At 51.1% G+C, this 57,671-nt stretch carries 49 protein-coding genes and 2 pseudogenes (2 of these 51 running past the window's edge); 8 read left to right on the forward strand and 43 right to left on the reverse strand.

Translation table 11 applies throughout. From position 1 onward, the window contains the following. The 19 genes from AC0LWT_RS14045 to AC0LWT_RS14135 all read right to left on the reverse strand — a co-directional run. On the reverse strand, positions 1 to 851 hold the 5' portion of the coding sequence (locus tag AC0LWT_RS14045) for a FecCD family ABC transporter permease (RefSeq protein ID WP_474681880.1). Its footprint begins 187 nt before the window's first position; only the first 851 of its 1,038 coding nucleotides appear in the window; the start codon lies at positions 849 to 851; the stop codon falls past the left edge of the window. Between the two features lie 35 nt (positions 852 to 886). After that, positions 887 to 1,999 (reverse strand): ABC transporter substrate-binding protein, encoded by a 1,113-nt coding sequence (locus AC0LWT_RS14050; RefSeq protein WP_474681881.1) that lies wholly within the window; start codon positions 1,997 to 1,999, stop codon positions 887 to 889. 171 nt (positions 2,000 to 2,170) lie between these two features. Continuing rightward, entirely contained in the window at positions 2,171 to 3,271 is a 1,101-nt protein-coding gene (locus tag AC0LWT_RS14055) for a TIGR04053 family radical SAM/SPASM domain-containing protein (RefSeq protein ID WP_474681882.1), read from the reverse strand. 111 nt (positions 3,272 to 3,382) lie between these two features. After that, on the reverse strand, positions 3,383 to 4,738 hold the full coding sequence (locus AC0LWT_RS14060) for a radical SAM protein (RefSeq protein WP_474681883.1): 1,356 nt from the start codon (positions 4,736 to 4,738) through the stop codon (positions 3,383 to 3,385). A 56-nt stretch (positions 4,739 to 4,794) separates the two neighbouring features. Then, positions 4,795 to 7,098 carry a thiamine pyrophosphate-dependent enzyme gene (locus AC0LWT_RS14065; RefSeq protein ID WP_474681884.1) on the reverse strand — a complete coding sequence of 768 codons (2,304 nt, stop codon included), beginning with the start codon at positions 7,096 to 7,098 and terminating at the stop codon, positions 4,795 to 4,797. Continuing rightward, positions 7,098 to 8,108: a 2-oxoacid:acceptor oxidoreductase family protein gene (locus AC0LWT_RS14070; RefSeq protein WP_474681885.1), complete on the reverse strand. Its 1,011-nt coding sequence runs from the start codon at positions 8,106 to 8,108 to the stop codon at positions 7,098 to 7,100. Before AC0LWT_RS14070 ends, AC0LWT_RS14065 begins: the two co-directional genes overlap by 1 nt. Positions 8,109 to 8,277: 169 nt before the next feature. Then, the gene (locus tag AC0LWT_RS14075; RefSeq protein WP_474681886.1) at positions 8,278 to 9,003 is read right to left on the reverse strand and encodes a YwiC-like family protein; all 726 of its coding nucleotides are present in this window, start codon (positions 9,001 to 9,003) and stop codon (positions 8,278 to 8,280) included. 38 nt (positions 9,004 to 9,041) lie between these two features. After that, positions 9,042 to 9,749 (reverse strand): iron-sulfur cluster repair di-iron protein, encoded by a 708-nt coding sequence (ric, locus tag AC0LWT_RS14080; protein ID WP_474681887.1) that lies wholly within the window; start codon positions 9,747 to 9,749, stop codon positions 9,042 to 9,044. A 134-nt stretch (positions 9,750 to 9,883) separates the two neighbouring features. Continuing rightward, positions 9,884 to 10,897 (reverse strand): AAA family ATPase, encoded by a 1,014-nt coding sequence (locus tag AC0LWT_RS14085; protein ID WP_474681888.1) that lies wholly within the window; start codon positions 10,895 to 10,897, stop codon positions 9,884 to 9,886. A gap of 6 nt (positions 10,898 to 10,903) precedes the next feature. Further along, positions 10,904 to 11,584 carry a nicotinamide riboside transporter PnuC gene (gene pnuC, locus AC0LWT_RS14090; protein ID WP_474681889.1) on the reverse strand — a complete coding sequence of 227 codons (681 nt, stop codon included), beginning with the start codon at positions 11,582 to 11,584 and terminating at the stop codon, positions 10,904 to 10,906. 72 nt (positions 11,585 to 11,656) lie between these two features. Continuing rightward, positions 11,657 to 12,460, reverse strand: coding sequence for an NUDIX domain-containing protein (locus AC0LWT_RS14095; RefSeq protein ID WP_474681890.1), 804 nt, complete (start codon positions 12,458 to 12,460; stop codon positions 11,657 to 11,659). Between the two features lie 45 nt (positions 12,461 to 12,505). Beyond that, positions 12,506 to 14,581 carry a class I SAM-dependent methyltransferase gene (locus AC0LWT_RS14100; RefSeq protein ID WP_474681891.1) on the reverse strand — a complete coding sequence of 692 codons (2,076 nt, stop codon included), beginning with the start codon at positions 14,579 to 14,581 and terminating at the stop codon, positions 12,506 to 12,508. Between the two features lie 36 nt (positions 14,582 to 14,617). Then, positions 14,618 to 16,933: a hypothetical protein gene (locus AC0LWT_RS14105; RefSeq protein WP_474681893.1), complete on the reverse strand. Its 2,316-nt coding sequence runs from the start codon at positions 16,931 to 16,933 to the stop codon at positions 14,618 to 14,620. Beyond that, positions 16,926 to 17,327 (reverse strand): hypothetical protein, encoded by a 402-nt coding sequence (locus tag AC0LWT_RS14110; protein ID WP_474681894.1) that lies wholly within the window; start codon positions 17,325 to 17,327, stop codon positions 16,926 to 16,928. Before AC0LWT_RS14110 ends, AC0LWT_RS14105 begins: the two co-directional genes overlap by 8 nt. Then, a complete protein-coding gene (locus AC0LWT_RS14115) occupies positions 17,314 to 18,738 on the reverse strand; it encodes an RAMP superfamily CRISPR-associated protein (RefSeq protein ID WP_474681895.1) in 1,425 nt (474 codons plus the stop codon). Before AC0LWT_RS14115 ends, AC0LWT_RS14110 begins: the two co-directional genes overlap by 14 nt. After that, on the reverse strand, positions 18,735 to 20,411 hold the full coding sequence (locus tag AC0LWT_RS14120) for an RAMP superfamily CRISPR-associated protein (protein ID WP_474681896.1): 1,677 nt from the start codon (positions 20,409 to 20,411) through the stop codon (positions 18,735 to 18,737). The genes AC0LWT_RS14115 and AC0LWT_RS14120 overlap by 4 nt, the downstream gene beginning before the upstream one ends. After that, the gene (locus AC0LWT_RS14125; protein WP_474681897.1) at positions 20,398 to 21,126 is read right to left on the reverse strand and encodes a hypothetical protein; all 729 of its coding nucleotides are present in this window, start codon (positions 21,124 to 21,126) and stop codon (positions 20,398 to 20,400) included. The genes AC0LWT_RS14120 and AC0LWT_RS14125 overlap by 14 nt, the downstream gene beginning before the upstream one ends. Further along, positions 21,059 to 22,693 carry a Cas10/Cmr2 second palm domain-containing protein gene (locus tag AC0LWT_RS14130; RefSeq protein ID WP_474681898.1) on the reverse strand — a complete coding sequence of 545 codons (1,635 nt, stop codon included), beginning with the start codon at positions 22,691 to 22,693 and terminating at the stop codon, positions 21,059 to 21,061. Before AC0LWT_RS14130 ends, AC0LWT_RS14125 begins: the two co-directional genes overlap by 68 nt. A 37-nt stretch (positions 22,694 to 22,730) precedes the next feature. Beyond that, entirely contained in the window at positions 22,731 to 23,714 is a 984-nt protein-coding gene (locus tag AC0LWT_RS14135; RefSeq protein WP_474681899.1) for a DUF6602 domain-containing protein, read from the reverse strand. 210 nt (positions 23,715 to 23,924) lie between these two features. Here AC0LWT_RS14135 and AC0LWT_RS14140 point away from each other — a divergent pair, with 210 nt between their 5' ends. Continuing rightward, positions 23,925 to 24,719: a stalk domain-containing protein gene (locus AC0LWT_RS14140; protein ID WP_474681900.1), complete on the forward strand. Its 795-nt coding sequence runs from the start codon at positions 23,925 to 23,927 to the stop codon at positions 24,717 to 24,719. Between the two features lie 89 nt (positions 24,720 to 24,808). Here the strand turns inward: AC0LWT_RS14140 and AC0LWT_RS14145 are convergent, their stop codons facing one another. From AC0LWT_RS14145 to AC0LWT_RS14155, 3 genes are read right to left on the reverse strand one after another with little or no spacing between them, the layout of a single operon-like run. Then, complete coding sequence (locus AC0LWT_RS14145; protein ID WP_474681901.1) at positions 24,809 to 25,258, reverse strand: DMT family transporter; 450 nt, start codon at positions 25,256 to 25,258, stop codon at positions 24,809 to 24,811. Between the two features lie 49 nt (positions 25,259 to 25,307). Next, positions 25,308 to 26,006 (reverse strand): Crp/Fnr family transcriptional regulator, encoded by a 699-nt coding sequence (locus AC0LWT_RS14150; protein ID WP_474681902.1) that lies wholly within the window; start codon positions 26,004 to 26,006, stop codon positions 25,308 to 25,310. Between the two features lie 53 nt (positions 26,007 to 26,059). Further along, a complete protein-coding gene (locus tag AC0LWT_RS14155; RefSeq protein ID WP_474681903.1) occupies positions 26,060 to 26,485 on the reverse strand; it encodes a DMT family transporter in 426 nt (141 codons plus the stop codon). A 263-nt stretch (positions 26,486 to 26,748) separates the two neighbouring features. Here AC0LWT_RS14155 and AC0LWT_RS14160 point away from each other — a divergent pair, with 263 nt between their 5' ends. Continuing rightward, positions 26,749 to 27,030 carry a hypothetical protein gene (locus tag AC0LWT_RS14160; protein WP_474681904.1) on the forward strand — a complete coding sequence of 94 codons (282 nt, stop codon included), beginning with the start codon at positions 26,749 to 26,751 and terminating at the stop codon, positions 27,028 to 27,030. 224 nt (positions 27,031 to 27,254) lie between these two features. Here AC0LWT_RS14160 and AC0LWT_RS14165 read toward each other — a convergent pair whose 3' ends face one another. Further along, positions 27,255 to 28,295 carry a Gfo/Idh/MocA family protein gene (locus AC0LWT_RS14165; RefSeq protein WP_474681905.1) on the reverse strand — a complete coding sequence of 347 codons (1,041 nt, stop codon included), beginning with the start codon at positions 28,293 to 28,295 and terminating at the stop codon, positions 27,255 to 27,257. Positions 28,296 to 28,425: 130 nt separating this feature from the next. On the opposite strand from AC0LWT_RS14165, the gene AC0LWT_RS14170 reads away from it, so the two are divergent. Next, on the forward strand, positions 28,426 to 29,328 hold the full coding sequence (locus tag AC0LWT_RS14170; RefSeq protein WP_474681906.1) for a helix-turn-helix transcriptional regulator: 903 nt from the start codon (positions 28,426 to 28,428) through the stop codon (positions 29,326 to 29,328). A gap of 133 nt (positions 29,329 to 29,461) precedes the next feature. Here AC0LWT_RS14170 and AC0LWT_RS14175 read toward each other — a convergent pair whose 3' ends face one another. The 6 genes from AC0LWT_RS14175 to AC0LWT_RS14200 all read right to left on the reverse strand — a co-directional run bounded on the left by AC0LWT_RS14175 (position 29,462) and on the right by AC0LWT_RS14200 (position 37,062). After that, positions 29,462 to 30,427 carry a D-2-hydroxyacid dehydrogenase family protein gene (locus AC0LWT_RS14175; RefSeq protein ID WP_474681907.1) on the reverse strand — a complete coding sequence of 322 codons (966 nt, stop codon included), beginning with the start codon at positions 30,425 to 30,427 and terminating at the stop codon, positions 29,462 to 29,464. An 84-nt stretch (positions 30,428 to 30,511) separates the two neighbouring features. Continuing rightward, positions 30,512 to 31,519 (reverse strand): FecCD family ABC transporter permease, encoded by a 1,008-nt coding sequence (locus AC0LWT_RS14180; protein WP_474681908.1) that lies wholly within the window; start codon positions 31,517 to 31,519, stop codon positions 30,512 to 30,514. After that, positions 31,516 to 32,523 (reverse strand): FecCD family ABC transporter permease, encoded by a 1,008-nt coding sequence (locus tag AC0LWT_RS14185; protein WP_474681909.1) that lies wholly within the window; start codon positions 32,521 to 32,523, stop codon positions 31,516 to 31,518. Before AC0LWT_RS14185 ends, AC0LWT_RS14180 begins: the two co-directional genes overlap by 4 nt. A gap of 11 nt (positions 32,524 to 32,534) precedes the next feature. Then, positions 32,535 to 33,482 (reverse strand): iron-hydroxamate ABC transporter substrate-binding protein, encoded by a 948-nt coding sequence (locus AC0LWT_RS14190; RefSeq protein WP_474681910.1) that lies wholly within the window; start codon positions 33,480 to 33,482, stop codon positions 32,535 to 32,537. Between the two features lie 129 nt (positions 33,483 to 33,611). Beyond that, positions 33,612 to 35,270 (reverse strand): helix-turn-helix domain-containing protein, encoded by a 1,659-nt coding sequence (locus AC0LWT_RS14195; protein WP_474681911.1) that lies wholly within the window; start codon positions 35,268 to 35,270, stop codon positions 33,612 to 33,614. Between the two features lie 736 nt (positions 35,271 to 36,006). Continuing rightward, a complete protein-coding gene (locus AC0LWT_RS14200) occupies positions 36,007 to 37,062 on the reverse strand; it encodes an NAD(P)/FAD-dependent oxidoreductase (RefSeq protein ID WP_474681912.1) in 1,056 nt (351 codons plus the stop codon). Positions 37,063 to 37,982: 920 nt separating this feature from the next. Here AC0LWT_RS14200 and AC0LWT_RS14205 point away from each other — a divergent pair. Further along, positions 37,983 to 41,123, forward strand: coding sequence for an ATP-binding protein (locus tag AC0LWT_RS14205; protein WP_474681913.1), 3,141 nt, complete (start codon positions 37,983 to 37,985; stop codon positions 41,121 to 41,123). Positions 41,124 to 41,248: 125 nt separating this feature from the next. On the opposite strand, the gene AC0LWT_RS14210 is transcribed toward AC0LWT_RS14205, so the two are convergent. After that, on the reverse strand, positions 41,249 to 41,587 hold the full coding sequence (locus AC0LWT_RS14210; RefSeq protein WP_474681914.1) for a hypothetical protein: 339 nt from the start codon (positions 41,585 to 41,587) through the stop codon (positions 41,249 to 41,251). Positions 41,588 to 41,853: 266 nt separating this feature from the next. Here AC0LWT_RS14210 and AC0LWT_RS14215 point away from each other — a divergent pair, with 266 nt between their 5' ends. The 4 genes from AC0LWT_RS14215 (at position 41,854) to AC0LWT_RS14230 (ending at position 44,706) form a co-directional block, all read left to right on the forward strand. After that, positions 41,854 to 42,405, forward strand: a complete 552-nt coding sequence (locus tag AC0LWT_RS14215) for a DUF2249 domain-containing protein (RefSeq protein ID WP_474681915.1) — start codon at positions 41,854 to 41,856, stop codon at positions 42,403 to 42,405. Positions 42,406 to 42,411: 6 nt separating this feature from the next. Further along, positions 42,412 to 43,644 (forward strand): hypothetical protein, encoded by a 1,233-nt coding sequence (locus tag AC0LWT_RS14220; protein WP_474681916.1) that lies wholly within the window; start codon positions 42,412 to 42,414, stop codon positions 43,642 to 43,644. Positions 43,645 to 43,662: 18 nt separating this feature from the next. Beyond that, positions 43,663 to 43,980, forward strand: a complete 318-nt coding sequence (locus AC0LWT_RS14225) for a metal-sulfur cluster assembly factor (protein ID WP_474681917.1) — start codon at positions 43,663 to 43,665, stop codon at positions 43,978 to 43,980. A gap of 531 nt (positions 43,981 to 44,511) precedes the next feature. Continuing rightward, entirely contained in the window at positions 44,512 to 44,706 is a 195-nt protein-coding gene (locus tag AC0LWT_RS14230) for a hypothetical protein (protein ID WP_474681918.1), read from the forward strand. A 141-nt stretch (positions 44,707 to 44,847) separates the two neighbouring features. On the opposite strand, the pseudogene AC0LWT_RS14235 reads toward AC0LWT_RS14230, so the two are convergent. The 13 genes and pseudogenes from AC0LWT_RS14235 to AC0LWT_RS14295 form a co-directional block, all read right to left on the reverse strand. Continuing rightward, positions 44,848 to 45,207, reverse strand: a pseudogene (locus AC0LWT_RS14235) (ribulokinase); the annotation flags it as partial. A 143-nt stretch (positions 45,208 to 45,350) separates the two neighbouring features. Next, positions 45,351 to 45,561, reverse strand: a pseudogene (locus AC0LWT_RS14240) (ribulokinase); the annotation flags it as partial. Between the two features lie 13 nt (positions 45,562 to 45,574). After that, complete coding sequence (locus AC0LWT_RS14245; RefSeq protein WP_474681919.1) at positions 45,575 to 47,368, reverse strand: L-fucose isomerase; 1,794 nt, start codon at positions 47,366 to 47,368, stop codon at positions 45,575 to 45,577. Between the two features lie 33 nt (positions 47,369 to 47,401). After that, entirely contained in the window at positions 47,402 to 48,322 is a 921-nt protein-coding gene (locus AC0LWT_RS14250) for a dihydrodipicolinate synthase family protein (RefSeq protein ID WP_474681920.1), read from the reverse strand. Positions 48,323 to 48,601: 279 nt separating this feature from the next. After that, positions 48,602 to 48,868: a hypothetical protein gene (locus AC0LWT_RS14255; RefSeq protein WP_474681921.1), complete on the reverse strand. Its 267-nt coding sequence runs from the start codon at positions 48,866 to 48,868 to the stop codon at positions 48,602 to 48,604. Positions 48,869 to 48,884: 16 nt separating this feature from the next. Further along, the gene (locus AC0LWT_RS14260; protein WP_474681922.1) at positions 48,885 to 49,460 is read right to left on the reverse strand and encodes a nitroreductase family protein; all 576 of its coding nucleotides are present in this window, start codon (positions 49,458 to 49,460) and stop codon (positions 48,885 to 48,887) included. 227 nt (positions 49,461 to 49,687) lie between these two features. Continuing rightward, positions 49,688 to 50,557 (reverse strand): helix-turn-helix domain-containing protein, encoded by an 870-nt coding sequence (locus tag AC0LWT_RS14265; protein WP_474681923.1) that lies wholly within the window; start codon positions 50,555 to 50,557, stop codon positions 49,688 to 49,690. A gap of 74 nt (positions 50,558 to 50,631) precedes the next feature. Continuing rightward, entirely contained in the window at positions 50,632 to 51,009 is a 378-nt protein-coding gene (locus AC0LWT_RS14270; RefSeq protein ID WP_474681924.1) for a VOC family protein, read from the reverse strand. Positions 51,010 to 51,109: 100 nt separating this feature from the next. Then, the gene (locus tag AC0LWT_RS14275; protein ID WP_474681925.1) at positions 51,110 to 51,202 is read right to left on the reverse strand and encodes a helix-turn-helix domain-containing protein; all 93 of its coding nucleotides are present in this window, start codon (positions 51,200 to 51,202) and stop codon (positions 51,110 to 51,112) included. After that, positions 51,183 to 51,857, reverse strand: a complete 675-nt coding sequence (locus AC0LWT_RS14280; protein ID WP_474681926.1) for a DUF6597 domain-containing transcriptional factor — start codon at positions 51,855 to 51,857, stop codon at positions 51,183 to 51,185. Before AC0LWT_RS14280 ends, AC0LWT_RS14275 begins: the two co-directional genes overlap by 20 nt. A 31-nt stretch (positions 51,858 to 51,888) precedes the next feature. Next, positions 51,889 to 52,473 (reverse strand): TetR/AcrR family transcriptional regulator, encoded by a 585-nt coding sequence (locus AC0LWT_RS14285; protein ID WP_474681927.1) that lies wholly within the window; start codon positions 52,471 to 52,473, stop codon positions 51,889 to 51,891. A 469-nt stretch (positions 52,474 to 52,942) separates the two neighbouring features. Next, the gene (locus AC0LWT_RS14290) at positions 52,943 to 56,086 is read right to left on the reverse strand and encodes an InlB B-repeat-containing protein (protein WP_474681928.1); all 3,144 of its coding nucleotides are present in this window, start codon (positions 56,084 to 56,086) and stop codon (positions 52,943 to 52,945) included. Between the two features lie 4 nt (positions 56,087 to 56,090). Then, positions 56,091 to 57,671, reverse strand: partial view of a X2-like carbohydrate binding domain-containing protein gene (locus tag AC0LWT_RS14295; protein ID WP_474681929.1) — the 3' portion only. 885 nt of this gene lie beyond the right edge of the window; the window shows 1,581 of its 2,466 coding nt (coding positions 886-2,466); the start codon falls outside the window, past its right edge; it ends in the stop codon at positions 56,091 to 56,093.

Genomic DNA, 57,671 nt, shown 5'->3' on the forward strand with positions numbered 1-57,671 from the left:
ATTCTTCCCAAGTGGGGAATGATCAGCCCGACCCAGCCTATTACACCTGCAATGCTGACAGCGGCGGCGGTTAACATACTGCAGCAGACAATGATCATGATTCGGTCTCGTCTGACGTCTACGCCGTAAGATTTCGCCTCTTCGTCGCCCAAGCTTAATACATTCAGCCGCCAACGAAACAGCCAAATAACAACGATGCAAATAACAAACAAAGGCAGCGCTGTCAAAAGCATCGACGTGCTGACGGACGACAAGCTCCCCATCAGCCAAAATACAATCGCAGGAAGTTTGTCAAGGGGATCCGCTACAAATTTGATAAGCGAGACAAGCGCCGAAAATAAAGACCCGACAATAACCCCGCCTAAAACCAATGTAATGGCGGAGTTTCTGGCTCTAGAGCTCAGCAAAAATGTCAAGCCTACGGAAACGAGACTAAAGATCAACGCGAAAGCTTGCACGGCCCATGAACGATTCATCAAAAGGATGGCCAAAGCAGCGCCAAATCCGGCCCCGTTGGAAACGCCAAGCGTGTATGGCGACGCTAACGGATTCCGGAAAATACCCTGGAAAACAGCGCCCGACACCGCTAGCCCGGCGCCGACGAGCATGGCGGCAATGACACGCGGAAGCCGTACTTCCAGAATGATATTTTCCGTTAAAGATGCCCAGGTTTTTTCCAGAGGGAACATTTTGCTCAAAAGAATTTGGCATACTTCCCCTGCCCCGACATCATATTTTCCCATCATCAGAGATAGAACGAAAATGACTGCCGGTAGAGCGACCAAGATCACCCCCATCAGCTTGGGCATCTTGTTTCTTTCAAACTTATAACGGTTTACCGCGTTGGACATGGCGCATGGTTCTTTCCTTTCCGCAACAAATTTCGCTATTCTTTATAATCGATGCCGTAAAAGTGTTTGTAAAAATATTGCACCATCGCGCCCAGGTCCACGTCTTTAAAAGCTTCCGGATACAATGTTTTCGCCAGCCAGATTTCTCCCAAGGCCATCGATTCCGGTGCCGGATTCCCCCAAGGTTTCGTATAGTCCGGCGCAATGATCAGCTTGTTGTTCTTGACCGCACTGATTTCAGCCCATGCGCTGTTTTTTCTTATTTCATCCAATACGAACAAATAGCGGCTTTGCACAAAGATGACATCGGGATTCCACTGCGCAACCTGCTCGACGCTCACCTGCTTGTATCCTTTAATCGTTTCCGCAACGTTGCGGGCGCCGGCTTTGGCCATAGCAACGCCGACATATTTGCCCGTTCCGTACGTGTACATATTCTCGTTAGCCATGTACACTTTGATTCTATCCTTCTCCGGGATTTCACGGAGGTGTTTGGATACGATAGCCCGATTGCTTACGATATAATCCCACAATTCGGAAGCTTTCTCTTTCTTGTCCGTAATTTGGCCAATAAGGGTCATCGCTTGTTTGAGTCCTTCGGTATACGCCTCGTCCGGATTGACAAGATCGGGATGTATCGTCGAAGCCTGCTCTTTATCCGCCACATATAAGGTAATGCCTACGACAGGTATGCCGAGTTGTTCAAGCTGCGCGATCGTCTTTTTCGGCACCTGGTTGGAAATAAATACGACATCAGGCTTCAAATCAGCGACAGCTTCCACATTCAAATCCGAAATGGTTCCCGGCGTTTTCAAGTTCTTGATTCCCGGAAAAACATCCCCGACATAACTGCCGAGCAAGCTTTCCCAATCGCTCATCACCCCTACGAGCTTATCTTGAGCTTGCAGTTCAAGCATAATATCCAAAGTGTGATGCTGCAGAGCAACGATTCTTTTGACATGTTGAGGAATTTCTACAGTGCGGCCCAGTTGATCGACAATGGTATAAGTTTGACGGGCGGACTCGCCGGCTTGCGCCTCGGTCTGAGGTTCTTTGGCTGTATTCACAGCGCTGCCGCAACCGCTCAGCGAGAGCACTAGCAGCAAAGCACATACGAATAAGGTTAAAAGGGATCTGTTGGTTTTCATCTATTTTCTCCTATCTTGTAGAATCGTGCTGATATGTATTTTATAATTAAATATATTTAGTTATAAATGATATAAATCATAGATCATTATATAAAACGAGATTTATTTAGTAAACAAAAAAAGAAAAAGGCCGCCATAAGCAGTCTTTTGATAAATTTCTGTATCCATTTTTTAATAAGCCTGATTCTCCCACGCTTTCGGTACATAAGCGCAATAAGGATCGCTTTCCAAATAATCACCCGTTGCCGCATAGGCTCTGGCTCTGGAGCCGCCGCAAAGCTCCTTGAATTCGCAAACTCCGCATTTGCCCTTTAACAACGACTTGTCGCGCAGCTGCTTCAAAACGGGAGAATTGCGATAAATGTCCGTCAGTGCCCGCTCACGGACATTCCCGCAGCTTACAGGCAGGAAACCGCTAGGATAAACATCGCCGATATGGCTGATGAAGACGAAGCCATCCCCGTCATTGACCCCTTTATGCGCACGACCGAGCACATCCGCACGTTTTACGCCTGCTTGGGCTTGATTTGCTCCCAAACGCCGCTGCTCTTGCAGGAATACTCTGCGGTAATGCGGCGCTTCCGTTGCTTTGACGCCGTATGGCATGCTTTGCTGAACCCGGCATAACCATTTCATGACGTCTTCGTGCTGCGCCGGGGAAATCATATCTTTTTCCATCCCGCGACCGGTCGGCACCAGAAAAAAAACGCTCCAAAGCACCGCTCCCATCTCTTTAACCTTCTCCGCAATCGCCTCAAGATCGTGGAGATTGTACTTCGAGACCGTCGTGTTCACCTGGATAGGAATTTGCAATTGCTGCAAATAATCGATGCCTCTCATCGTTAGATCGTAAGAACCTTTCGTTCCTCGAAAATGATCATGTATGTCTGCGCGCGACCCATCCAGACTGAAGGCCCAACGAGACAATCCAACCTCCTTGGCTGTTCGAATCGCTTCGCGCGTTACTTTTGGCGTTGCGCTGGGCGTCATGGAGACGGACAGCTTCTTCCGATCAATCGCATATCGGGCAAGTTCGAACAAATCGGGCCGCATTAACGGATCTCCCCCGGTGAACACGAAAAGCGGATGGTCCATCTCCGCAATGCTGTCGATCAGCCGTTTCCCTTCCTCAAACGTAAGCTGCCGGGCATCCGCCTTATACTGCGCTTCCGCCCGGCAATGCAAACATTTCAAGGCGCACGCCCGGGTTACCTCCCAAATGACGATAAACGGATTGTCGTTATAATCTCGTTCCTTGACTAAGAACGACATGTGGCCCCTCCTTTCGCGCTTTTCAAACATCATAGGTTTTATTTCAAATTTCCGGGCACCGATTTCAAAATTTTCCCGGACTTCAATGCTTGGGCCGATGTTATGGCAGGTCTAATGAGCTTCATCCCCTGATTCGCCTCCCTTGTATCGATCTGCCTGTTTCCACAGCAGGCTCAACACTCGCTTCATTTTCCTTTTCTCATGCGGACAAGGACGTTTTCCCGTGCGCATCCGATATAACGGGCAATGGTTGCCCTGGCAGGCAGGGCGAAAAAAACAAGAGCGGCATACCGCATCCTTGTCTTCGCCCGAGCTTGTCCATAGCGATAATTTGTCCATATCGAGCTCCATACGCCCATCCTTGGACAGCCTTCCGACTTGATTTATCTCGTCATCGAATGCGACGGAGCATTTATACAGCTGTCCGTCCGTCCCAATGACAAGCGAATTAGGCTTGGCGGCATAACATACGGACCCTGAAGGCATAAGTGCGTCTGCAATTGTCTCGCTAACGGTCAGCCCTTGTTCCAAGCCGTAATCCATCATTTCCCAGAGGTGCTTATCGGACGCCGTCCTGTCACAAACGGGAATCCGATCGTCCTGTGGTCCGCCCCAACGGCCAATCGGTCTGACCAGGAGCTGAAACCGGCTGTCGCCTCCAAACCATTCGGACAACCGCTTGAGAAATCCGGGTACTTCTTCCACGTTATCTGCGTCAAAGTTGACGCGAAGATCCATCGTAAACGAAGCGTCGAGGCTGCGCAGTTCCAGCAAATTTCCGATAATCGTTTCATACGTTTTCCCGCCGCCAAGCAGCCTTCTTCGCTGATCGTGAACCGCAGCAGTTCCATCCAATGTAATCATGTATCGGGTAATGTTCCGGTCCAACAGCTGCCTCAGCCGCTCCTTGGTCAAATAATACCCGTTGGTTGACATGTCCGCCGAGTAGCCGGCGCCGTTCCGCGAACAGCTTGCCATGAAGCAATCGGATAGTTCATCGATCGTGCCGGGCACAAGCAGCGGTTCGCCTCCGAACCAGCTGACCGACAGATGATCAATCCGGGCCGCTGCCTCCCGGACGTAAGCCTTGAGACCGTCAATCGTCTCCCGGCTCATCGCTCCCCGCGGGAAAGATTGATAGCAATACGTACAGCGAAAATTGCACGCCTCGGTCGGCATGATCACAAGGTGCATGGATGCCGCTTCCTTCTGGGCATCGTGAAGCTGCTGCGCTTGCCGCAGCTCATCCGTCATTGCCGGCACAAGAAAGCCGGCTTCGCGCAATTCGGCCGCTAATCCCGCCGATGCCGCTGTCGCTTCCCTTCCCTCAAGCAAGCGGCATGCTTCCGCTTCTTCCTCGGGCGGGACGGCCGCCATCGCTCCGGTATAGGTGTTGTAAAGCATCCTGCCTTTGCCATCGATTCGCACACTGCGAGTAAAACGGGAAGGAACCCAGTGATCCGACATTCCAGTTCACAACCTATCTGAATCTCTCATTTTAGCAATCAGGCTCATGCTCATTTTTACAAATACGGGTTGTCGTGCTTGGCCTTCAATTTCTGCCACCGCCGCTCCACTTCGCGCTCAAATTGGTCAAGCAGACCGCTGTTCTCCTCCTTGAGCAAATGCTTCGTTTTGCCCATATAACGCAGCCATTCCGAGATCGCCGCTTTTTTGCCTTTGGCCTCCGGATCGTAGGTGATCGTTGTAACGCCGCGCTCTACTTCGTACAGCGGGAAGAAGCAGGAGTCGACTGCCGCTTTGATAATGTTCTCACCGTAACGGTCGTCCGATTTCCAGTTCAGCGGGCAAGCGATCAGCAGCTTTCCGTAAACCATGCCTTCGTTTTGCGCATACCATTGCGCTTTGGCAGCCTTCATCACGAGATCCTGCGGATAAGCCTCAGTTCCCGTGAAAATATAAGGTATGTTCGTGGCCGCCATAATTTGCGGCGTATCCTTGTGATGGAACGGCTTGCCCTGCTGATTCTTGCCTACGCCTGACGTGCTCGTCATGTGCCCGATCGGTGTCGAATAAGACAGCTGCGCCCCCGTATTCATGTAACCCCCGTTGTCGTATTCCAAGACGATCATCTTATGATTGCGAAGCGCCGTACCGATCGCCGAGCCCATCCCGATATCCATGCCGCCGTCTCCGGTCACCATAACGAACGTAAAGTCATCGGGCAGCTCGATCTCCCCGCGCCGCTTCCGTTCCAGGAACGCTTCAACCGTTCCGGACAACGTCGCCGGTCCGTTCTGGAACAAATTGTGGATGAAGCTTTGCTTGTGGGAATTGTATGGATACCCGGTCGTCGTTATATAAGCGCAGCCGGTTTGAAACAGTGTGACGACATCTCCTTCGATGCCTTTAAAAAACAGCTCCAGTCCCGGGAAAATGCCGCAGCCTGGACAAGCGCCGTGCCCGGAGGCGATCCGCTTCGGCTTCCCGGTCAGTGCGCGCAATGGCGGAATACGCACTTTCAGCTTGCCGGTCTCTTCGTTTTCCGTTACTTGAATGAGGCCGGACTTGAACATGGAACCGTGCATCGGCTCAAGCACCGGCTCAAGCTTTTGCCCGGACCCCAATGCCGAATGGCCGTAATAGTCAAAAGGAACTTCCGCCGCTCCGCGTTCCATGGCCTCAATCGCCAACCGGAACAAATTTTCGGCATCGTCAGCGTAGAAATCTTTGCCCCCGACGCCGAAGATGCGGGAAAGAACGATCGTACGGTTGTCTTTATCGTCCTGCAGCGCCGATTTGACCTCATGGGTCAAATTCGCCCCATTCGCGCCGTACGAATCCGCCCGTTCGCCGATGAGCATCGCCTTCACCCCGCGAACAGCGTCCCGGATGTCTTCGGCCGGGAACGGCCGCAGCATATTCGGGCTGACGACCCCCGCTTTGATGCCTTGCGCACGCAGCCGGTCGACGACATCCTTCGCCGATTCGGCAGCCGAATTGAGCAGGAACAATGCCACCTCGGCATCCTCCATCTTGTACAAATCCAATGCACCGTAGGATCGGCCGGACAGCTCCGCGTATTCATCCGCCACTCCCCGGAACACTTCTCTCGCGCACAGCATCGCTTCCGATTGCTGAAAGTGGTTGTTGATCAAATCGTCCCCATTCATGTATGCACCGATGACGACCGGCTTGGCGGGATCGAGCACATGAGGATATGCGGGCGCTGTCTCGCCGACGAACTGCTGTACCGTTCTGCGGTTGGCGAAAACCTGCACTTTGCGCTTCTGGTGTGAGGTGAAAAATCCGTCGTACGCCACGATGACGGGAAGTCTTACATCCGCATGCTCCGCAATGCGCAGCGCCATGATGTTCATGTCATAGACGGCCTGCGGCGTGCGCGCTGTCAGGATGACCCAGCCGGTATTGAGGCCGTAATACAAGTCGGAATGGTCTCCGCGAATGTCAAGCGGCCCGCTCACCGCGCGGGTTACCAGATTCATAACCATCGGGAACCGCGTCCCGGCCTGCACGGGCAGCTGCTCGATCATATACAAAAAGCCGTTCGCGCTCGTCGCGTTAAATACCCTCGCCCCCGCTGCGGCGGCGCCGTAGCAAATTCCTGCGGATCCATGCTCCCCGTCCGCCGGAATGAGCTTGATGTCGTGTTCACCGCGCGCCTTCATCATATCCAAATATTGAGCGATCTCAGTCGACGGTGTAATCGGAAAGTAGCCCATGACATGATAGTTGATTTGGGCGGCGGCCATCGCCGCCATCTCATTGCCGGATTCGAATACGGTCCGTTGTTCGGCCGCAGTTGTTTGCAGTTGTACGTGCTGCTCATTTTCTTTGACTGACATTAAACTCGCCCTCCCGTCGCATAAGGAAAACGCTGAGCTGCACGGTGAAGCTCCGCATAACCTGGTTCTTCCCGCAAATCGCCAAGCGCATCCGTCGGGCAAGCTTCAACGCATTTCAAACAGCCTTTGCAATATTGGTAGTCGATGCCCGTTAAGTACATCTGCGGGTTGCCTCTCTTATCCGGCCGTTTTTCCCATACAAAGCAAAAATCCGGACATACCGTGTCGCAAGCTGCGCAATGAATACAAGCATCCTCGCGATACTCCGGCAAATAGCCTTGACGCGAGCCGCTTAAATTTTTGAGCACGCTGTTGGCGGCAACCGTTAAAATGCCTCCCGGCTCCTGTGTCAAATAGCCAAGGGCCGGCTCGGGGCGGCGGTAGACCGCTTCCCCTGTGCCTTCGGCATGCAGGCTTTCGAAGCGAACCTCGGCAAATCCGCGGTCAAACGTACGCAAATTCGGCTCTACCAGATGAGGCACCTTTTTCTCGAACGTTTTGCGGATAACGGTCCTCATCGACTCCGGATCGAGAAAATCGCAGATGCGGAACAAGGCCCCAAGCATCGCCGTATTTACCTTCGTCTTCTCCTCCACAGCGATGCCAAGCGCATCCACGATCGCCAATGTTCCCGTTCGCAGCCCCAAATCCTTGGCAACCTGCGCGAAATCTCGCGCGGAATTGACGAGAACGACGCCATTCGGACGCAGCCCGCTTACGACGTCTATCATTTTATACAGCGTCTCGTGAAAAACGCCGATGACATGCGGACGCTCGATCGGGCTATGATCGCGAATTTCGACGTCCGGGTCGCAATAGCGGACAAAGCTTTTGACCGGCGAGCCTTTCTTTTCGGAACCGTATGATGAAAAGTTCGAGCCGTTCAAGCCATGGCCAATCACGCCGACTTCCGCCAGCATTTTACCCGCAAGGTTTGCGCCAAGCCCGCCAATCGACTCCAATCGAATCTCGTAAAAGCCAAGTTCGTTTTTTTGCGGCAATATCGACAATAACCTCTCCCTCATTTCTTCCATGATCTTAGCCGATGCTAACTTTATCATAGATGGATTGAAATTGTTGTGATGTTCGTCACGTAACCGATCCGATAAACACCGTTAAACCTGAGGAAGACAGGGGATGTTCTTGCACGCAGATCCGATTCAGATGTGAGAAACTCACTTAAAACAAGTATGCGGACAGCAGCAAAAATTGCAGGGCAGCCACGATTTCGATGATCCCCACCGACCATGGACGCAGCGATTTACCTGCAAAAGCGAAAGTTCGCGCTGCTGAAAACAAATAAGAAGCGGTCAGCAAAGGATATCCGACCGCCCACGGAACGATGAGCAATAACCCGTGGTATACGCGCGCATAGGCGAGCCAACGTTTATTCGTTCTTTCGCGAAATACTGACTTTACGAAAAAAACGCTGCCCGTAAAATGCAAAAAGCTGAACAAAACGACCGCCGCCATCGTTTGATCCCATCCTCCCCCGCCGAGCAGGTAAGCAGCTGCCCCTCCGATGGAAAAAATGAGGACGGCGCACAGGTCATTCACCATCGCTCTTTCCGATTTGCGCTTTGCATGCCATATATTAATCATTAGCAGTGCAGCAAGAGGAAAGCCAACATACAAAAGCGACGGCTCGCTAATTAGCGGAGGAATCAAGCACACGAGTGCAGCCAATCCGTAGAAGACGCCCCATCTGACCCAGTAACCTCTGTCAGCGGTTCTTTTTACAGATTGAAGGAACGCATACGATGACAAATAAAGAAAAAGCCATGCCATAAATAACGGTACATGCATCCATTGCGGCATTCCTGCCATCATTCCGAACAAAAACGGTACGCTGACCATGGCCCAACCGCCATGCTCATGCGGAATCACGACACTCCGTTTCTTCATGGGAACACCGCTCCCCCACAGAAAAATTTTGTTTGTGCTTATTGTTCTTCGATTCGCGGGAACAAGATGTTGTTTTCCAAATGGATATGTTGAAATAGATCCGATTCCAGCTCGCCTAATTTATGAAAAGTAATGGTGTACGTTCTGCATGCTCCCTCCGGCAAGGCATACCCGTTCGTGACCGCCCTCATCTCCTTTAAATAATTCCCGACAACGCTATGATCCGACTCCAGCTCATGCAAACCTTTTATGGCCTGTTGATGCAGTTCGGCTGTCGGATGGCTTGCATATTGCTTTAACAGAGGGAAGAGCACCTCTTCCTCCATAATCAAGTGCTGATCCAATTCAATCTTCATTTGGTGGAAAAGTTTATGCAATGCCGAAAGCTCGACATGAGTTCCGCCGTGAACGCGAAAAACTTTCGTGACAAATTCGCTCAGCAGCGGCATTTCTTTGCGCAAATAGGCATGATGATGATTGACGACGTAATCGATTAAATCTGCTATCGGTTCTTCCCGCCAATCCGTTTCACTCGCTTCATTCCTGCTTTTCATTTCCGCAAAGCTTTCATTCAACCGGTGCAAAATCTCATGCTCATCCAGTTTTTTTTGACGGATCGCGTCCAAGAGGCTGCGGTCTCCTCCACAGCAAAAATCGATCTGGACTTCCTTGAATAAATTGCTCGCCCCCGGGAAGTCGGAAACGATAGCGCCGATTTTTTCTTCTCCGTTAAAATGTTGTTCCATTTCGAATCATCCTCTCTGTCTTAACTTTTCCCTTACAGTATATGCCTAATGCCCTCTGTTCACTGTGATTCGGAACACACTTGACGGATGCTATGCGCTTCACCCTGACGGGTGACGTGACATATTTTCGAGGTTCAGAACAGTTCCTCCAAACTGCGGTATTTCTTGAAGACCGTCAGCAGCTTATTCACTTTTTGCGCGCGTTGTTCCAAGCTTCCGTTCAACATAAAATAAGCCATTTTCCTCATTTGAAGATCTGCAACGATTTGTTTTTGAAACATATGCCGCTGCGTGTCGCCGGAACGATCCCAAGTATCGTCATACGGAATGTCCGTGTCGCATACAAATACGAGATCGTAGCGGGATGAGGCGCCTTGAGCCAACTGCCGCAGCCTCGGCGCTGCGTCGCGATGATAATAGCGGGAAAACATATACGTCGTAATCGCATTCGTATCTACGAACAAATACTCACGCGCATTCGGAAGCAGCGCATCTTCCCTCTCCACGTGGCCTTCGGCGATTTCGACCAACTGCTCTTTCGTGAGCCTTCTGTTCTCTTGATGCTGCGCCCAATATTCCCTTCCGTACTCGGGCATCCAGACCGTTTGATGCTGCCTGGCCATATGTTCGGCCAAAGTCGTTTTTCCTGTCGACGGAGCGCCCAGAAAAACGATTTTTGTGATCAAGTCGCTGTATACGACCGGGTCTACATACATTTTTTGCGCGAAAAGGTTTGCGCGCACCGCAGTGCCTGAGACGGGAACACGTTCCCTGCGCGGGTCGACCTGCCGATTGACTGCGCCCAGAGCGGCGCTCATATGCTCCCCGTACAATTCGCTCGAATAAAAATGAGTCACCCGTTTGCCGCCAAGCAGGCCCAGCACGTATTGTTCGTGCATACGTTTGATTTCCGGCGTATATCCGACAACCGTCGGACCGTCCCACGCTTCGATCACCGACACGGAAGGGTACAGCCTGCGAATCCAGTCGGCGCGGACAGGAAGCGGAACATTCGTCGTTTCGGGACAATCATAAATGATGACGATGACTTCATCCGTTTCCTTAAGCGCTGTCTCAACGACGTATTGATGTCCGCGGTGAAAAGGAGCGAACTTCCCCAAAGTGAGTCCTATCGTACGTTTTGTCATGTTTGTTCACTCCTTTTCCATGAAATCCAGGTTGGCTGCCCGTTTGTTCTGCGCGTAACTGCGTTGGTTCCACTGCTTTTTCCACGATATCAATCCCATAACGGCGATGCCCAGGAATACGAAATATAAGCAGGCGACCGCATCCAAACCTTTGTAGAGATACATGGCGACCGATAAAATGTCTACCGCGATCCACACATACCAGTTCTCCAAAACTTTATACGATAGCAAATACTGCGCAATCACGCTTAAGGTGGCGATAAAAGCATCGGCATAAGGAATCGAGGCGTCGGTGTAGCTTTTTAAAAACGTTCCCCATGCCCAAGTTACGACAAGCAGGAATACGAGCAGAAAAGCCGCTAATCGCGGGTCGATCCTTTTGGTTGGCCGTACTTTGGCGGTTCCCCGCTTCGTCAGCCATATCAACCACCCGTAGACGCTCAAAATAAAAAACAAAACCTGTAGCGTCATATCCGCGTAAAGCTTCACTTCCCAGAACATGTAAAAGAAGCAAACGACGTTCACGAGGCCGATCGGCCAAGCCCAAATGTTTTCCCGGGCCGTCAGCCAAACGCATAGCAGACCCGTGATCGTTGCTGCAATTTCCAAAGCTGATGATGACGTCAAATATGCGACTGCCAGCATGGCTGCTATCAGCCCCAGCATCGTCCACGTTTGTTTTTTCATTGTTCATCCCTCCGTCAATATAGTATTTATAATATTATCAAAATGACAATATTAAATCCGAAAAAGAAACGCCTAGCTGTAAATCGACAGCTGAGGCTGAACGTCTGTAAACCGGTATAACTGCGCGGCCCTCTGGGAGTAGCGGTTGGACATTTTCAACTCGCCGCCGCGGTCCCGGACTTCTTCGATGATCCCTTTGCGGCTCTGAGTCGAAGTTATTTTGCGGATGAAATTTTTCTCCTCGAACTCCGGTACGACCGTTTGAATAACCTGATACAGCTCGCTGATCGTAAACTGTTCGGGCAGAAATTGTTTGGCGATCGTCGTGGTCAGCATTTTGTGGCGGATTTGATCCAAAGCGTCCCACAAAATAACGTTGTGGTCAAACGCCAGATTCATCTGCAGCGCCTCGGATACGGGAAACAAACGCACATCCTTCGCATCGTCGGCAGCTCTGCGGTTTTCCAGCTCCGCCTCGTTCACAAGGGCACTAAAAGCGTGGGAAATGATCCATCCCCGCGGGTCTCTGCCCGGTGCGCTGTACACATTCAAATATTCGATATGAACACCGCCTACGTTCGTCTCTTCTTCAAGCTCGCGCCGCGCGCATTCATAAATCGATTCCGTTTCCTTCGAAAATCCCCCGGGCAAAGCCCACTGCCCTTCGAAAGGCCAACTTTTTCTGGCAATGAGCAGCACTTGCAGCTCCCTTAGCGGCAGCGATTTCTTGGCTGTTTTGCGCTCTGTGGAAGTGATCGTAAAAATCACGATATCGGCAGGCGCGCCGTCGGGTGTGCGATACTTGCCGGCGGAATAAGTAGATTCGGTCTCGATGGATTCGGTCATCGCCATCACCTGCCTGTCAAATAATTTCATTTTGATATTATCATTATGATTATATAAAAACGATTTGTCAATACGTTATGTTCCCGTTTTTTCTATGACGATAAAACAAGTGCTGTCAGGCAGTGAAACCGGGTTTCCCGCTTCATCGGTTATTCGGATTTTGCTTGCCAGCGCCTCGGTATATCCCTCCTGGAGATAGTGTCGGCTCGTCAGCACATTTGCGCGCTCGCCAAGCGTTGTCCGGATAAAATCGAGGTACCGGGAAGGCGTGAAATAACCGAATTGTTCCTGGACTTCGTGAACGTAAGCTTCATCGCCCCATGTGAACGTGTACAAAAATTCCATGGCATCGTTAACAGGCATAAGCGCTTCAACGCCGCTCAGCTTTTCAAATTCGATCTGCCGGCCGGCAAAATCACGCGCATACCGCTCCAGCCAAGACATTCCGTCTTCCTGCAGGAAGCGGATTTTCCTTTTTTCCGCCGCCGGCTCTGTCATAATGCCGTCGCGAATAATGATGCGCCCTCCGGCGGACAAAACGTCAAATGCGCTCCGGAGCGCCGCGGCGATCGTATCGTGATTGAATTTTTTCCCGTTGTAAGGGACGTAGGAAAACAATTCGTGAAGAATCGACGAAAAAATAACCGTATCAATGCTCCCGGGCTCCACATAGTCCTTCAGATTCAAAGCATCCCCCTGCATCACTTCCCAGCGGCGGCCTTCCACCTGCTTTCTTCTCTTCAGCGCTTCGATGACATTCGTGGAAATATCGATCCCGATCGGAGTTGTGTCCGGCAGCTGGCGCTCGATCAAATCGAGCAAAACGCCTCCGCCCGGGCCGATATCGATGACGCGCCGCCCGACCACGTAGTCCAAAATAATCTTTTTGTAATCTGCGGTTTGGTTCATCGTCGCCAAGTAATCTTCTTCATTGTGAAAACGGTCGTAAGCGTCTCTGCGCAGCTCGAACAAATCGAACAGCAGCAGCACGGCCTTTTCGTATAACGGCGACTTCTCCGCTTCCACACAAAACTCGATCAGCTTGTCAGCCGCGGCGGAGAACTCGAACCGAAAGAAAACCGTATCCGGGATATACGCCTTTTTCTCGATCCGGTGCCGGAGATGGGGACTGTTTGAAACGATGCTCCCTGCCGCAACTTGTTCCCAAGAAAGTTCCTCCAAATATTTTTCGATGATTCGTTTTTTGTAGATGTTGATCTTTTTTACGCCTTTGTAGTCGTAGTACATCGCGTTCATGAATGTCTCGAAGCTGATGTGCTTAACGGCCTGAAGATCCGCTGCCCGGGCGATCAGCGAAAATATTTTCAGAAACTGCTCCAGTGAAAAATCTTGCAGTGCGGGCTCCACATACCAGAACGTCCGGTGGTTGAACAAACTTTGCAGCGCCTGGAAATCGACCTTGGCCTCCAGCTTTTGCAGCTCGCCCTCAAAATCTTCCCCCCGCAGTATGGAGGAGGAACGCAGCTTGCTCAGCCTGTCCTTGAAATCGTTCGCTGCAACCTTCGCCCCGGCGGAGATGTGACGAATGAGCTCCTTAACCTCAGCTTCAACCTGCTCCCAAAGCTTGGCGGAGACCGCCCCGATGATACAATAATTGAGGGATTGCAGCAAATTCTCCAATTCGGCCGGCGTCACCAAACCTTCGTTCACCAAGTCCGCTAGCGGCCAATTTTCACTAGACGGAACTTCTCCCCGAAGCTGTTGGCCGATAAGCCCGTGAGTCTCGATAAGCTTGTGAATCAGCTTTGTTTTAGCGCTCATCTTGTCATTTTGGTGTTTCAGATACAATTGCGCCGAGCCGATATTATGAACAAAACAATTAATCCCTTCTTCCTGCCAGCGGATGCGGTCCCGCAATGTCCCGCCTTTGGCCGTCTCGGACCAAATCAACACTTCCTCCAGCAGTTCTTTCATCCAAAACGACACATGCAGCGAATCGAGCAGAAGCAGGCTTCTTTCCACATAATCCAAAACCGGATTCGCTTGCGACAGCTCCTGCAGTGAATGAATTCTTTCAAAATTGACGATACGCTCCTCAGCCGAAACAATGTATTGCAGCCAAGCATGGCGCTCCAAACCATCATATCGGGCCTGGCGGCAGCTTGAAATAGCAGCAAGCGATTCGAGCATGATTTTCCCTCCGTGTGTGAAATGATTGCTGTTCAATCACTGCTTCGGCTTTAGACGCCAGTTCTTGGGGTATCCAACCTTAGCACCCGTTCCCTTCCCCAGATTTACCCAGTTCTTATGTATGGGAGACTCCTGTCCGGCAAATTCTAGCTTGCTCCGGATATAATGTTTAAAAGAGGTTTTTTCAAAATAAGCCTGTCCGCCCATCACACCGATGAAATCATCGATATATGCATGCCGCTGCTCCTCCGTTTTCATCGTTTGCAAAATCAGCGATTCAAAACTATTTCCCTGCTCTTCGAATTGAAGACTTTCAATCGCGATTTTAACTTTTCCGTACCCGTATGGCTTTGCGCCGCCAATTAGCTCATAAGCATGCTGCAGCTTGTCTTTATGCTGGGCTATGTGCAGGTTATATGCGCTTGATTTTTGCAGTTCCTTCCAATCCAGGCTAAGGAGCAGCAGTCCCAGTTCTTCTTTCGTCACATTTTTGAAATAAATCTTGCCTTTCAGAACAACATTTTTGCTTTTGTCTTCATGGTACAGAATAATCTTTTTACGGCTTAACATATTTTCGTTCGCTTTGTTCTCTTTGTTCTCTTTCTTACTATCAGCATTATCGGCCTCATTGGACATTACAGGGAACCTGAGCTTTTCAGGCAGTACATGATAATACTTCCGGCCATTTAAATCGGGCTTAGGAGGCTGTGCATAGCTCTGCAAATCCTTCCCAATTTGTTGCTGCAGGTACATGGCGCTTGCTGACGCAGATGGGGTGGGCAGCAGAAAAGCCGCTTCTTCAACGCTGGACTCATCCAGTTTGCCGATAATATCGACAGGGCTAAATCGCAGCCTGGATTTGTAAGCCTTTATGTCGCTTTGTGCATCATCTGCAGCAAAACCGAATAAAGCATTTGCATAATCGACCTTATTAGCTTCCTTTTTCGGAAGGAGCTCGCTTAATTGATGTTTGTATGGAATTTTAAAATACGGCGTACGGCCGATGTACTTTATTTGTGTTTGGTCAGATCCCTGCTTACCCTCCTCCAACAATTTAAAAAAAACAATGAGTCCATGGTCTCCCTGTTCTTCTTTAAGCTTTTCGAAATTATCTTCATCGAATATATTATAAAAATCTTTTATCCGGTCCTCTTCAGGCACCCCAGGCGTACGAAATTTTTTCATATAGTGGTTATATCCGTCGATTAAGGGCTGAGGCACCAAGTATTTTTTCGTCTTATCTTCGACAGGCTCCAACACAACATAGTGGCTGCGCTTCGAACTGGCATTCGTCGAGTTAAATATATAGCATTTTTCAGGAGTATGTTCTGAAGCCTTATCGCTGCTTGGAGCGAATGAAATGTATTCGATACCGTTATTGGCATTGCGTTTGAAGAAACCCATTTTCTGGTATGGGATAAAATCAAGATTCCCCTCTAATTCCGTATTGTATTTGATATCGATTTCCGCTTTCAACTTCCATCTTTTAGCGGTTAACTCGTAAAGCTCATACAGCTTTGGGCTGCCTGAAGATAGAACTTTGAGTTCACCCAGCAACTGTTCATATTTCTTATGAAGAAGTTGTGCTCTATTATTCTTGCTCATCCCGCTTAAATTTCTAAAGCATTGATTAAAACTATATGTTTTAAAAATATTGGACATTTCCCCCTCTATGCCAGCTAAATCTTCTTTATATTGTTCGCGTAGCCATTTAATTTTGGCGGTTGCGGCTTCAATCTCCTGCTGGAGCTTATTGAATTCCGACTGTTTATTTTGATCATGCCAATTATATAAACGATTTCTGCTGCTCAGTCCCATCTTCACCAGCCTATGCTCTTTCACGGAAACGAAATATTTGCCTGGCTCAATTTCTTTAGCAGGAATGACAACATATTCATTATTAATTTTTCTTAAATAGCCTGCGCGAATCGAACGCTCTATGCCATCCTTCAACTTCAAAGCATTGCGGTAATTAACTTTTTGATTGCTCGCCAAGTCCCGGTACAGCATTTGGCCGCGATGGATAAAATCGGGATAGCTATTGCTTAAAATTTCGGCATTTGCCCTTATTTTCCCTCTAATCAGGCTGCCGCTTGCATAATGCCCTCCCCCCTGTTTCTCCCTCCATTCAATGGCCAAATCGGAGCAGGGCGTAATTTGGTAAGTGATAACCCCACTTAAATTCGCTTGATCATTATGCTTTGGCACAGTTTCCAGCGTATATGGGTACTCACAAGCCTTGGCAAAAGGCACAAAATCATACGGCAATGTAACGTATTCGGCATTTTGATTGCTAGCGCCACCGCCTTTTCCACCCCGACCGTTGCGCTTGTTATTTCTGTTCTCAGCCATTCGCATTCCCCTTCCGTTGCAATTTGTACAAAACGGTTTTATTCACATAAGCAAGATGATGCTCGTCATAATCGATATATTCTTTTACTTCAAGAGCTTTATAGACACTCGACCACATCTCCTCCAACTGATAAGTACGCGTAATGCCCTCGCCCTCGCAATGTTCCAGCGGGGCATAGGCGACAAGTACACCCTGATCAAGCGAAGCAAACAATTCTTTTTGCGTATTAAAAAGATGCACTTCCAGAATGCGGTTCTGGTAAAAGGCTTCGAGCAAATCGTCATGCGACGGTTCGTTTACGCGGCCTATCAGCACACGGTCAAGCAAATGCGCTATAAAATCATAATTCTCAATATCCGCCTGTACGAGATCAAAAACTTTACGCATCAGCATCGCTGCACCACCTTTTAAACGATTCAAAGCATGACTCAAGCCAAGCCCGGCTTTCCCCCGACAGGATTTCATCGGTAGAAACTTCGCTGACAATACCGCCCACCTCAACGGCCACTTGTTCTGCGGCAAATTGCCCCAAACCAATGACCGTTCTGCCTCCCAGCGGAACGATTCCCGCTCCTATTCTGCGCAGCACATAAACAAGCGGGAACATATACGGATTTTCGCTTGCGTCCTCTCGCTCGGTGTGCAATTGGAACCGGATGCCGGCCGTTCCCTGAATTTCTTGTTGACGCTTCAAGGCCGAATTGTAGGCGCCGCCGGTCAGCCGGTCGATCTTAATGTATACAGGTTCGCCTGAAACCCACTTGCCCTCATTATTATCGTATCTCTTAATTTGAACAGGGCTGGCATTGTTCAATTCCACGTCCGTGAAAACAAGCTTCCCGATTCGTCCCGTACTCCCGAACAGCTCTTCGCATTTTCGTTCGACCGCTGCGCCATCGCTTGTTTCCCCAATCATTCGCCTGATCAGTTGTTCCACTTCACTTCTAACGACACCTTTCACACTCGTGGACGGTAGATAATAAGCCCCGCTCCGGCTTTGCTGCAAGCCGGTCAATGGCATCTTTTCCAAATCTATAATCAGTTCTTGCGAATGTTTGATATCGAATGCCTGATACACACCATACGGAAATGAGCCTGTCATTGAAAAAGTAAATACAGCGCCCTTTTCCCGCTCTTCCAATTCCACGTCTTCCCAGGCAAAGGGTTCCGGCTCGCGCATGGACCGCTCAAAAATGAACTCATCCAGCGCCTCGGTGCAGTCAAAAGAAAAAACAGACCTTTTCAAATCCTTCAGCTCAAATTGCCCAAATCCGTTGCTTTTCTTCCCGCCTAGCAGCAAATGATGTTCAGCCAAGCCTCGCGCCCAGGAAGCGATCCATTTCTCGAACTCCGGCACGGTTTGTTCTTCAAGATCGCATTCAACTTGAAAAGCAAGCTCCGTGCCTGCCGGCAAATATTCAAATGTATATTTATGATGATGGGCTGCCGTCCCGTAGGCGCGGTCAATTGCAGTACCCTCTTTTTCGACTATAAGGCTTGCTGCCTCTACATGATTGCCTCCAGTTATTTTGCCATCGCTAATAAATATTTTGCTTTCCACGAATTCACCTTTGTCGTTTTCCCCAATTCCTCCCATATATGACCGAATGATGTCCTTGGACACCCCTATTTGGCTCAAATGCTCCCTTAACGCCCCTCCGATCGAATTTCCGGGTACAAAGGGCTGTCCTGCGGAATTTCGAATCAGTTTGTTCGGATCGCCTGGCTTCTCCAACTTACCTCCTCCAAAATACAGAGGCGTAGAAGCCTTAAGCGTAAAATAATAGATAACCGTTTGGTTCATTCGTTTATCCTCCTTTGCTGAATATCCAGACCGGTGCGAAGCAACTCAGCAATAAATTGCTTCTTGGGGTGAATGGACCGGGAATAAAAGAATTTACCATTTTTGCTATTCAGCATATTTTCGGCATAACGATCCAGAGGCTCTGCAGAACCAGCCTTTTTCTCCTGCAAATAGTTCAAAATTTCCGAAAAATTAAGTTTGGCAATCGAGCAAAGCTGATTGTCATTCTCATAATAGCGAACAGGCTGACCGGGGTTATGAATAGCGCCCCCGTTATTCAGGCTCTCCAGATATGCCTCCAATCTTTCTTTCATCCTCATGAGATGATTCTTCTTAAGGCCATTCGAAATTAGGATACTTTCTTCACTTGGCAGCTTTTCCGCACTATCGAATTGCGATTTGACACAAATCATTTGCAGCCAACGCCATCTGGCCTGCTCCAACCCTGATAAAATGATCGACATAGACGGGTTTGCCGATGCTTCTTCCAGCAGACGTTCCAACCCTGCATCCGTTACTGCCGAGTCGCCCTGCTGTTCCTTCTGCTGCTGCGTCTGGCCTTCTTTCAAAAGCAGCTTTTTCGGATAGCGGATATTCACGCCAATCCAACCATAGCCATCTTGTGTGCGTTGTCCGATCAAGCGACTTTCCAAAGCTTCCGCCATTTGCCTCAGTCTATCCTCATCGAGCTCCTCAGCCAAGGTGTACTGCAGAACAGACCCTGCTTTTAGCGTAGTTTCCTTCGGATACCTGGCCTGCCAAGTGGCATTGTAGCCTTCCGTTCGCCCTGTCTGAACGATCTGCACGCAGGTCTCGGGTTCAGATAAGACGGAATGTCCCGTAATTTCTTCAATGTACCTTGCCGGTATATGATTGATTGGTTGTCCGTACTCATCGCGCAGCAAACAATCAGACAAACAAGTGATCGTCAGCGTATTGCCTTGCTGCGAGTCTATTTCTCCCGATATACCCGCAAGACGCTTAGCTTCCTGATAGCTGACCAGCAGTTCACCTTTGGGCTTGATTTCGCATAACCCATATCCTGAGCCTTTAGATCCACCTACATATAATCGCACAATTTTTTTGAATACAGGCTCCAAAAGCGAACACAGTGAATTGTCAAACTTTATGATAGCGCGAAACGTTTGCCCCGCGGCAATCGCTTCGTATCTAAAAAGATTTTCCTTGCGAACTTCTTCGTTCCCTCGCTTTGCGCTATGATGCAGCCGATACTCTTTTGCTACCTTGATTCCTCTCAACCGGTCATTCTTAATCGCTACAAAACGGTATTCCAAAGCATTCTTGGCGGCATCATCGGTTCGGTTCGAGTAACCGTCCAGCAAATTAGTCATTTCAATTCTCGCTTCTTCAGTACCCCCCTTCATCTTGATCTCACGCCATTTATGTTTATCCACCCGCAAATGCGCCGGAGTCGGCATATACAAACGGCTATCTCGATATGGATAAGCGTTGTAACATTCCATCTTCAATAAAATAGCCGGTCCTGTTTCGTCGTTGAAAATTTTCAATCGATTTAGTAAACCGATTACGGCTCCCCTGATCGCCGAACCCGGGATATAGTCCTTGGAAGGCTCCGTATTGGCTTTGCTGCCGCCGGCGCCGATTTTTACGGGCTCCATATTGGTTATTTCAATAACTCTATAATGATACACGCAACTCACCTTCTTTATCGAAATGCTTGGGGATGTCCGGCTTCCGCCCATCTACCAGCAAATGTGCCTCCACTTCACCCCGGCCCCGATGAATGCCAGCGCCTATTCGGCGGAAAGAGCAGACGATACGCTGCAAATCCGCTATATACATACCAGGGTCAGAGTCGAAAGTGAGCGTAGAGTGGAACAAAAGGCCATCTTTCACAGTATGATAAGTCGTCATCATTTTATTTTTGACAACGCCCTCTTCCAGTTGGATTCCGGTACGAATCTGGGTCTGCGCTTCAATAAGATCGTGCGGGGAAATTTGATAGTATCCGTCCCGCTCGCTCTCCGCTTGCAAGGCGATAAAATACGTTCGAACCTGCTCATCCAGCTCAAGATGGCTGAGCCGCATGATGCCCGTTTCCTGTACTTGCTTATGCTGAAGGCAGGAAGCAGCGCCCTCTAACTCTTGATTATTGATACCGAATAGACGCACAATAGAGTGCAGGAAAGTTTGCGCCATCTGCAGATCGAAACTCTTATATTGCTCCAACAACCAGAACGCCTGCCGTTTAAGCTGGCCTTTGAATGTTTTAGCGTGAAAATAAACAAGCCCATAACGGTCTGTCAATACTTTTGACTGAACCAGATTGCGCTCCTTTTCACCGCTGCTGTATATCGCTTCGCTGCAAATTTTCACTTCTATTTTGTAATTCCGTTCCGGCTGCATCCGTTTGTCCCTCCTGTTTGTTAATAAACGCCAAGGCATCCAACACATCATTTAAAACGTAGGTATAGGATACTGCGGAACCGCTCTCCTTTTTGATCGCCGCACTATCGCATTCAGCATATTCGGAGTATATACCTTCCACGAGTTTAATCAGGTCTTTGCCGCTTGCCTTATTCGTTTCAAAAAACAGCTTGTAGGATTCCCAGCCCCCGTACATATGTTTCTTGACTTTTTCCAATGTCGAGTTGCTGATTGTTTTTGCTCTAATTTGGTTGACCATCTCCATAAAGGAATCAAAGCTGTATATACCGTCTTGAACAGGAGCGCTCTGATCCACCCGCAAAGGCTTAATATGAAAAATCTCCCGATCGTCCTTATGCTTCACGTAATCTTCATATGTATGAGCAATCGTCGTCTGTCCTTGCACGATGTCCCAGTCTATAAAGGAAGCGTTGGCGGCACGCCCGCTCTCTACAGCATAGATCGATTCCTTGGCATGATGGCAGAGCGATTCGGCTACTTTTACGGCTTCAAAAAACGGATACGTGTATTTCACAATCGCCACTCCTGCACAGGCGGTCAAATGCTCTTCCTTAAAAATCCCACCGATTCCATCGTTCCGCCCGGTTTCACGGGCCGATATCTTTTGAATCTGTTTAATGATATTCGCTGCGGTGGAGAGCGCATACTCCGCCTCTATAATCAAGCAAATATCGTCCCCCGCCATGACAATTGGGGTCACGTATATGGGATCTCTTTGACCGGTTTCGAGATGATCGCTTTTCATTGTTCCGGCACATGCTCGGAGAGCCTCTACTACGGCTTCCCAATAAATCTGTTCAATCTTCTCGCTAAACCCCCGAAGCTGACCAAAACTCAAAATCCGGTTAACCATCTCACCCATTTTGTTACCATCAATGACAATAACGCCGATGTAGCTTTTTCCATCATTATCCTTCTTGTAATCCTGCAATTCTATCGTGACTTCAATAGGGGTTCCCTCAAGTCCAGACTCCAACTTTTCGATCAAATGTTTTCTGGACAGGTCATACTTTCGCTCTCCCCTCTTTTCGATCCGCGCGGCTCGGCCTGTTTCATTGATTAACTCCACCCCGTACGTCCATCGCCTGAATCTGGAGCGGCGCTTGTCCTTTATTTGATCCGCTCTTTGATGCAGCAGCTTTCGAATTCGTTTGTCCTTGTCCTCGCTATCCGTACATAGCCCCGTAACTTCCGCTTCATTGACCAGACTGATGTACAATTCCAAGTCCGGATAAGCTGCTAACACAGCATAAGAATACCCTCTGACAAATACTTTGGCCTGATCGGAGCCATCAAACCGCACAATGCTGTTTCCCCCGCCTGAATATACAAATTTAAACTGGCCCGTATGGTTGCCCTCCAAGTATCCGCATAAAGATAGGTCCAAATCAGCCCGCTTCTCCATATCCATTTCTTCAGTAACCGATTTGATAACAAACGAATTGTATAAATTATCTCTAAGCTTATTATGTTGAAAAATAAACTCCTGCTTCTGCGAGACATCGATGAAAGCATATGTAAACATGGAATCCGTTCTGCCCCTCTCTATTTCAAATGTTGGCCTAGTGCCGCCCGCTCCCTTGCTCCTGCCCATTTGCGATAATATTTCTGAACGCTTGGGCATAGGCGAGATGAGGGAATAACATCGGATTATTTAAAAGCATCAGCAATTGGTTCAGCTGCAGGTTCAGGGATAACAGCGGATTGCCGGGCACTTCCAAGTCCTCCAGTTTATTTAGCAGAAATCCATTGTCGTCTAAACTTAATTCCGGGCAATGCTCCCTTGATGGCCTCTCAAACTGTTTGGTCGACTGCTCTGAAGGCTTCACAGTAAAGTTCTGCAAACGCAGATTTTCATCGACTTCCTCTTTCGCAGCGCCTTCGTTAAGCCGCCTTCCCCACCACCCGAGAGACTTGTTTGCATGCTTGATCACAACCTCAAAATGCTTATTTGCAGCCTCCCTATCCTGTTTCTCATGAACAATAAAGTCAAAAATATCTCCTAAGTCATCGGCCATTTTTTCCTGTGTCGCATCCTGCACCGTTTTTTTCATGCAAGCCAAAATTTTGATGGGCCGCGTACATTTCTGTGTCGTATTGCTAACCCCAATCGTATAACCCGTCGCCATTCTGGCGACACCCGTACTCCTTGTCTTCAAACCATCGATGCTTTCAGCCCATTTCCGCAACGGCTCCGGCTGTGGAGCAGCACTTTTGCACTCAATCACCATAACAACCGCTTCAATGGGAACAAACTTCAACGTGTTATACTGGAAAACGTAAGGCGTGTATTGCTCGTCGTAAACGGCGATATCCACTTCTCTGGATACGTTGTTATAGGAGTCAATGATCATAACCCCTTGTGCCAATGAAAACTTCTGGGGCAAAATGCCCCTGAAAAATTTCAGCCACATTTCCTCCCGATGGTTGCCCGTTAATCCCGGGTGGCAGGAAGCAATATCCATTTCCTCAACCATCATTTGATTCATATATTTATAATTGCTATGAATACGAAAAAAGACATCTTTGCCATTTTGATTGCTCATGCTTCGCCATCCTTTTTTAGTATTTTAGAACCATATAAACTGTTACATAAAGGGAAATATACCCAATAAAAAGTAATTTCGACCTATAATTACAAAATTCCTTTATTCCTGTGTAATTTTCCCTTGGTTTCGCGATAAATCCACTCGTGCAACAAAATTGACAAAACTAAGTCTATACATGCATCACTGAAATTTAAAAAGGGGATTCTTATGAAAAAATTTGTTACTGGCTTATTTTTAGGCATCGGTATATCATCTTGCACAGCAGTTTTTGCATCACAAAGTATCCAAGCATATTTGTTTCCCAGCAAGATAACATTTCATGTGAACGGAGAACCTCATGTTTTGGATGTGAGCGGAGAAAATCAAGTAATAAATTACAATAACAAGACCTATATTCCATTGCGTTTGTTTGCTGAATCCTTGGGTGCAAAGGTTGATTATCAGGCACCATCATCTGCGACGAATGGCGACAATCAAATAGATATCCAATTTATCGGAATTCTGGATGGGAAGAAGAGTGAGAATGCGTGGACTTTAACTCAGACGAACGGGTTCAAAGATGGAATCCTTGCAGAAGACGCGGGAGTATCATTTGGAAAAGCAGATATTGACTACAACGCTAAATCCATTAAACCCCTCATTCAATTCAAAAACTCCATGAAGAAAGCAATCCATATTCAGCCACTTCAAATCGAATATGAGGTCGTTAAAGTGGATGCGGGAGGTGATACCGTTTTGTTTGATTACAAAGTGCCCCCTTTACAAGGCAAGGTGCCGGCAAGTTCTTGGTTCACCGCCAATGTTCCCTCATGGGATTTTAAAGATAATCAAGGGAACATTGTTGAACCAGGAAAATATGCGCTTTTGATCAAAGTACCTGCTTCCCTTGATTACGCTATCGAAGGAGCAGGGGAAACGAAGACCATTTCTTATCTTTCGAAATTTAGTCGTTGGGAATATGATATTACGCAAGAAGTGCTCGATCAGTTAAATAAGAACTGAGTGTCTCTAAATTGTGATCGAATACATGCAGGTAGTCCAAACCTAGTGGTCGCGGGTTCGAATATCGACGGCGCAGCATCTGACTGCCTTTATCCGCGCTTGCGTACCCCGCCCATTTTAAACACAAAAATACCGCCAATAATAACGAGCACTCCGATCAACTTGTTGGCAGTAAAAGGGACTTTATCCAGACCGAACCATCCCAACGTGTCCCACAACAGCGCAAATCCGAGCTGTGCTGCCAGTACGATTGAAATGGCATACGTAGGGCCGAGCCGTCTTATGGCCTGCACCAGGCAGGTTACAACCCCGACTCCGACCAAACCGCTGAACCAGTACCAGGGCTGCATATGCTGCAAAATAAACATGTGCCTCCCTTCAAAAATCAGACCCAGTGTCAGTGAAGCGACGAATCCCATGCCTAATACCAGCGCAGTGGTTGCCCACGATCCCGCGCGTTCATTTACCCTGCTGTTGAAAACATTTTGCAAACTGACCAGCGAACCTGCAATAAGCGCCAATGACAGTCCTAGCGTCATAACCGACTCTCCTTCGGGATTCATTTGTGACGAAACCAATGCTGCAAAATTATTCGTAAATATTTCGGTTTGCCAGCGCCCTCAGCCCATCTCTGTCTTTAACGAAGATAAATCCTTTGCTGCGTTCAACCAAACCTTCCGTACAAAACTGCCGGATGACCCGGTTCAGATGTCTGTAGCTGGTGCCGATTAAATTCGCCGCATCCGGCAAGCTCGCTGTACTTAGCTGCCCTTTAAATAACGTATCGGAGTCGTCAAATGAGACAGACAACAAATAACTTGCCAATCGCACCTCAACCGGATACATCAAATTGAAGCTTAACGAAACGGATTTCATGTAAAACTTCCGCGCAATAATTTTCAGCAAAAATTGCAGCAGAGGTGAGTGCTCTTTGCCGTATTTATTCAACCAGCGATGATGAACCCCGATCATGCAAACAGGCGATACAGCCTCGACCGTATTGAGAATATTTGCGCCTTGCACATATTCAACATCCCCGATCAGATCGAGCGGTTTTATAAAAGAAAGAATCAGCGTTTTGCCTTCCGCCGAGGTCGTAGAAATTTTAAGCTTTCCCTTAACAAGCACGTACAAAAATTGGGCGGATTCCCCTTGAGAGCAGATTAATTCCCCTTGGTCGTAGTAGTAAAGCGACAAATGCGGCGTAAATTGCTCATTAAATATCGATTCCAATTGATGCGCTCGCAAATAATGATCCAACTTCTCGCGATCATGGATTTCTTTCATTGTTCGGGTTCCCTCCGCTTTTTTACCTGCAGCATTCCGATATGCTTATACTATCAAAATTTTAATATAACCACACCGGCTATCATCAACCCGATGCCGATAAATTGCGGCAGCCTCATCTTCTGCTTCGCGACGCCGAACCATCCGTTAATATCGATAATAAAAGTCAGACCCAGTTGGGCAATCAGCAGAGCCGATACCGAAAGGGTGATGCCGATCTGATGAATAGCCGTGACGTTGGTGAAAATGATGACAGCCGCAAAAGCGCCGCCGCATAAATATAACGGCTTCACCTGCTTGAATCCTTGCCATTTGCCGTCGCGGACGAACAGCAAAATAAGCAGAGCCGTCACAAATCCCGTCAACTGGGTTATCGCCGCCGTTTGCCATGTGCCTATATCTTGGCTAATCCGGGCATTGGCTGCTCCTTGAAGGGTAAGAAACACCCCTCCTAATAACGCAAATAAACTCCCTTTCATGGCCTCTCCCCTCAATTTCTGTCTGTACTTAATTAAATGACAGATCAAGGCCATTGAGAAAGGACATATGTCCTCGCTTTGTTAACGCTTGCTTGTCAAGGCATCACAGGCACTTATCTTGAAAATCAAACGCACCGGAAAACGCCAGCCGGTTCCAATTTTTCATCCTCTGTAGCGTCGTGAAGCGCGTCTTGGGCGGCTAACGCGCAGAAAACGCACAAAATCCAGACTTTAGAGAAAGTGACGTCAGATGGGCGCCTCATTTGGGGCTTAACCTCTCTTTCTCAACGCGTGTCTCCTCCGGCGCGAGCTGCGCCGCCGTACAGGCAGGCCAAAGGGAAAAGCCTGCGAAAGTGCAGGTTTTTTCCTTTGAAATGGCTCATTTTTGCGAAAAGCCTGCAATTGTGCAGGAATTTTCGCTGAAAATGAATCCAAGCCCCTGCTCGCAGCGAAAAGCCTGCACAATTGCAGGAATTTGCCGTGGCCAGCGTATCCATCGAGCAAAAACTGCACTTTTGCAGGTTTTCTTCTCGCAACCAGGCTGATTGGGCTCACCGCGCACGGCTCCCAGCGCGCGGCGTTGCGCTGCACGACCGCCGGTCGGCCGACCTATCGGCTCTGGCGTGTGGCCCCCCTTATATAATCAAAGCCGCCCCGGGAGCAGGTTGAACTGCTTTTCGGGGCGGCCCATCGAGCGGTCGGGAAGAAGCTGCGTGTCCGCTGCTTCCCGGTTCTTTAACGTTCCGCTGCTCTCCACCGGCGACAACTCTCAATAATAAGTGCTCAGGTCGATCTTTCGCCCGGTTTTTGCGCTTTCTATGGCGCCGAGCACCATGGCGATGCTCTTGACGTTGTCGCGGCAGTCGGTTTCTGCGCGTCTGCCTTCTTCGACGGCAGCGAACATTTCGTCGAGACAGCCGTGGTGGCCCAAGCGGCCGTCCCAGCGGAACGAAGCCTGCACCGTCTCCGTGTCGCGTATGAACTTGCCGGCTTGATCGCCTGCGCCCGGGATGACGACCTCGGCGTAAGGCGCGTTGCCGCCGTCCCAGATCGCGGTTCCCTTTTCCCCGGTTACCCGCCAGGACGATTCCCAGGAAGTGCTTGCGCCTTCCGCACACCACGAGCCTCGGTAGCAGAATACCGAGCCGTCCGACATCTCAAAAATACAGATTGCAGCCGCACTGCCCTCATACCATGAACCCGGCGGATTGAATTCGTGGCAGTATACGGAAACCGGGTCCGCCCCCGAGATGAAACGCGCTTGATCGAACGTATGGATGGCCATATCCAAAATAAGCGGACTTGCCATCTCATCGCGAAAACCGCCAAAGTGGGCGCCGATGAAAAAATCCGCACCGATATAACCGGGGCGGCCTATCGTTCCGTTCCCGATCAAGTCGCGCAATGCACGGATGTTCGCGTCATACCGCCGATTTTGCATGACGGCAAAAGACTTGCCCGTACGTTCGGCAATGCGGATCAATTCCAACGCATCGGACATTGTCGCCGCGAGCGGCTTCTCGCCGAATACGTGACTCCCCAACTGAAGAGCCGTGCTGCAAACGTTAAAATGGCTGGCCGGAATCGTCACATCGAACACGACGTTAGCGCCGGTTTCCGTGATTGCCTGTTTGAGATCGGTATAAATCCCGGCTGTGGTCAAGTCATAACGATCCGCCATGGCTTGCGCAAATTCCAGCTTAATATCGACAAATGCAACGATCTCCGCATCCTCGCGTTCAATCGCGTATTCGACCCAAGTACGGGCCATCCCTCCGCAGCCGACGACAGCTACTTTATATTTACTCATTTGTCCTCAATCACTCCTATTTTAAGCTATAATGATGGTGAATACCCCAATTATAGTCAGGTTTGTTCTGATTATCTCTATACAATCTTGTGTTTTTCTAGTCCGATCTTGCGAGAAAGGAGGCTCGGTTGTGACGCATCCTAACGAGCTTAAAGAGGATACCTGGCTGACCGTCGGCGACTATCCGCTGAACGTTTTCCGGAACATCATTCCGGCCGGCCCGAAGGGGCGCTGCGCCCTCTATCTGCATTGGCACGATCATTTTGAACTTATTTACCTCGTGCAGGGCCGGGCAGCCTTTCACATCGACAGCCAGCCGCACGAAATCGAACCCGGCGATCTGCTGATCGTTCCGTCTGGCGCGCTGCATGTCGGTTATGCGGTTTGTGAAGACGAGGTCGAGTACTTGGCGATCGTCTTCAACCGCTCACTGCTCGCCGGCCTCTCCTTTGACCCGGCGCACGAGCGATATATGGCGCCATATTTGGAGGGACGGCTTCGCTTCCCGGTCAAGTTCGACGGCCGGAATGAAGCAAACGCCCCTTATCGCAAGCTGATTCTCCAACTGATCGAAGAATTCGAACGCCGTTCTCCCGGTTATGAGTTGGTCATGAAATCGCAGTTATATTTGCTATTCACACTGCTGTCACGCGCCTTCTTGCCCGAAAAAGGGCTGGGAGGGGGCGCCGCCGGCAGCAAGAGCATGGACCGGTTCAAGCATCTCATTCTTCACGTCGAGGAGCATTACGCGGACAAACTGTCCGTGAACGATGCAGCCCGGCTCGTTAATCTGAACCCTTACCACTTTTGCAAAATGTTCAAAAATGCAACGGGCCGCACTTTTATCGACTACGTCAATCAGCAGCGCATGAATGAAGCGGAACGCCTTCTTTGCTCCGGCGACCTTTCAGTCACCGAAGTCGCAGAAAGAGTCGGCTGCTGCAACCCTAACTATTTTACGAAAATGTACAAAAAGTACAAGGGCCGCACGCCCTCCCTTACACGCAAAATGGAGCTGAGCTACGATTCTTAATTTGGCAAAGAGGAACCACATCTCCGGCATGCTCCCATGGAAAATAAAAAATAAGCTCCGGGATCTATCGATCCTGAGAGCTTTTTTTTGTGTTTTTGGCCGCTATTCGCGCCTCAGTATTCGCCCCTTTGGTTTAGGAAGAAAGCTTGCGGATCGGGGAACCTTCGATGAACGCTTGAATATTTTGTACGGCCTCGCTGAAGTAGGTCCGGTAATTTCTTTGTGTTACGTACCCCAGATGCGGCACTGCAAGCAAGTTCGGTAAAGTCCGCAATATGTCATCTTCCGGCAATGGCTCGATTTCGAATACGTCGATACCCGCTCCCGCTATCCGCTTGTTTTGAAGCGCCGCAATAAGAGCCTCCCGATCTACGATTTGCGCACGCGACGTATTGATGAGGTAGGAAGTCGGGCGCATAAGCTGCAGCTCTTTGGTGCCGATTAAACCTTTGGTCCGCTCGCTGAGCACAAGATGAACGGAAACGAAATCGCTCATTTCAAGCAGTTCTTCTTTGGAACCGGCCAAATAAACGCCAGCGGCATCCGCTCTCTCTTGGGTCAAATTTTCGCTCCAAGCCGCTACTTTCATCCCGAAAACCTGTCCGATATGCGCCATTTTGACGCCGATTTTGCCGAGTCCGAGAAGCCCCAGCGTACTTCCGTGAAGGTCTGCGCCGACGGTTGTCTGCCAAGGTCCGTTATTTGTAAATGAACGGTTTTCGGACACGATGCCGCGCGCCAAACCTAGAATCAAAGCCCAGGCCAACTCCGTCGGCGGCTCGGAATGGCCTGCCGTTCCGCAGACCGTAACTCCGTGGGCTGCAGCGGCGGCCAAATCGATAGAGGCGTTGCGCATCCCGGACGTAATCAGCAGCTTCAGACGATCCAAGCGTTCAAACAGCGACGCGCGAAACGGCGTGCGTTCCCGCATGATAACAACGATATCGCAATCGCATATCGCACGTGCAATGTTATCTTCACCTTCGATATGATCGTGAATCGGCACAACTTCCACCTTGTCGGCAATCGCCGACCAGTCAGCCATACGCATGGCGACATGCTGGTAATCGTCCAAAATTGCGCATTTCAATCTCATCATAAGCCGCCTCCCGTTTTGCAGGTTTTTCAGATAACTTATTCGCTTGAACGACCTGAATTCCCTTGTTCCATGAGACTCCTACGGCTATTTTCTGAGCAGCAAATAAGCGAAATACGGCACACCGATCAGCGACACCATGATGCCCGCGGGAATACCGTCGGGATCGACGAGATTGCGGCCGACCGTGTCAGCGGTTAACAGCAGCCATCCGCCGAGCAGAATGGCGACAGGAATGAACAGCTGATTGCGCGGGCCGACCAGTGCCTTGGCAATGTGCGGGCCCATCAGCCCGATGAACGCGATGCCTCCCGTGACGGATACCGCAGAGGCGGCCGCGGCGACAGCGGTCAAAATGAGGACGATGCGCTCCCGTTCAAGCTTGAGACCGATGCCTATCGCCGACACTTCGCTCAAACCAAGAAGATTGAGCCGAAGCGACTTGAACAAGGTGAACGGTATAAGCAGGATCAGCCACGGAAGCAGAGCCCAAATGAACGGCCAGTCCGTACCCCAAATATTGCCCGCAATCCATTTTGCGATGAAATCGACCTTCGAGCGTTCCGCCGAGGAAATGATCACGATCATGATCCCCGACAGAGCGAGGGAGAAACCGACCCCGACCAGCACGAGCCGGATAGGATCAAGTCCGCGCGTTCGGCTGTACGAGAACAGATAGATGAGGGCAGCCGTAACCAACGAGCCGATAAAGGCGGCCAGTGGCAGCACATAGACGAACGTCCCAACGTCGATCGGGAAAAACAGGAAGAAGACGGCAACCGCCACGCCTGCGCCGGAATTGATGCCGATGATGCCCGGGTCGGCCAGGTCGTTGCGGGTGACGCTTTGCAAAATGGAGCCGGACAACGCAAGCGCCATGCCCGCCAGCAGCGTGATCAAAATCCGCGGCAGCCGGACGGAAAACAGAACGAATTGTTCCTTGAAGGTGCCGTGGCCGAACAAAACAGGAATCAGCCTGTCAAATGACAGCGAGGAATATCCCACGCCCATGCTGACTATAGCGGTCAGAACGATTAGCACTGAACCGGCGAGCAGAATCAGGCGTTGTTTTCGAATGAGAGCGGACAAGGTCATGACAGAGCTTTCCCCCCTCTACGCACGACGAACAGGAAGAACGGCAAGCCCAGCATAGCCACGATGGCCGCCAACGGCGTCTCGTAAGGCGGATGAATCGTGCGGCCCAGCGTATCCGCCAGCAGCATGAATGTGGCGCCGGCAAAAACCGAGAAAGGCAGGATGTACCGGTAATCCGTGCCAACTATTTTGCGGACGATGTGCGGAATCATCAGCCCTACGAAAGCCATGTTCCCGACGAGCGCAACCGCTGCGCCGGTAAGCACGACGACAAGGATGAACAGGATGGCTTTAATCCGCACCAGCTTTTGCCCCAGTCCGGTCGCTACCTCGTCGCTGAGGCTGAGAATGCTCACTTGGTTGGACAGAATCAGAGCTATCGCAATGCCGAGGAGGATCACCGGCGCAATCGCCTGAAGCTGTCCCCATGTCGTTCCGATCAGCCCCCAGGCAGTCCACATGGACACGTCTTTGGAAATTTTGAAAATGATGCCGACGCCCTCCGAGATCGCGTACAGAAATGAGGAAACGGCGGCGCCGGCCAGCACGATACGGATCGGGGACAGCCTGCCCCGGCGCATCGAGCCGAGGACGAGGACCAAAGCCGCTCCCAGAGCGGCGCCGAGGAAGCAGGCCACCATGATGCCGAAGTAATTCAGCCCCGGGATGAATGCAAAAGCGAGCGCGAGCGCCATGTTGGCGCCGGAAGTCAGGCCGAGCAGTCCCGGGTCGGCCAGCGGATTGCGGGTGACCCCCTGCATGATGGCGCCGGACACGGCAAAAGCGGCGCCGATCAGAATCGCGGCCAGCTCGCGGGGCAACCGGATTTCGCGCAGGATGAGGATATTTTCGTCCTTCACGCCGGAGGTCAGGGCAAGCCACAGGTCGCGGAACGTCGTTTCCGCTGCGCCGAATATCATCGAAATGACGAAACATACAACGAGCGCCAACGCGCTGCCAAAGATTTTATAGAAAAAAGGTACGGAATGTCGTTTATTCTTCATCGGACTCTCATCTAACGGCCGAGAAAGCTTTTAATGAAAAATTGCAATTGGTATTCCATGCTGAGCGGATCGTTAAAGTAGAATGCTTTGGCATTGGCCTCGTAGACGCGTTGATTTTTGACTGCGGCAATGTTTTTGTATGTTTCGGTATTTTGGAACGAATTGTCCTCGTCCGCGTTTTTGCTGAAAATAACGTAATCGCCCATGTAATCTTTCAGCACTTCCGTCGATACGGCGAAGTAACCGTCTTTTTTCGTCGCTTCCTTGACTTTCTCGGGCATGCGGAGCCCGAATGCCTGATACAAAATTTCGGTGCCGCGGCCAAAATTATCGCCATAGACGTAGAGCTGCTTATTGAACGTCTCGATGACCGAGACCGTCGCATCTGCGCCGAGCTTCGCCTTGATCTCTTCCCCGGCTTGTTTGGTCCGCGCTTTGAAATCGTCGACCCAGGCTTGCGCTTCCTTTTCTTTGTTCAACAATTTGCCGATTTCCAGCTGTTGGGTCAAGTAATCGACTTTTCCGTAAGTATAAGTAACCGTGGGGGCGATTTTCTTGAACTTATCGATGTTTTTAATGTCCGAATGCCCGATAATGAGATCCGGCTCCAGCTCGATGATCTTCTCGACGCTTTCGTCCGTAACCGCCTGGACATTTTTCAGCTTCTCTTCGAAATTCGGGTTGGTCTTGGACATTTCGTCCGCTCCGACCAGAGGCACGCCGAGCGCCATAACGTTGCCCGTTAAAAACCGGGTAAGCACAACGACGCACTTGGGATTGGACGGAACCTCCACCGGCCCGTTCTCCGATTGATACGTAAATTTGCCGGATTCCGATTTCGCGGAAGGCGCGGGGGACGGCGAACTTTTGCCGTTAGCGGCTTCGCCCGCTTGATTTCCACCGCAAGCACTCAATACAATCAGACCAAAAAGTGCAAGCGGAATAAAAAGCTTTTTCATAAAATGACTCTCTCCCTTTCCAAAAGCTATGCTGCGATTCGATTATGAAAATCATTCTCAATTACATACCCTATTATATGGATACGTTATGCGCCGAACCATGCCTTTTTGTTTGAAAATTAGCTTGGACTAATGGTTACCGGTAAATAAAGCTACTGCGCGTTGAACCTGCAATCGAATCGAGATCGGGTTGTAAGGCACCCATTCATCCAGGTCAAGCAGATGCACGCAGTTCCGCTGTACGGCGGGAAGGCTGTTCCACTCACGGGACTGGAATACCGTTTCGGAATGGGCCGTGGAGCCTTTGTCATCGGGAAATACAATAACCAGCAAGCGAGCCCCTGCATAATCTGCAAGCTCGGATAATTTGATGCAAACGGAATGAAATCGATCTCCGAACTTGTCCATGTTCTGCCCGATCTTTGCCGGAGGCCGCAGCCCAAGCGATTGATACATCACGTATCCGACATTGCGCGCTCCATATACGAGCAGTTCTTCCGGCTTAATAACGAAAATCGTTACGATTTCATTAGCGGCTGCGCTTTGCTGCACCAATGAACGGGCCGCCTGCTCTTCCTGTTCAAAAACGGCCAACCACCGCTCTGCCCGATCGCTTCTCTGAATAGCCTGGGCGATAAGACGCAGGTGCTCTTTCCATCCCATTTCCATCCATGAAACTTCCACGATAGGCGCTGCGGCCCGCAATTGTCCGGGATTCAGCCCGTATTCCTGCAAATGCTCTTTTGCCGCAATAATCAGTTCGATGTCGGTCTCGAGCAATACCGAATTCACCTGCTCGGCAGAGCAGTTCGTATTGACAAACATGATCGTTTGCGATGGCTGCAGACCGTCAATATTCACATACTCGCTGCTTTCCGAAATGATGACGGCCGGTTCCAAGCCAAGCAGTTGCAGATGACTGGCGTAAGGCGCAAGCAATACGGCCACACGCTGGAACGTTCCGCGGTTGTAGCCGGAAGGCGCCGCCCCCGTCTGCTGCTTAAAACGGCGGCTGAGATAAAATTCATCCTTATAGCCCACCTTTAGCGCAATCTCCCTAAGCGTGCCCGAGCCGCCGATCAATAGCTCCTTTGCCCGGTGAACGCGCAGCCGGGACAAGTATTCGTTGGGAGAAAAGCCGGTAAGCTGCTTAAACAGGATGGAATAGTGAGATCGGCTTATGCCTGCCATTGCGGCCAACTGCTCGCGGGTAATTTTTTCGCTAAAATGGTTTTCCAAATAAGCGATGCTGCGCTTCATGGACGGCTGCTCACTAGCTGCGTACTTGGCCTCCTGCCGCTCCAGCAGTTGAAGAATGATTTGGTGGAACATAATTTGATTGCGCACATGGCGGACTTCGCTAGCGGGTAACCGGTGGATATACAGCTCCTCCACATTAGCCACAATCTCAGGTTCATAAGGGAACAACTGAATATTGGAGCTTGCGACCACCTCGCTTTTCCGCATCATTGCGCCTTCAGGCAGCGGCATCGCCTGCTCCTGGGTGCTGATTGTAAGCTTGTAAGCATGAAGCGGCTGTAAAACATTCGCTACGATAGTTGCATCGCTAAGCGCCGGGAGCAGGATGACACTTCCTTCCATAAGCTCGTAAACTTGATCTTCGTCGATCCGAAGGGTGCCCTTGCCGCCGGCAATCGCAATCAGCACCGTTAAACGCTCATGAATCCTGTACTCCGGCAATTTCGTGGTGCTGTACAGCGAATGGATGCTGTCAACCGTATATAATGGAAAGTGGGACTCGACCCACTCCGAGACAACGTTATTCACAACAAAAGCCTCCATTGCATAAAAATGAGGGAACGTCTTCCGTCCTCTGCATCGTGCCAGGCAGCTTGATCTTGGCGATGATGCAGCAGAGAACAATATCTATAATATAATGCAAAACGGTTTCAGGCTAGATACCGCTTTCGCACCCGGAAAAAACAAAAAAACAACCGGAAACCCGAGCGTCACGCGGTTGTTAATGGCTGAGCCAAGGGTGTATCGCCGGCTGCAGCGCCTTGAAAATATGAAGTTCGGCCTATACGGATCTCCTTCCAAAAGAAAAACACTTTCCACCATCACATTGCCGTATCCGGCGCTGCTGTCAACCGTCTCCAACCTCTCTCCCGCCCCTGCTGCCGCTGACGGATGCAAATCCGCCCGGCGGAGATATTGAATCGTGCTTTGGCCGATGCCGGCAATCAAGCATGCGCAGAATACGGGATTCGCCGCTTCCAATCATAAAAAGCAATAAACAAATTTACATTTCGCCGGTAACCCAAGCTTTCCAAAAGGAAAACCAACGGCTCGTATACGGCTCCGGCCATGCCAAAACTCCAATCCCCGGTTCACGGAATAATGACGTCGCTCATCGATCCAAAAAGCCCCGGAACCAAAAAAAGCGCCGTTCGTTTCATAACGTCCCCCCCTTTTTTTTGAGCCGCAGTTCTTTTATACGCATGAGCCGAACATGCATCCTATTCAAAACGCAATCTTGGTCGCTACCTCGCTGCCCTCCGCCTCACGCCTCCTCTTCCACGACGCCAAGCGCCTTGTTCTTTTCCTTGAACTTGGCATTATGCGAGGAAACGTATGCCGCTTTCGGCGCTTCCGGTTCCAAGTACAGCTTGGCGCTGTTGACCGCCAGCGCTGCATCGGTGAACGCTCCGGCAATCAGATTCAACTTGCTCGGGTGATTCGCCGAATCTCCCGCCACAAAAATGCCCGGCAAATTGGTCGCGAGCTTTTCGTTCACATTGATATTCCACTGCCCCATATCCATTCCCCAGTCGACAATCGAACCGAAATCACCGCGCAGCCCGTGATTTACGATTACGGCATCTACCTCCAGCCGCTCCGTTTGGTCTGTCAAGCTGCCTTCCGGATCTACGAGGGCGACCGTTACCGCTTCGATCGCTTCCCCTGCGCCATGCAGTTGCATCACGGCATACGGCGTGCGGACATCGACCGACGATTCTTGCATTCGCTTCACATTTTTCTCATGTCCGCCAAAACGGTCGCGCCGGTGCACCACGGTTACGCTTGCCGCAATAGGCTCCAGCTCGTTGGCCCAATCGACTGCGGAATCGCCGCCGCCGGAAATGAGCACCCGCTTGCTGCGGAAGCCTTCCAGTTCCTGCACGGTATAATGCAGATTGGTTACTTCATAGCGGTCGGCTCCTTCGATCTCCAGCTTCGCCATCTTCAACACGCCGTATCCCAATGCAAGAATAATAGTCCTTGTATGGTGCCGCTCCCCCGTTTCCGCCGTAAGCACCATCGTGCCATCCTCCAACCGCTCCAGTCCGCTGATCTGCTGGCCTAATACGATCGTCGGATCAAACGTATGCGCCTGTTGGATGATCTGCTGAATGAGATGCTCGCAGCGAATCGGCGTGACGCCTCCGACATCCCAAATCATTTTCTCCGGATAAATTCTCAACCGGCCGCCCAGTTCCTCCTTCGCCTCGATCAGCTTCGTTTTCATATTGCGCATGCCGCTGTAGAAAGCCGCATACAGCCCGGCCGGCCCCCCGCCAATAATCGTTATATCGTAAAGCTCCAACGCCTGTGTCATGCTGCTGCCTCCTAAAGAATAGTTATCGTTCCCAAAATATTCACAGCATTTGTTGGCACCATTATACATGATAATGATTATCAATATCAAATTAATATGAGGCTCGGCAGACGTGGCCCAATTCCAAGCGTTGACAAAAGCAACATGCAGAAAGTGCCGGGAAAGTCCCGACACTCCGTTAGGGCAACCGGGATGCTGCCCGGGGCAAGGCTTGCCCGCGGCCAGGCTGGCGCGCCGCGCGCATTGCCCAGCGCGTGATGTCGCGCTGCATGACGGCAGTCGATCGATGCAGCAAGCAAAACCTGCAAAAGTGCAGTTTTTTTCGGTGGAAACGGCCCGGTTTAGCGAAAAGCCTGCGATTGTGCAGGAATTTCCGGTCAATTTGGGCTAGAGTGGGAGTTTGGGCGGAAAAACCTGCAGATTTGCAGGAATTTGTCGTAGGCAAGCGCACCGGGGAGCAAAAAGATGCACTTTTGCAGGCTTTTCGCACGTTGCCAGGTTGAGGCGCAGCGTAAACGGGCGGGTTCATCGATAGTCTCACTTTTGCAGTTTTTCTTCACGCTGCCGGGCAGGATGTGCTTTCTGCTCTATCCGGGAGCAGTAAACCGTATGTCATGGTCTCCGGCATCGGCCGCGGCAAACTTGAGCAGGCGGCTCCTCTCCTCGGCCAAAGCAAAGCATAACGGCCCGCTGCACGAGCGGCTCGATACTGGCTTAAGTCGATGTACATTCGTTAGTGGCCTGACTGACACCACGATCCTGGCCCGAAAAGCACTGCCAAATCTATACTTTCAACTGCCATACCATGTCAATTTGCTCAAAATCGCGCGTTTTTCAACTGCTCGCCGGGATAAAACCGGGGAAGACGATCGGCAAGCTTTTAAAAGGAAAAACTGACTTTACGTAGAATTATTAAAATTATGAATACAAAACAAGGCAACTATATGTTGAAATATGCAGCTTTTATTTTGTTGTTTCTTGCCGTACTCCTTGGATTGCGGCTGATTTGGTTCGGGATCGTCGCGACCCCGGAGCATCTGCAAGCGTCGCGCGGCGTAGTGGATTTGCGCAGCTGGAATTTTAAACAGTCGCATTCCATCCCGCTGGACGGCGAATGGGAATTTTATCCGGGCAAGTTCGTTTCGCATGAAGACCTGCTGCGCCAAAACGCCGGCACGCCGCGCTATGTTCAAGTTCCGGGCGATTGGAGCGGCGCTTTGTCCGAAGCGGGAGACACGTCGTTCGGCTACGGAACGTACCGGCTGCGCATTTTGATCGATAATCCCATAGATGAGCCGTACGGATTCTGGTTTCAGGAGATCGAAACCGCCTCTATGGTTGAAATAAACGGAAAAGTCGAGTCCGCAATCGGGCGGCCGGCTGCGCAAGCGGAATTGTACAAGCCGAAGTCGGTCTCTTACACGGCCACTTATACCGCAGACGGCCAAGCGGACATCGAACTGATTATACAGGTTGCCAATTTCGACCATCCGCAGAACGGCGGAATTACGAGATCGATTCACTTTGGCTCACAGGCGGCCATTGATACCGAGCGTTGGTACTCTATCGGTTTTCAGCTCGTCACGTTCGTCATTTTGCTGCTGCACGGCTTGTATGCCTGCATACTGTACGTTTTCAATCCCCGGCAAAAGGCGTTCCTGGTGTTCTTTCTGCTGCTTGTTACCGTCAGCGTATCGATTGCGGCCGACCACGAAACGCTGCTGCTGATCTGGTTTCCGATCAATTACACGTGGGCTCTGAAAATCAAGCTTCTATCCTATATATGGCTGCCCTTTTTCATACTGCTTATGGCAAGAAGCTTCTCCGGCTATGCGGAACGCGTCAAACTGTTCTACGGCTATTCAGCCGCGCTTGGCCTTTATTCGGCATTTGTGCTGGCTGCGTCGGCGCAGCATATTTATGCTCCGGCCTCAGTCAACTTTTTTGCGGTTCTGTATATGTTCCCGATAGTTTGGTTTGTCTGGCTGATCGGAACGATGATTCTCAGAAATCATAAGGATTCCGTATTCCTGCTGTTTGCAGCCGTCAGCATTTTGTCCAGCGTCATCTGGGGCGTGATTTATCATAACGGAACGGCGATCCGGTTGTATTATCCAATCGATGTCATCGCCGCGATCGTCGGGTTTTCGGCTTATTGGTTCAAGCGGTATTTCCGTAATTCTGAGGAAAACGCCAAGCTTAACGAACAGCTCCAGGCCGCCGACAAGCTGAAAGACCAATTTCTTGCCAACACTTCGCACGAGCTGAGGACGCCGCTGCACGGTATTATCAATATCGCCCAAGCCGTCGTGACGAATGAAAAGCATACGATGAGCGAAAAAAGCTTCAATGAGATGAAGCTGCTGATTACGATCAGCCGCCGAATGTCGCATATGCTGAACGATCTGCTTGACATCGCGCGGCTTCAAGACAAGCGGATCGTGCTTAAGCAGGAACCGTTGGGCATCCAGTCGGTCGCTTCCGGCGTTATCGACATGCTTGAATTTATGACCGACGGCACGCCCGTCCGGCTGAAAATGGATATTGCACAATCCATGCCGCCCGTTTTTGCCGATGAGCAGAGGCTTGTGCAAATTTTATTCAACCTGCTGCACAACGCCATTAAATACACCGATTATGGCACGGTGACAATTTCGGCAGAGATCAGAAACGGTCAAGCTGTCATCCATGTGACGGATACCGGATGCGGGATGGATGCGGAAACGCAAGAGCGCATATTTTTGCCGTACGAGCAAGGACCGCAAGGAATAAGCGGCGGCGGCATCGGGCTTGGACTGAGCATCTGCAAGCAGCTTGTGGAGCTGCATGGCGGCGTGCTGTCCATGCAGTCCGAGCCGGGGCAAGGCTCGGTGTTCAGCTTTACGCTCCCTTTGGCCCAGCATTCAGGCGACGCTTTCCCGCTGTCGCATACCGACCATGGAGCCGAGTCGTACATGAAAGCCGCCGGCGGGCTGTTTATCGGGAATGCCGCTGCCGCCGAGGCCGCCGTTATGAGGGACGTGCACCCTGCTGCCGATCGGCTGAACATACTTGCCGTGGACGACGATCCGGTAAATTTGCGGGTGCTGGCCAGCATTTTTTCCGCGGACCCGTATAACATCAAAAGCGTCATGTCCGCCCAGGAAGCTCTGGAGCTGCTCGGTACGGAGCCGTGGGACTTGCTGATCGCCGACGTCATGATGCCGCATATGTCCGGCTATGAGCTGACGCGCCTTGTGCGGGAGCGCTTCACGAGCTCGGAGCTGCCGATTTTGCTGCTGACTGCGCGCAGCCAGCCCGAAGATATTTATTCCGGCTTTTTGTCGGGAGCCAACGATTACATCGCCAAGCCGGTCGACGCCATGGAGCTGAAATACCGCGTCCGGTCGCTGACGACGTTAAAGCAGTCGATCAACGAAAGCCTGCGTATGGAGGCCGCCTATTTGCAAGCGCAAATTCATCCCCATTTTCTGTTCAATACGCTCAATGCCATTATGGCGTTAAGCGAGATCAGCACGGACAAAATGCGCAGCCTCACAGAAGCTTTTACATCGTATTTGCGAATCAGCATCGACTTTTTGAATTCGGAGCAGCTGGTTGAGCTCGCCCATGAACTGGAGTTGGTGCGGGCCTATCTGTTTATCGAGCAGGAACGCTTTGAGGAGCGTCTGTCCGTCCAGTGGGATATCGAACCTGACATCGATCTGCTTCTTCCGCCGCTCACTCTGCAGCCATTGGTCGAAAATGCGGTCCAGCACGGCCTGCTCAGCAGAGCCAGAGGCGGCACGGTGTATATCCGGATTGCCCGCCTGGAGCGCGCCACTCTTTTTGAGATCAAGGATGACGGCAAAGGCATGGACGAACAAAAAGTCCGCCAGCTGCTTGACCAGGCCGGAAAGAACGAAAGAGGCATCGGTCTGCTGAATACGAACCGCCGATTGACGCAGCGGTACGGCCGGGGCTTGACGATTCGGAGCCAGCCGGACGTGGGAACGACGATTTCGTTTGTCATTCCCGATCGAGACAAGCCGCCGCATTGGCCGCAATCGCCGCGTTTTTAAGACAGCGCAAAAAGAGCGCCGGGTTAGGGAGCTCAGTCTCAGTCTCAGCTCAGTCCCTCTAACCCGGCGCTTTCTTTGCATGTTCCGGCACTATGCGCATTTTGATGACAGCGCTCGCCGCCCGATCATGAAGCTCCTGCCGCGGATGCATGTTTGCCGCAATGGCTGCATTCCGCCTTCTGCTTCACATCGATCTCCAGCCGGTATCCTTGCAGCCACTCCCAAAAATGGGAAGGCGCATGCTCTTTCAAATACCGGATCATGTCCTCCTCTTCCTCCCAATCTCCATGCCCTGCAACTTCGGCGATGACAATGTCCAGCCCTTCTTCCTGCTTTTCAGCCGCATTCCAGCGCGCTTTGCCGGCAAAAAGGCTCTCCAGGAGCAATTCTACCGATTGGATGAACCGATCCTCCAAACTTCTTTCACGAATAAAACATATATCCAAAACAAACTCCGACTTCATGGTGCAGTACCTCCTTGGATCGGCAGCAAGAGCCGCTCGCCCGATATCCCGGGCAGCGGATTCGGCTCTCACTCCCGACGTTCTTTTACATCGATTGTACGGGACCGGATACATTCCATCTGTGATCAATATCACGATGTCCGAATATCGTTTTGCTTGATTGTGATTCCAATCACAAAGCCGCTCGCATCGCTCCTTTATACTGTACCTGTAATCAAAACTTGCCGGCGAAATAAACGATATTCGGTACGGGGAGGTGATCCAAAATGAAACCTGCAGCTTCGCGAACTTTCGAATTGGATGTAAGACCTTATTTGCAGCAAAAAATGGAGCCTTTTCAAATGATTATGGATCAGGTCCGTTCATTAGAAATCGACGATATCTTTGTTTTGCACGCCACAATAAAGCCGACTCCCTTGCTGGGGATTATGAAACTGAAAGGGTATGCCCACAAAACAGAGCAAATCGACTTGCAGCACTGGAAGGTCACTTTTGTAAATAAGAAAAACAAGAAATGGCTGGATTCCCCGGAGGATTGGACGGCAAAAATGGCGGAAGAAGCCCCGGAGTGCAAAGAAACAGCGGCAGCCGATAAAAGGACGATAGAACTCGACAACCGTGGGCTTGAACCGCCGCAGCCGATGATTCGCACATTAAGCGCACTGGAAGCGTGCGGACTTGGCGACGAAGTGATCATTCACAATGATCGGGTGCCCGCTTTTCTCATCGAGGAATTGAATGCTCTTGGCTATGTGTATAAGATCGAAGAGCAGCCGGACGGCTCCGCCCGTGTTGCCATACAAAAGGTGAAGAGGTGAACGCCGATGTTCCGACTCCCCTTTTTGTTCATTGTAACGGGAATCACCGGGTTTGTGCTGTTTCATCTATCTTCGCTGGCCGCGCTGGCCGATTGGATGAACGGCTATATGCGCGGTCCGTCCGGCTGGTTTCACATTCATTTGCTCATATTGGGATGGGCCACGATGATTGCGATGGGAGCCGTATACCAGCTCATTCATGTTATTTTGCAGTCGAACGTTTACAGTGAAAAGCTTGCTTACGTTCATTACGCGTTTTTTACGGTCGGCACAGCCGGATTGCTGTACGGTTTTGCGGAAGGGAAAGTTGCCTGGATCGCGGGCTTTGCAACGATTGCGCTGATCGGTATTTTCCTGTTCGCCTGGAACATGGCCGTCACCTTATTCCGCGCCGCACAGTGGGACGCTATTACTGTCAGCACGGCCTGCTCCGTTTTGTATCTGGTTTTGACAGGGATTTCCGGCATGGCTATGGGGCTGAATTTTGCGCTGGGTGAGTGGAACATGCTGCATGAACGATTATTCGGCGCGCATATTTGGCTCGGGGCCGTAGGTTGGTTCGGGATGCTCATTACCGGATTCAGCTACAAAATGGCGCCCATGTTCTATTTGGCGCATGGATTTCCGACAAGATCGCGGAGTGTTACGCTTTGTTTGTGGAATCTCGGCGTTTTAACGGGTGCAGCTGCCTTCCTGTTTGAATGGGGTTTTTGGGCAAAATGGACCGCATTCCTATGTATAACGCTAGCCCTTGCCGCGTATAATTGGCATCTTGCCCAGATCCGCAAATACCGCCATAAGCGGCATCCGGGTGCGGGGATCGCATGGTCCGTTTGGAGCAGCCGCGTTCTTGCCGGCGCTGCCGCTGTGATGCTGGTGTATTTAGCGTGGAACACACATCGTGCATTGACGGCCGAATTTGTCACGCTTGCCGGCTGGATCTATTTGGCGGGTTGGGTTGGCTTTACGATTTTGTGTTATTTATCCAAAATTGTGCCATTTTTATGGTGGACGCACAAATATGGCCCGCAAGCGGGAAAACCCGGCATACCGACATTGGCGGAACTGCTGGGAGAAAAAAGAGTTCAAACCGGCCTAACCGCCCTTGCTTGCTCTCTGCTGCTTCTGTTTTCCGGTTTGATGTTAGGCGTACAGACTTTGGCAGTCGTCGGCGGAGTCGTATTTTCCGTCGTTTCACTCGGATATATTTCTTTCATCTCGCTTGTGTTTACCCGTTGACGAAAGGAGCAATGGCATATGGACGAAAGATCGGAAGAACGCATTCTCGGTCTGCTGCAGCAGGTGAACGATCCGGAGTTGGGGGTCAATATTGTCGATCTCGGGCTTATATATGGGATAGATTGGAAAGAGGATGAGCTTGTTGTCCGCATGACGCTTACTACGCCGGGCTGCCCGCTGCACGATACGATTGCCGGGGGCGCCAAGTACGTCCTCCAAGGCCAGTTGGGCTTCAAATCCGTCAAAGTCCAAGTCGTATGGGAACCGCCCTGGACGCCGAACATGATGTCGGACGCAGCCAAAGCACAGCTTGGATATGGCAAACCGGCCCGGTAGCGGAGGAAGTTCATTTCGGTTGCACCGGAACCGCGCTGAAAGTACGGGCCGCGAAACAAAAAGCCGGGATTCCCCTTCCCAAGGGTTCCCGGCTTTAGTTTCTCGCTCCGAACGATGCGAAAGCAGCACGCCGCCCTCGTTCTCCCTCCGTGGATAACACTTTTTCCAACTTGCTCAGCGCGCGCAGAAAAGCTGTAAGAGCTGATGCAAAACCCGCCTACTAGCGCCGGCACATCTACTTGGTGGCGCGAAGAGAACCGGTACATCTGATTGGCAGCGCGGAGAACCGGTACATCTACTTGGCAGCGCGGAGAACCGGTACATCTACTTGGCAGCGCGGAGAACCTGCACTTTCCAGGCTGCCCGAGAAAATCGCGATACTGAGTTTGGGCTAATGGAAACAGTGAGGCCCTAATTTGAGGAACAACCACTTTTTCTGGGCGCGCACCTCTCCTTGAGGTCACGGAACTGAACAAAATGGGCAGGAGACATCGTGATAGGAAAATGCCTGCGAAAGTGCAGGTTTTTTCTTTGGAATTTGCTTATTTCGGCGAAAAACCTGCAAAAGTGCAGGAATTTTCGCTGAAATTGAACCTGAGCCATGTCCCCGCTGAAAAGCCTGCACAATTGCAGGAATTGTTCGTGGACAGCGATCAAGGACGCAAATTCATGTATTTTTGCAGGTTTTCTTCGTGCTGCCAGGCAGATTGTAGTTATCGCCGCTGACCGCGGGGATTTTTCAACAGCCTGACTTTCGCAGGTTTTGCGGGCGCCACCCCGGTTAGCGAACGGCTGCGCTGTCTTCGCAGCAGGCGAATTTCGCCCATGTCAAAGACTTCCCCTCCACAACCATCACGGAGTGCCGGGACTCATTTGGTACACGACCCAGTCCGCCGCTTCTATAAATTGATGCGCCGCATCGTAGATATGCGGGGCTTCGTTCAAGGTTTGCCACGCTTTGGCAACCATCCACTCCGACGACGTCTTCCCCCCGTACCGTCCCAGGAAAGACAAACCCATCGCCTCCGCCGTCTCATTGATGCGGTTCGCCTCTCCTTGTGCGGCATGGTGCTTCCACAGCTTGACATACGCATGCGGCTCATCGCGGTATGCTTCCTTCATGCACAGCGGCACGCCGGCCTCATCGACGGGAAGCACCGTGCACGCCGTAAAATCAATGCCAATCCCGATCACCTGCCCGGGCGCGATGCCTGAGCTTTGCAGCACCTCGGAGTCTGTCCGACGGAGTTACTTTTGTGCATACCGGGTGAATAATGACTGCATACATTGCCGCTTACGCTGCATAATGACTGTCATTTTGCAGATACATACCTTCTACGTGGTTCATCGGACAGACTCCTCAAGCACCGAGCGGCGCAAAACTTCCATGTAATCGCCAGGATGTTGCAGCGCCCAATCCGGCTCAAGGGGCCTCCCCGAGCCGGGCAAAGCTTCGTCGATGACCCCATGCGGGTAGGGCGTCACATGGACGCCCGGTTCCTCCCCGGTATCGACATCGACGAGAACCGCACGCCCGGATTCCGTACCGTAGTCAATGCCAATGACGTACTTCTTTTTCATGCGCCGCCCCGCTCTACCGGTACAAAGGCCCGAACGCCGAGCAAGCCCGATAATCTGCGCCCAACGGCTCGTTGATGCCGAACGCCGTCCAGGCGCTTGGCCGGAATACGCGGTCTTCGGGCACATTGTACATGCAGACCGGGATGCGCAGCATCGATGCCAGCGTAATCAATTCGGCGCCGACATGGCCGCTGCTGACGGCACAGTGGTTGGAGCCCCAGTTATTCATAACGGAGTACACGTCTTTGAACGCGCCTTCTCCGGTCACGATCGGAACGAACCATGTCGTCGGCCACGTCGGATTCGAGCGCTGATCGAGCACATCATGGACTTCCAGAGGAAGCTCGACGGAATATCCTTCGGCAAGCTGCAGCACAGGCCCGACACCCTTGATCAAGTTGATCCTTGCCATCGTCATCGGCATGCCGCCGCGCGTCGTAAAGTCTGTCGAATACCCGCCCCCGCGGAAAAAATCGACCGCCGGGCACCACTGCACAGCGTCCATACATGTTTGAGCCTCTTCATCGCTGATGTCCCAGAACGGCTTCATGGCCGGCTGCCCATTAAGCATTTGCTCACCGGTTCCATCCAACGCCGCAGGCCCCGAATTGATCAAATGAATGACGCCGCCCGCAGCCGCCCCCGTCAGCTCTTGCCCGGTCACGCGCTTCACGGCTTCCGGACTCCAGTACGTCCTCACATCGGCAAAAATTTGCGCGCTGTTCGTCAGCAAATGCCCGAAAAGCATCGTTACCGCATTGAGATTGTCATTTTCGGTAGACAGCATGAAAGGCTCGCGAATGCCGTTCCAATCGAACGAACTGGTCAAAATCGCCTCCATGAAATCGCCGTTCGGAAAATGATCCGTCCAAGCCCGCTGCCCTTGGAAGCCTGCGGCAATCGCATTGCGCCCCATCGCTTCCTCCTCGCAGCCCATCTCGGCGAGCTTCGGATTCCCGATCATCAAATCGCGGGCAATGAGCGTCATTTTCAGGACCGTTTCCCAGTCCTGCTCCTTCTGCTCGGCCGTCCGCTGCAGCTCCGGCGGGTTGACGTCCGCTCCGGTCCGGCAGTTCTCCTTCGTCCAGGCAAGCGCTCTGCGATATTCGTCCTTGTCATAAATTTCGCGTTCCATCCGCCGCAGGAATTCCGACATGTCCACATACTCATTGCGCATGCCCAAATATTCCTGGAAAAACGTCTCGTCCACGATACAGCCGGCAATACCCATCGATACGGTTCCCATCGCCAAATACGATTTGCCGCGCAGCGTCGCCACCGCCAATCCCGCTTTGGCGAACTGCAGCAGTTTGGCCTGCACGTCCTCCGGAATGGAGCTGTCTCCGATATCCTGAACGTCTTTGCCGTAAATGCTGAAGGCCGGAAGCCCCTTCTGATTGTGGGCGGCGAGTGCTGAAGCCAGGTACACGGCGCCGGGGCGCTCCGTCCCGTTGAAGCCCCAAACCGCTTTCGGCATGCAAGGATCGGTGTCGATCGTTTCGAGCGGATAGCACCAGGACGGCGTTACGGTAATTGTCAGCCCGACGCCTTCCTTGCGGAATTTTTCCGCCGCTTTCGCCGCTTCGGCCACGCCGCCGATCGTCGTATCGGCAATGACGCATTCCACCGGGTGACCGGACGAATGGCGCACATGTTCGCTCAAAAATTGAGCGCAAGCTTTCGCCATATTCATCGTCGGCTCCTCCAGCGATTCGCGGATACCGCCCCGGCGGCCGTCGATCACCGGACGGATTCCGATTTTCGGCAAATCTCCTTGCAAACGATTCGTGAACACCGCTGTACTCATCGATCATTCCTCCTGAAAGTAGGCTTGTTTGAGTTAGTTTTTGTACTGTTTGGCATAAGCTTTGGACAAAGCGTACAACTGCCTGACTTCGAGGCGGTTCGTCGCCGTAAATTCCAGATGATTTTTGGAACGGCTCACGTAGTTGGAATAAACGCCTTCCAGCATCAAGTAATATTTGGCGTTGACCGGGTACAATTGTTTTTCAATCAAGGAGGCTATGCTTAAAAACTGGATCAAGTGCTCGGCCTCCTCAGCCCGCTCCGCCCAATGACGCATCAACCAGACGTACAAATCGGGATGGAAATTCGCCATAATGCCGCTGTATCCCGTAATTCCAAGCTTGATCGTTTCCAGCAGCGTCGCCGTGTTCGCGTTATATATTTGAAGGCCTGTGCCTTGGACAGCTTCCATTTTTGCTTTTATATTTTCCACATCGCAGCTCGTATCTTTAAGAAAAAGGAATCTGCCGGTGTCCGCCGACCATTTCAACAATTCGGGGGAAATCAGTCTTTTGTAAGGAAACGGGCATTCATAAAACCCGAGCGGGACGTCCGCCGGAATTTGTGCAAGCAGCTTCTCCAGGTTGCTTTTGAAAACCTCGTCCGACTCGTCCTGCTGCGCCAGCCTGTTCGTAATCAGCACCAAAGCGTCAATTCCCGTCGCGGCGATCGCATTCAGCTCTTCCACCTGATCTTCCATCGTTTCCGCGATATGGCCCGAAGCTATGACAGGGACGCGTCCCGCTGCCTTCTCTTTGACAAAAGCCGCAACCCGAACCCGCTCCTCCAGGCTCAGAAAAAACATTTCGCTGGACTGGCATACCGCAAAAAGGCCGTCCACCCCGTTGCCGATATACCACTCAATCGCCCGTTCCAGAACTTCGTAATCAACCTCGTTTTCCGCTGTAAAAGGAGTGACCATCGTCGGCCACACGCCTTGGGCAAGTGCTTTCATCCGTTTCTCCCTCTCATTTCGATATAAATGAAATATTCGTGCTAATACGTTATGCTAAAACGTTTTGCTAATACGTTTTATTATATTTATAAACCGTTTTCACGTCAATTCTTTCTTTGTAAACGCAAAAAAACGCCTGATTCGGCGTGCGGATGATACGAAAAACCGGATTGCAACCTGCAGCACAGGCCGACTCCGGTCATGATAGGTTCGACCGCCTTCAACCAAAAACCGCGCGGCATAGAGCCTTCCCGGTTGTTTTGATTGGCGCTTCGATTTCTATAGCAAGCTCCATTTTAAAGACGGAGACGATGATGACGCCGCTTCCGGTATTTGCGGATAAAACCCCAAATCAAGTACGGCCACGATTCTCTCCTTTTCCGATACGCCAAACTTTTGGCAATACCTGCGATCAAACATCCAGTCATAGAAAGAAACCTTTACACCCAGCGTCTTTTCCAAAGCCAGCACAAGTGCCTGCGGAACCGGACGCATTTCAAATCGGAGGTCGTGCAGCGGCCCAATAGGCCTATCCATCAGCTTCATCGTATTTGATCCTCCTCTAATTTTGATTATGAACGAATTCGGTCCATTTGCGTTCGGCAGGAGTTCGCGCCCGGCCCTTTGGGGCCTTGTCAAAGTATCCGATCTGCAGTATGCCGACAAACCGTTCGCCTTCTTGCAATCCGATTCGCTTAAAGAATCGCTCATTTTGTATATAGGGTTCTGTAACCCAAACCATTCCAAGCCGCTCCTCCCATCCAAGCAGTTGAAAATTTTGCATGATACGGCATACGGTCCCATAGGCTTCATCGTTTTGGATCGGATCGGAATCCGCCTTTGCCATCACAATGACGTTGGCAGGCACCTCCACAAAACGCTTGCGATAGCTCTCGGCCAGCTTGCCCAGAACCAGTCTGGCCATTTTGCTTTCCTGCATTTTTTCCATTAAGTAGTCAGCCAACCGTTCCCGCGCTTCGGGAGTACCTGCATAGACATAGCGCCAACGTGCTTCTCCATCATAAGGACACAGTTGTTCGGCTTTTTGCAGCAGCTTGATGACCAAATCTTGCGAAACCGGCACGCTGTTGAATTTCCGGATACTTCGCCGTTCCCTGATTAAATGTTCCAAACTCACGGTTTGTCATCCCCCTAATGCAATCAATGTCTGATTCTGGTCACATCTTAATCGAGAATCATTATCAACGTCAATGGCGGGTGGGAAAGTGCCATAAATAGTCCGGTTAATCGCCTATTTTGTCTGGAATATGAAGAAAGCCGCCCTCCCGTTGCATGAGCGGAAAGACGGCTATTTTCAAAATTTCAACAGCATGCCGGGAAAGAAAAAGCGGACTGAATGACGTGTCAGCCTTGTTTACGAAATACAGTCGGAGACATTCCGACATTTTTTTTGAACAATCGTCCGAAATAGGAAGGGTCCCTGTAGCTTAATTGATGTGCGATCTCATCGACAGACGCCGTTGAATAGCGCAGCAAACGTTTCGCTTCCAACAATTGGCGTTCGCGCAGCACTTCGCCTGCCGATTTTCCCAGCGTCTTCTTCACCGATTCGATCAAATGGCTGGTCGTCACATGAAGCATCGATGCATAATCCGATACGCTATGTACCGTTTGGAAATGAGATTCGACTGCGGCAAGATATTGCTTGGTCAGGCGAAATCCAGCTTCTTCCCTATGAGTCTGCTGCCAGCTATCGCCAATTCGACCAATTTCAATTAACAGCAGTTGCACGTAGTTGCATACGGCAGCTTCGCGATTTTTAAGTCCCATCGTCTGTTCGCGTTCCAATAAACGAAAAAGGTCCTGGACAACGGCAGCTTGATCGGGATTGAGATTGTAGATCGGATGCCCGCCCATAAAATGGAAGAAAGATGCCGCGCTCCAGTCCGCTTGATCTATATTATTTTCTGCGAGCATGTCCTTGGAAAAGATAAGCAGGCGGCCTGTAAGCGGCTCATCCGATTCATTTTCCAGCCAACGGTGAATTTGACCGGGGGAAATCAGACAGAGTGAATGCGGAGAGTAGCTGTACCTTTGAAAATCGATTTGAAACTTCCCGTAACCGCCGGTGGCCCAAAAGATTTCAAAACAATCATGCCGATGCGGAGCAAGTACGTCCGAATTATATGTAAGCTGTTCCAAACTTAATGACAGCAGCCTGAAATTGCGAGCTTGCAGCGACACGCCGGATATAATAGGAACGGTTTTGCTCATGGTCTTCTCCTCATCCAAACGACATGTAAAGAATAGTTTAGCGAAAACAATTCTCACAATCAATGCAATGAAGTTTAGGCGAACAAACTGACTAGATTGCCGTCGGGGTCTTTCACGATCGCGTATCGTTGTCCCCACACGGCGTCCCAGGGCTCGCGGTGACAACTGTATCCATGCTCCGTAATTTTAGTGTACAGCTCGTCTACCGCATCGCGGCTGCCGCACAGAAAGGCCAACTCAATTCGATGTCCGGAAGGTTCCTCCCATCCGCCGTACACATCTTCAATGATTTCCCGCGTGTCGAAGGCCAGCTGGAAACCGTTTTGCTGCACATCTACATGCACTTGGCTATTTGCACTTTCCGGAATTTCGAGGCCGAGCAAACGATAAAAATCCAGCGCCTTCTTCATATCCTTCGTCACAATGCCGACCATATCGAGCTTGATTCCCATTGGTATCATCTCCTGCTTTTTATTAGATCCCGGCTTTCCATGGATTCAATGATTAATATAACTGTTTCCGCTAAGAATAAATAGTAAAAAACGGACCTGTTCAGTCCGTTTTCGACAATTGTGTAGGCAATAAGCCGTAAAAGCGCTTGAAGCTCTTAATGAAATGCGATTGATCATAATAGCCGTATTTCATCGCAATGGCTTGCGATTTCCTTCGGACCTAAACCAAGCTCACGATCGAAGGTTCTCCTGATGTCCCGTTCGCTGAAACTCAGCTTGTCCGCCAACGCCGACATTGAAATCGTCCCTTTGCTAGCATACAAGTATTGCATGCCGGCAAGCAGCAGCCGATCTGAGGAATCGTCGCTATTGGAGAGCAAGCGAAGGAATGTGCGTTCTGCGACGTCGATCATATCCCTCACGGTCAAAGCGGACAGAATCCCTTCGACCATCTCCAGCGCTTTGGCTCCCCAAACTTCCTCCAGATAGACATGATGACCGATAAAAACGGTGACTGGACATTGCAGCAGGCACTGCGCCATCTCCGGATAAAAGCGGATGCCAAATAGAGATTGCGGCTCCGAAAAGCTCATTACCTCATATCGGGTCATCAAGCCTTCGATAAACGCGGCCTTCCGGGCAGAGGCAGAGTGTCGGTCGATAATCATGTCTACGCAGCCGTCAGGTATGATACGGTTCACTGCGGATGCATGGGAATCTATGGTCCAAAAACAGGCAATACACGCAGCCAGCTTCTCGCAGGGCGCATATTCCCGGTAGCTGAAGCCTGCAGGGAGCATATCGTGCTGAAGTCCGGGCGGCTGCACGGGGCGGTATCGCTGCATCATTGTTTATATGGCACCTCCAAACTTCATAAGTTCAGGGCGAGCGGATTCCTTCAAATGCGCTAGTGACCAAATGCTGGACATATGAATCGTCCAATTTTTCACCTGTTACCAGCAAGCGATAAAAAATCGGTCCGTAAATGAGATCCGTGCTTAATTCGGTATCGAGATTATTCTTCAATTCCCCGCGTTGAACTCCCCGCTCCATAAGTTGCCGGGCCTCAAGCCGGCGAGGCCGGAAATATCGGGCCCGATATTCCTCCGCCAATCCTGAATCAATCTGCCCCTCACCGATTAATTCCGCAATCACCATACCCTCCCGACTTGTCAAGAACCGGGCTAAATTCGTGGCATGAATGAGAATATCATCGAATACTGAACCTGTGTCAGGCACGGGCAGTCTTGCCGCAGCGGCAGACATAAAACCATCCATCACCACGGCGGCCTTGTTAGGCCACCATTTATAAATCGTAGCTTTGCTGACCTTGGCACGATCAGCAATTTTTTCTACCGTGACCGCTCCAAATCCATTTTCCAATAAGAGATCATAAGAAGCGGTCAGGATCGACTTTTGCGTTTCAACATTACGCGGACGCCCTCTTTTTCCTTTTTCTTGCACCGAACCCTCCCCTTTTTTGGGCTGCATGTTTGAACAACAGGTACATAAACTATACGTTCAGTATACTAAAAATGAAATAAAAAGAAAACGCCACTACATTATCGTAGTGACGCCAGACTGTTGAAAAACTCGCACGCAGGAGATAGCACATCTGCTTAACGTGGAGAAAGCCTGCAAATGTGCAGGTTTTTGCTCGCGGATACGCCTGCAGCGAAATATTCCTGCACATGTGCAGGTTTTTTTGCTGCTGCACGAGCTCAGCCCCATTTTAATCGGGAATTCCGCACAATTGCAGGCTTTTCCTCAAAAAGAGCTTCATGCACGGAAAAAGCCTGCACTTTCGCAGGCTTTTACGTTTGCCAAGCCGCTTCACGTCAAGCACCCTCCGGCTGCGCCGATAAAGTGTCGCGACTTTCTCGATACTCTAGCGCCGCTGTCTTCGCTCCGGTGCTGCCGCGCTTTTTTCAGCTTAACCTTGAGTGGCGTTCCCGTTGTCGATCAGCTTGGCTTTGATCAAGAACCGTTGTACAATCGCCGCAGTCTCGGCCCGGGTCAGATTGCCCATTGGCTCCAATCCTTCCGACGAGCCCTTCACAAGACCGTTCTTCACGGCCGCAGCAACAGCCGGCTTCGCCCAAGAAGCTACCGCCCCCCGGTCTGCGAACGGGGACAGCAAGGATTCTGCATCACTCGCAGCTGTCTCTAGCCCCGCCAGCTTCATCGCCCGGGCCATGATCACCAATGCTTCCTGCCGGTTAATGGTCTGAGCGGGATCGAACATCCCGTTCTTGTAGCCTTCGATCAAGCCATACTCCGCAGCCTTGGCTACGGCCCCCGCATACCAATCGCCGGGCTTGATATCGGTGAATGCGCTGCTGCTGCCGTTGTCGGCCAAGCCCAACGACCGTACGACAATCGCCGCGAATTCCGCCCGCGTAATAGAAGCATCCGGGTTATAGCGGTACGCATCCACACCCTTGACAATCATCCGCGAGGCCATATCGTTCACGGCCTGCTTCGACCAATGCCCCTCTACATCCACAAATGTCTTCGGATTCCAGATCAGTGAATAGTCGCTGTTCGTGAGACTGTTCACTACCGCATAATGCTTTCCTGCCCGAGTCGTGATGAAGGTTGGAACATGGCGAACGCTGCCATCCGGATTCACTACCGCAGCCGTTGTCACCTTGCTTGGGTCGAGGCCGTCGGGAAGCGGAATTTCGCGTTCCACGTAGCTGCTGAAGTGCTCCACGCTTACCGTTTTGCCGTTGTAAGAGGCCGTCACCTTAAAATTGACAGGCGGAACCACGATTTCATACTTTCCTTGAATCGCCGCAGTCTTTGCGAGATCCGCCACGGATTCATCGCTCTTGGCAATGTCCACATGAACGACGATGTTCGACAACCCGACCTGTGTTCCCAGTTTGGAGGAAACCTCGTCGATAGCGACTTGCTGCGCCGGCAGCTTGTAGATACCGTTTGGCGTCTGTACCTCCAGGACTACCTGCTTGGTTGCCATGCTCTTCACCGCGTCGCCGGTCAATACAACCGACACCTTCTCCACACTGGCAGTCACAGGAACGACCACGGTGGATTTGTCTGCCGCAAGTTTCAACTGTTCAACCAGCTTGGCTTGGTCGACAGTGGCCGTCAGCACGTTCTTGCCGTTCTCCTTGGCAATTGCGCCTGTGGCAATTTGCTCTTTCACCACGCCGTCGACGATGACTTGCAGGCCATCTTGCTTCTCGACGGTTGCGCTTGAATTGGTCGAAGAAGAAGATGAAGAATTGCCCGAACCCGAGCTGTCCGAAGAATTGCTCGTCCACTTCGCATAGAGCGTCACATTGGACGTTACCGTATCCGTCGCAAAGTTCCACGCATTCGTCCACGCCGCGTCCTTGTACCACCCTGCGAACGTATAACCGGCCTTCGTCGGCGCTGTCGGCTTGTTGATGGTCGCACCGCTGTTTACGGTAATGCCGCTAACCACGCTGCCTCCCTGCATATCGAACGTCACGGTGTATTGAACTGCCGGAATCGCCGTCCACTTCGCATAGAGTGTCACACCAGCCGTTACCGTATCCGCTGCAAAATTCCACGCATTCGTCCACGCCGCATCCTTGTACCAGCCTGCGAACGTATAGCCAGCCTTCGTCGGCGCTGTCGGCTCGCTGATGGTCGTACCGCTGTTTACGGTAATGCCGCTAACCACGCTGCCTCCATACGTATTGAACGTCACGGTGTATTGACCTGCCGGAATCGCCGTCCACTTCGCATATAGCGTCACATTGGACGTTACCGTATCCGCTGCAAAGTTCCACGCATTCGTCCATGCCGCATCCTTATACCAGCCAGCGAACGTATAACCGGCTTTCGTCGGCGCTGTCGGCTCGCTGATGGTCGTACCGCTGTTTACGGTAATGCCGCTAACCACGCTGCCTCCCTGCGTATCGAAGCTGATCGTGTACTGCACCGGTCCTTCGCTCACCGTGACCTTGCCGGTCGTCAGTGTTGCTTCCATTTCGTTTGCTAGCGAATCCGAGATTGAGAAATGGCTCAAATCTTCAGTCCGCACCGTCAACGGCTTGTCCCCCGCTGTCGTCCCGCTCTTGATTTTGAAGCTGACAGTGAACAGCTTCTCTCCCGCTGCAATCGGCGTATCTCCGGCATCACTGTCCGCCCACACGGCTTTTAGCCAGCCCGTGCCGTTATCGTAGTTGGAGTCGAAGTAGTCTCCCGCTTCTCCCGTAATCTTCGTTACTTCCAACGCTGCCGAGTCAAAGTCGATTTGTACGCCGTAAGCCCCGATTCCATACGTCGAGCTGGCTACCGTTACCGGCACGTTAACCGTTGACCCCGGTGTTCCGCTCTTTGCGCCGATCTCAATATGTGCCGCGTTCCGCGTCCACTTCGCATAGAGCATCACATCGGACGTTACGGTATCCACGGCAAAATTCCACGCGTTCCTCCCTTCCGCTTCCTTGTACCAGCCTGCGAACGTGTAGCCGGCCCTTGCCGGCGCCGCCGGCTCGCCAATCGTCGTGCCGGCGCTCACATGGGTGATGCTGTCAACCCCGCTGCCTCCCTGCGAATCGAACGTCACGGTGCGAGTTCCGGCAATCACGTTGATCTTGCCCGCTTCCACATTTGTCAATGGGAGGTTTCCCCCCTCATAGAGATCGTGCTTGGGCACATTCAGCGCCAGTTCCCCAGGCTGTGCGGTATTTTTGATTTTGAAATGAAGGGTGAATACTTTCGTATTATCAGTCATGATGGAGTATTCGACCAGATTGGCTCGTACGTTGACCGTACCGGCATTGGAGAAATCCGGCACGAAGGTATCGCCATTTTGATTAACGCCTAAATTGTTGGTAATTTCATTTCCCTGCACCAGCTCCAGTGACCCGGGATCGAATGAGATCGTAATGTCATATTGGTTAATTAAGTCGATCGGCGTCAGATATACTGCCGCTTCAACGGTACCTCCCGGACTACCTTCCGCACTGCTTACCTTGAGAGAGTTCTTCGGGTCCGGTGCGCCGGCCGCCAGCGTACTGAAAGACAGTATCATGCTGACAGCAAGTATGATCGAAATCAGTTTCTTCCAATGCATTTCATCAGCCCTTTCCTGCAACGATCGCGAGAATTGCTTTTACATCGGCTTCGTCCCATCGCCCGTCACCGTTCATGTCCAGTCCTTGCAATTGCTCCGGCGTCAGCGTGATCTTGCCCTTGATATGCTGGGTCAGGAGCAGCGCATCGGCAGGGGTTACGGACCCGCTTCCATCCGCATCGCCCATGACGATCTTCGAATAGTACGCCGTGTACAGAACGTCCGCCGTTACTGTCGTGGCCGCTACCTGCTGGCTGTTGAGCTTTGTAAGCCCTCCGTCACTGCTCCAGCCTGCAAATCGGTAGCCGTTGGCAGGGGTAACCGCCGGCACCTCCGCAGGATGCCCTCCGATCGTCACCTGCTCGCTCGTTCTGTTGATCGTGCCATGATCCCCGGGCGCGTAGCTCACCGTCGCATTCTGCGGCGTTGAGTCGCTGACCGCAATCTCCAGTGTCTGCGCCGTTCCCGCACTGAACGTGAAGGCCAACCTCGTCGTCCCAACCGATTGCGCGGCCAAATACTCCTTCTTGATCGTCACCGTATTTCCGCTTACCGTATAGTCCACGCCCGCTCCCAGCACCGAGGATTGGTTACTGATGCCGGTCAGTGTATTTCCATTCAAGGACAGCGTAACATTCACATCGGTATAATCCGCAGACGAGGCATACTTATCGAAGCTTGCGCCGGACGGATCGATTGTGCTGTTCGGCTGCACGGTTCGCTTTAGAATGATTCCGTTCTGACCCACCACCACATAGGTGTTGTTGCCGTAACTGACTTTGTTAAGTTCTTCCTGGGTACCGCTCGCCAGCGGCGTCCAATTCATGCCGTCGGTCGAGGTTAAAATAACCCCGTCTTTTCCCACGGTTACAAAAGCGCCATTACCGTAGCCCACGCCGTTAAGTATGCTCTGTATTCCGCTGGTTTGCGCGACCCAATCCACACCGTTGGTTGAGGTCAGGATCGTTCCGGTATCTCCCACCGCTACAAACTTGCCGTTGCCGTAGCCGATGCTTTTAAGATTGACTTGTGTGCCGCTCGTTTGCAGCGTCCAGTTCTCTCCATCTGGCGAAGTGATGACCGTGCCTCCGGCGCCTACCGCCACAAACAGATGACGACTATAGCTGATGCCATTGAGCGTGTTCGTCGTGGGACTCGTGACTTCAGTCCAGGTTGCTCCGTCAAGCGAGGTCCGGATTTTGCCTCCATATTTGACCGCTACAAATTTCCCCTCGCCGTAGCTCAAGCCATAATAAGAATCCGTCCACGCGCCGCCTGACGCTTGACTTGTCCAGGTTGTTCCGTCCGTTGAAGTCATGATTCTGCCGCCAGATCCTAACGCCACGTATGTGCCGTTGCCATAGCTAACGTCTTCAAGACTGATCGACGAATCCATTGCTTGCTTCTGCCATAACGCACCGTCGCTGGAAGTCAGGAGCGTTCCGTAATACCCTACTCCCACGAATTTGTTATTGAAGAAACCGATGCCTCGAACGGGCTGTGTCGTGCCTTGAATCCGACTCGTCCATGTCACACCGTCGGCAGAAGTCAGGATCGACCCATAAATGCCCACCGCCACAAAGAT

This window comes from Paenibacillus sp. sgz302164 (assembly GCF_056120505.1).

What these genes read in the sequence shown, in the direction of transcription:
- AC0LWT_RS14075 (WP_474681886.1), bottom strand. Translation starts at nt 9,003, where the DNA reads ATGAAGAAACGGAGTGTCGTGATTCCGCATGAGCATGGCGGTTGGGCC.
- AC0LWT_RS14055 (WP_474681882.1), bottom strand. Translation starts at nt 3,271, where the DNA reads ATGTCGTTCTTAGTCAAGGAACGAGATTATAACGACAATCCGTTTATC.
- AC0LWT_RS14185 (WP_474681909.1), bottom strand. Translation starts at nt 32,523, where the DNA reads ATGAAGAATAAACGACATTCCGTACCTTTTTTCTATAAAATCTTTGGC.
- AC0LWT_RS14130 (WP_474681898.1), bottom strand. Translation starts at nt 22,693, where the DNA reads ATGTTTACATATGCTTTCATCGATGTCTCGCAGAAGCAGGAGTTTATT.
- AC0LWT_RS14060 (WP_474681883.1), bottom strand. Translation starts at nt 4,738, where the DNA reads ATGTCGGATCACTGGGTTCCTTCCCGTTTTACTCGCAGTGTGCGAATC.
- AC0LWT_RS14155 (WP_474681903.1), bottom strand. Translation starts at nt 26,485, where the DNA reads ATGAAAGGGAGTTTATTTGCGTTATTAGGAGGGGTGTTTCTTACCCTT.
- AC0LWT_RS14100 (WP_474681891.1), bottom strand. Translation starts at nt 14,581, where the DNA reads ATGCTCGAATCGCTTGCTGCTATTTCAAGCTGCCGCCAGGCCCGATAT.
- AC0LWT_RS14125 (WP_474681897.1), bottom strand. Translation starts at nt 21,126, where the DNA reads ATGCAGCCGGAACGGAATTACAAAATAGAAGTGAAAATTTGCAGCGAA.
- AC0LWT_RS14150 (WP_474681902.1), bottom strand. Translation starts at nt 26,006, where the DNA reads ATGAAAGAAATCCATGATCGCGAGAAGTTGGATCATTATTTGCGAGCG.
- AC0LWT_RS14220 (WP_474681916.1), top strand. Translation starts at nt 42,412, where the DNA reads ATGTTCCGACTCCCCTTTTTGTTCATTGTAACGGGAATCACCGGGTTT.
- AC0LWT_RS14210 (WP_474681914.1), bottom strand. Translation starts at nt 41,587, where the DNA reads ATGAAGTCGGAGTTTGTTTTGGATATATGTTTTATTCGTGAAAGAAGT.
- AC0LWT_RS14105 (WP_474681893.1), bottom strand. Translation starts at nt 16,933, where the DNA reads ATGGCTGAGAACAGAAATAACAAGCGCAACGGTCGGGGTGGAAAAGGC.
- AC0LWT_RS14115 (WP_474681895.1), bottom strand. Translation starts at nt 18,738, where the DNA reads ATGAACCAAACGGTTATCTATTATTTTACGCTTAAGGCTTCTACGCCT.
- AC0LWT_RS14110 (WP_474681894.1), bottom strand. Translation starts at nt 17,327, where the DNA reads ATGCTGATGCGTAAAGTTTTTGATCTCGTACAGGCGGATATTGAGAAT.
- AC0LWT_RS14065 (WP_474681884.1), bottom strand. Translation starts at nt 7,098, where the DNA reads ATGTCAGTCAAAGAAAATGAGCAGCACGTACAACTGCAAACAACTGCG.
- AC0LWT_RS14095 (WP_474681890.1), bottom strand. Translation starts at nt 12,460, where the DNA reads ATGAAATTATTTGACAGGCAGGTGATGGCGATGACCGAATCCATCGAG.
- AC0LWT_RS14200 (WP_474681912.1), bottom strand. Translation starts at nt 37,062, where the DNA reads ATGACACAGGCGTTGGAGCTTTACGATATAACGATTATTGGCGGGGGG.
- AC0LWT_RS14215 (WP_474681915.1), top strand. Translation starts at nt 41,854, where the DNA reads ATGAAACCTGCAGCTTCGCGAACTTTCGAATTGGATGTAAGACCTTAT.
- AC0LWT_RS14050 (WP_474681881.1), bottom strand. Translation starts at nt 1,999, where the DNA reads ATGAAAACCAACAGATCCCTTTTAACCTTATTCGTATGTGCTTTGCTG.
- AC0LWT_RS14255 (WP_474681921.1), bottom strand. Translation starts at nt 48,868, where the DNA reads ATGAAGCTGATGGATAGGCCTATTGGGCCGCTGCACGACCTCCGATTT.
- AC0LWT_RS14280 (WP_474681926.1), bottom strand. Translation starts at nt 51,857, where the DNA reads ATGATGCAGCGATACCGCCCCGTGCAGCCGCCCGGACTTCAGCACGAT.
- AC0LWT_RS14190 (WP_474681910.1), bottom strand. Translation starts at nt 33,482, where the DNA reads ATGAAAAAGCTTTTTATTCCGCTTGCACTTTTTGGTCTGATTGTATTG.
- AC0LWT_RS14205 (WP_474681913.1), top strand. Translation starts at nt 37,983, where the DNA reads ATGAATACAAAACAAGGCAACTATATGTTGAAATATGCAGCTTTTATT.
- AC0LWT_RS14245 (WP_474681919.1), bottom strand. Translation starts at nt 47,368, where the DNA reads ATGAGTACAGCGGTGTTCACGAATCGTTTGCAAGGAGATTTGCCGAAA.
- AC0LWT_RS14225 (WP_474681917.1), top strand. Translation starts at nt 43,663, where the DNA reads ATGGACGAAAGATCGGAAGAACGCATTCTCGGTCTGCTGCAGCAGGTG.
- AC0LWT_RS14085 (WP_474681888.1), bottom strand. Translation starts at nt 10,897, where the DNA reads ATGACAAAACGTACGATAGGACTCACTTTGGGGAAGTTCGCTCCTTTT.
- AC0LWT_RS14135 (WP_474681899.1), bottom strand. Translation starts at nt 23,714, where the DNA reads ATGAGCAATCAAAATGGCAAAGATGTCTTTTTTCGTATTCATAGCAAT.
- AC0LWT_RS14265 (WP_474681923.1), bottom strand. Translation starts at nt 50,557, where the DNA reads ATGAGCAAAACCGTTCCTATTATATCCGGCGTGTCGCTGCAAGCTCGC.
- AC0LWT_RS14180 (WP_474681908.1), bottom strand. Translation starts at nt 31,519, where the DNA reads ATGACCTTGTCCGCTCTCATTCGAAAACAACGCCTGATTCTGCTCGCC.
- ric (WP_474681887.1), bottom strand. Translation starts at nt 9,749, where the DNA reads ATGGAACAACATTTTAACGGAGAAGAAAAAATCGGCGCTATCGTTTCC.
- AC0LWT_RS14270 (WP_474681924.1), bottom strand. Translation starts at nt 51,009, where the DNA reads ATGGGAATCAAGCTCGATATGGTCGGCATTGTGACGAAGGATATGAAG.
- AC0LWT_RS14250 (WP_474681920.1), bottom strand. Translation starts at nt 48,322, where the DNA reads ATGAAAGCACTTGCCCAAGGCGTGTGGCCGACGATGGTCACTCCTTTT.
- AC0LWT_RS14165 (WP_474681905.1), bottom strand. Translation starts at nt 28,295, where the DNA reads ATGAGTAAATATAAAGTAGCTGTCGTCGGCTGCGGAGGGATGGCCCGT.
- AC0LWT_RS14145 (WP_474681901.1), bottom strand. Translation starts at nt 25,258, where the DNA reads ATGACGCTAGGACTGTCATTGGCGCTTATTGCAGGTTCGCTGGTCAGT.
- AC0LWT_RS14290 (WP_474681928.1), bottom strand. Translation starts at nt 56,086, where the DNA reads ATGCATTGGAAGAAACTGATTTCGATCATACTTGCTGTCAGCATGATA.
- AC0LWT_RS14140 (WP_474681900.1), top strand. Translation starts at nt 23,925, where the DNA reads ATGAAAAAATTTGTTACTGGCTTATTTTTAGGCATCGGTATATCATCT.
- AC0LWT_RS14175 (WP_474681907.1), bottom strand. Translation starts at nt 30,427, where the DNA reads ATGATGAGATTGAAATGCGCAATTTTGGACGATTACCAGCATGTCGCC.
- AC0LWT_RS14275 (WP_474681925.1), bottom strand. Translation starts at nt 51,202, where the DNA reads ATGAAATACGGCTATTATGATCAATCGCATTTCATTAAGAGCTTCAAG.
- pnuC (WP_474681889.1), bottom strand. Translation starts at nt 11,584, where the DNA reads ATGAAAAAACAAACGTGGACGATGCTGGGGCTGATAGCAGCCATGCTG.